The organism is Streptococcus sp. W151 (assembly GCF_053010205.1).
Genome location: NZ_JBRKNT010000003.1, coordinates 4,522 through 62,192 on the forward strand (window position 1 = coordinate 4,522; position 57,671 = coordinate 62,192).

54 protein-coding genes and 2 tRNA genes (1 of these 56 running past the window's edge) are annotated in these 57,671 nt (G+C 43.5%); 50 read left to right on the forward strand and 6 right to left on the reverse strand.

What is annotated here, in order from left to right; all coding sequences use genetic code 11:
• The 23 genes from ACVC7Q_RS06220 to rsmA form a co-directional block, all read left to right on the forward strand.
• Positions 1–1,248 (forward strand): LPXTG cell wall anchor domain-containing protein (locus ACVC7Q_RS06220; protein WP_447265227.1); only part of this gene is annotated, 1,248 nt, incomplete at its 5' end.
• A gap of 195 nt (positions 1,249–1,443) precedes the next feature.
• Entirely contained in the window at positions 1,444–6,843 is a 5,400-nt protein-coding gene (locus ACVC7Q_RS06225; RefSeq protein WP_447265228.1) for an accessory Sec-dependent serine-rich glycoprotein adhesin, read from the forward strand.
• Between the two features lie 200 nt (positions 6,844–7,043).
• Positions 7,044–8,048 (forward strand): sugar transferase, encoded by a 1,005-nt coding sequence (locus tag ACVC7Q_RS06230; protein ID WP_447265229.1) that lies wholly within the window; start codon positions 7,044–7,046, stop codon positions 8,046–8,048.
• A 221-nt stretch (positions 8,049–8,269) separates the two neighbouring features.
• Positions 8,270–9,487, forward strand: a complete 1,218-nt coding sequence (gene secY2 / locus ACVC7Q_RS06235; RefSeq protein WP_277839376.1) for an accessory Sec system protein translocase subunit SecY2 — start codon at positions 8,270–8,272, stop codon at positions 9,485–9,487.
• Positions 9,488–9,495: 8 nt separating this feature from the next.
• Positions 9,496–11,085, forward strand: a complete 1,590-nt coding sequence (gene asp1, locus ACVC7Q_RS06240; RefSeq protein WP_447265230.1) for an accessory Sec system protein Asp1 — start codon at positions 9,496–9,498, stop codon at positions 11,083–11,085.
• Complete coding sequence (gene asp2, locus ACVC7Q_RS06245) at positions 11,078–12,622, forward strand: accessory Sec system protein Asp2 (RefSeq protein WP_447265231.1); 1,545 nt, start codon at positions 11,078–11,080, stop codon at positions 12,620–12,622. Before asp1 ends, asp2 begins: the two co-directional genes overlap by 8 nt.
• Complete coding sequence (gene asp3, locus ACVC7Q_RS06250) at positions 12,619–13,089, forward strand: accessory Sec system protein Asp3 (protein WP_037585271.1); 471 nt, start codon at positions 12,619–12,621, stop codon at positions 13,087–13,089. Before asp2 ends, asp3 begins: the two co-directional genes overlap by 4 nt.
• A gap of 24 nt (positions 13,090–13,113) precedes the next feature.
• Positions 13,114–15,498, forward strand: coding sequence for an accessory Sec system translocase SecA2 (gene secA2 / locus ACVC7Q_RS06255; RefSeq protein ID WP_447265354.1), 2,385 nt, complete (start codon positions 13,114–13,116; stop codon positions 15,496–15,498).
• Positions 15,499–15,509: 11 nt separating this feature from the next.
• On the forward strand, positions 15,510–17,024 hold the full coding sequence (gene gtfA / locus ACVC7Q_RS06260; protein ID WP_447265232.1) for an accessory Sec system glycosyltransferase GtfA: 1,515 nt from the start codon (positions 15,510–15,512) through the stop codon (positions 17,022–17,024).
• The gene (gene gtfB / locus ACVC7Q_RS06265) at positions 17,008–18,363 is read left to right on the forward strand and encodes an accessory Sec system glycosylation chaperone GtfB (protein ID WP_447265233.1); all 1,356 of its coding nucleotides are present in this window, start codon (positions 17,008–17,010) and stop codon (positions 18,361–18,363) included. Before gtfA ends, gtfB begins: the two co-directional genes overlap by 17 nt.
• On the forward strand, positions 18,356–18,547 hold the full coding sequence (gene asp4 / locus ACVC7Q_RS06270; protein ID WP_080978547.1) for an accessory Sec system protein Asp4: 192 nt from the start codon (positions 18,356–18,358) through the stop codon (positions 18,545–18,547). The genes gtfB and asp4 overlap by 8 nt, the downstream gene beginning before the upstream one ends.
• Before the next feature lies 1 nt (position 18,548).
• Positions 18,549–18,773 (forward strand): accessory Sec system protein Asp5, encoded by a 225-nt coding sequence (gene asp5, locus ACVC7Q_RS06275; protein WP_414324927.1) that lies wholly within the window; start codon positions 18,549–18,551, stop codon positions 18,771–18,773.
• 393 nt (positions 18,774–19,166) lie between these two features.
• Positions 19,167–20,060: a TDT family transporter gene (locus tag ACVC7Q_RS06280; RefSeq protein ID WP_447265234.1), complete on the forward strand. Its 894-nt coding sequence runs from the start codon at positions 19,167–19,169 to the stop codon at positions 20,058–20,060.
• An 86-nt stretch (positions 20,061–20,146) separates the two neighbouring features.
• The gene (locus tag ACVC7Q_RS06285; RefSeq protein ID WP_447265235.1) at positions 20,147–20,824 is read left to right on the forward strand and encodes a CPBP family intramembrane glutamic endopeptidase; all 678 of its coding nucleotides are present in this window, start codon (positions 20,147–20,149) and stop codon (positions 20,822–20,824) included.
• Positions 20,825–20,902: 78 nt separating this feature from the next.
• A complete protein-coding gene (gene rnpA / locus ACVC7Q_RS06290) occupies positions 20,903–21,244 on the forward strand; it encodes a ribonuclease P protein component (protein WP_447265236.1) in 342 nt (113 codons plus the stop codon).
• A gap of 1 nt (position 21,245) precedes the next feature.
• Positions 21,246–22,061: a YidC/Oxa1 family membrane protein insertase gene (locus tag ACVC7Q_RS06295; protein ID WP_003015944.1), complete on the forward strand. Its 816-nt coding sequence runs from the start codon at positions 21,246–21,248 to the stop codon at positions 22,059–22,061.
• Positions 22,062–22,076: 15 nt separating this feature from the next.
• Positions 22,077–23,024, forward strand: coding sequence for an RNA-binding cell elongation regulator Jag/EloR (gene jag, locus ACVC7Q_RS06300; protein ID WP_031573879.1), 948 nt, complete (start codon positions 22,077–22,079; stop codon positions 23,022–23,024).
• A gap of 77 nt (positions 23,025–23,101) precedes the next feature.
• Entirely contained in the window at positions 23,102–23,731 is a 630-nt protein-coding gene (locus ACVC7Q_RS06305; RefSeq protein WP_447265237.1) for an HI_0552 family protein, read from the forward strand.
• 147 nt (positions 23,732–23,878) lie between these two features.
• Positions 23,879–24,013: a 50S ribosomal protein L34 gene (rpmH, locus tag ACVC7Q_RS06310; protein WP_003003086.1), complete on the forward strand. Its 135-nt coding sequence runs from the start codon at positions 23,879–23,881 to the stop codon at positions 24,011–24,013.
• A gap of 125 nt (positions 24,014–24,138) precedes the next feature.
• The gene (locus ACVC7Q_RS06315; RefSeq protein ID WP_049506561.1) at positions 24,139–24,909 is read left to right on the forward strand and encodes a TatD family hydrolase; all 771 of its coding nucleotides are present in this window, start codon (positions 24,139–24,141) and stop codon (positions 24,907–24,909) included.
• A complete protein-coding gene (gene rnmV / locus ACVC7Q_RS06320; RefSeq protein ID WP_447265238.1) occupies positions 24,881–25,474 on the forward strand; it encodes a ribonuclease M5 in 594 nt (197 codons plus the stop codon). Before ACVC7Q_RS06315 ends, rnmV begins: the two co-directional genes overlap by 29 nt.
• A gap of 106 nt (positions 25,475–25,580) precedes the next feature.
• Entirely contained in the window at positions 25,581–25,877 is a 297-nt protein-coding gene (locus tag ACVC7Q_RS06325) for a hypothetical protein (RefSeq protein WP_447265239.1), read from the forward strand.
• 12 nt (positions 25,878–25,889) lie between these two features.
• On the forward strand, positions 25,890–26,765 hold the full coding sequence (rsmA, locus tag ACVC7Q_RS06330; protein ID WP_447265240.1) for a 16S rRNA (adenine(1518)-N(6)/adenine(1519)-N(6))-dimethyltransferase RsmA: 876 nt from the start codon (positions 25,890–25,892) through the stop codon (positions 26,763–26,765).
• 43 nt (positions 26,766–26,808) lie between these two features.
• Here rsmA and ACVC7Q_RS06335 read toward each other — a convergent pair.
• From ACVC7Q_RS06335 to ACVC7Q_RS06345, 3 genes are all read right to left on the reverse strand, one after another.
• Positions 26,809–26,897, reverse strand: a tRNA-Ser gene (locus ACVC7Q_RS06335).
• 4 nt (positions 26,898–26,901) lie between these two features.
• Positions 26,902–26,984, reverse strand: a tRNA-Leu gene (locus ACVC7Q_RS06340).
• Positions 26,985–27,074: 90 nt separating this feature from the next.
• On the reverse strand, positions 27,075–27,992 hold the full coding sequence (locus tag ACVC7Q_RS06345) for a CPBP family intramembrane glutamic endopeptidase (protein WP_447265241.1): 918 nt from the start codon (positions 27,990–27,992) through the stop codon (positions 27,075–27,077).
• 310 nt (positions 27,993–28,302) lie between these two features.
• On the opposite strand from ACVC7Q_RS06345, the gene rsgA reads away from it, so the two are divergent.
• The 16 genes from rsgA (at position 28,303) to glnA (ending at position 47,990) form a co-directional block, all read left to right on the forward strand.
• Complete coding sequence (gene rsgA / locus ACVC7Q_RS06350; protein ID WP_447265242.1) at positions 28,303–29,181, forward strand: ribosome small subunit-dependent GTPase A; 879 nt, start codon at positions 28,303–28,305, stop codon at positions 29,179–29,181.
• A gap of 14 nt (positions 29,182–29,195) precedes the next feature.
• Positions 29,196–29,855, forward strand: coding sequence for a ribulose-phosphate 3-epimerase (gene rpe / locus ACVC7Q_RS06355; RefSeq protein ID WP_447265243.1), 660 nt, complete (start codon positions 29,196–29,198; stop codon positions 29,853–29,855).
• Complete coding sequence (locus ACVC7Q_RS06360) at positions 29,848–30,480, forward strand: thiamine diphosphokinase (protein WP_447265355.1); 633 nt, start codon at positions 29,848–29,850, stop codon at positions 30,478–30,480. The genes rpe and ACVC7Q_RS06360 overlap by 8 nt, the downstream gene beginning before the upstream one ends.
• Position 30,481: 1 nt before the next feature.
• Positions 30,482–31,732: a DNA recombination protein RmuC gene (locus tag ACVC7Q_RS06365; protein WP_447265244.1), complete on the forward strand. Its 1,251-nt coding sequence runs from the start codon at positions 30,482–30,484 to the stop codon at positions 31,730–31,732.
• Positions 31,719–32,666, forward strand: coding sequence for a 3'-5' exoribonuclease YhaM family protein (locus ACVC7Q_RS06370; RefSeq protein ID WP_447265245.1), 948 nt, complete (start codon positions 31,719–31,721; stop codon positions 32,664–32,666). Before ACVC7Q_RS06365 ends, ACVC7Q_RS06370 begins: the two co-directional genes overlap by 14 nt.
• A gap of 132 nt (positions 32,667–32,798) precedes the next feature.
• Positions 32,799–33,614 carry a pur operon repressor gene (purR, locus tag ACVC7Q_RS06375; protein WP_447265246.1) on the forward strand — a complete coding sequence of 272 codons (816 nt, stop codon included), beginning with the start codon at positions 32,799–32,801 and terminating at the stop codon, positions 33,612–33,614.
• Positions 33,615–33,637: 23 nt separating this feature from the next.
• Positions 33,638–34,186 (forward strand): hypothetical protein, encoded by a 549-nt coding sequence (locus tag ACVC7Q_RS06380; RefSeq protein ID WP_447265247.1) that lies wholly within the window; start codon positions 33,638–33,640, stop codon positions 34,184–34,186.
• Positions 34,187–34,391: 205 nt separating this feature from the next.
• Positions 34,392–34,805, forward strand: a complete 414-nt coding sequence (rpsL, locus tag ACVC7Q_RS06385; protein ID WP_001142332.1) for a 30S ribosomal protein S12 — start codon at positions 34,392–34,394, stop codon at positions 34,803–34,805.
• A 19-nt stretch (positions 34,806–34,824) separates the two neighbouring features.
• On the forward strand, positions 34,825–35,295 hold the full coding sequence (gene rpsG / locus ACVC7Q_RS06390; protein ID WP_003003105.1) for a 30S ribosomal protein S7: 471 nt from the start codon (positions 34,825–34,827) through the stop codon (positions 35,293–35,295).
• A gap of 271 nt (positions 35,296–35,566) precedes the next feature.
• Entirely contained in the window at positions 35,567–37,648 is a 2,082-nt protein-coding gene (fusA, locus tag ACVC7Q_RS06395; protein ID WP_371495970.1) for an elongation factor G, read from the forward strand.
• A gap of 289 nt (positions 37,649–37,937) precedes the next feature.
• Positions 37,938–38,948, forward strand: coding sequence for a type I glyceraldehyde-3-phosphate dehydrogenase (gene gap / locus ACVC7Q_RS06400; RefSeq protein ID WP_006154814.1), 1,011 nt, complete (start codon positions 37,938–37,940; stop codon positions 38,946–38,948).
• 233 nt (positions 38,949–39,181) lie between these two features.
• Positions 39,182–43,966 carry an endo-beta-N-acetylglucosaminidase gene (locus ACVC7Q_RS06405; protein ID WP_447265248.1) on the forward strand — a complete coding sequence of 1,595 codons (4,785 nt, stop codon included), beginning with the start codon at positions 39,182–39,184 and terminating at the stop codon, positions 43,964–43,966.
• A gap of 212 nt (positions 43,967–44,178) precedes the next feature.
• A complete protein-coding gene (locus ACVC7Q_RS06410) occupies positions 44,179–45,378 on the forward strand; it encodes a phosphoglycerate kinase (RefSeq protein ID WP_049506571.1) in 1,200 nt (399 codons plus the stop codon).
• A gap of 265 nt (positions 45,379–45,643) precedes the next feature.
• Positions 45,644–46,177: an FUSC family protein gene (locus tag ACVC7Q_RS06415; RefSeq protein WP_003008874.1), complete on the forward strand. Its 534-nt coding sequence runs from the start codon at positions 45,644–45,646 to the stop codon at positions 46,175–46,177.
• A 67-nt stretch (positions 46,178–46,244) separates the two neighbouring features.
• Positions 46,245–46,604, forward strand: coding sequence for a MerR family transcriptional regulator (locus ACVC7Q_RS06420; protein WP_447265249.1), 360 nt, complete (start codon positions 46,245–46,247; stop codon positions 46,602–46,604).
• 39 nt (positions 46,605–46,643) lie between these two features.
• Positions 46,644–47,990: a type I glutamate--ammonia ligase gene (gene glnA / locus ACVC7Q_RS06425; protein ID WP_155124590.1), complete on the forward strand. Its 1,347-nt coding sequence runs from the start codon at positions 46,644–46,646 to the stop codon at positions 47,988–47,990.
• 251 nt (positions 47,991–48,241) lie between these two features.
• Here glnA and rnjA read toward each other — a convergent pair whose 3' ends face one another.
• Both rnjA and ACVC7Q_RS06435 read right to left on the reverse strand, forming a co-directional pair.
• A complete protein-coding gene (gene rnjA, locus ACVC7Q_RS06430) occupies positions 48,242–49,924 on the reverse strand; it encodes a ribonuclease J1 (RefSeq protein WP_003015245.1) in 1,683 nt (560 codons plus the stop codon).
• 3 nt (positions 49,925–49,927) lie between these two features.
• The gene (locus tag ACVC7Q_RS06435) at positions 49,928–50,158 is read right to left on the reverse strand and encodes a DNA-directed RNA polymerase subunit epsilon (RefSeq protein ID WP_021153967.1); all 231 of its coding nucleotides are present in this window, start codon (positions 50,156–50,158) and stop codon (positions 49,928–49,930) included.
• 292 nt (positions 50,159–50,450) lie between these two features.
• Here ACVC7Q_RS06435 and tsaB point away from each other — a divergent pair, with 292 nt between their 5' ends.
• From tsaB to ACVC7Q_RS06490, 11 genes are all read left to right on the forward strand, one after another.
• Complete coding sequence (gene tsaB, locus ACVC7Q_RS06440) at positions 50,451–51,134, forward strand: tRNA (adenosine(37)-N6)-threonylcarbamoyltransferase complex dimerization subunit type 1 TsaB (RefSeq protein ID WP_447265250.1); 684 nt, start codon at positions 50,451–50,453, stop codon at positions 51,132–51,134.
• Positions 51,131–51,568 carry a ribosomal protein S18-alanine N-acetyltransferase gene (gene rimI / locus ACVC7Q_RS06445; RefSeq protein ID WP_447265251.1) on the forward strand — a complete coding sequence of 146 codons (438 nt, stop codon included), beginning with the start codon at positions 51,131–51,133 and terminating at the stop codon, positions 51,566–51,568. The genes tsaB and rimI overlap by 4 nt, the downstream gene beginning before the upstream one ends.
• Entirely contained in the window at positions 51,558–52,568 is a 1,011-nt protein-coding gene (gene tsaD / locus ACVC7Q_RS06450; RefSeq protein ID WP_447265252.1) for a tRNA (adenosine(37)-N6)-threonylcarbamoyltransferase complex transferase subunit TsaD, read from the forward strand. The genes rimI and tsaD overlap by 11 nt, the downstream gene beginning before the upstream one ends.
• Positions 52,569–52,708: 140 nt before the next feature.
• The gene (locus tag ACVC7Q_RS06455; RefSeq protein ID WP_447265253.1) at positions 52,709–53,467 is read left to right on the forward strand and encodes a hypothetical protein; all 759 of its coding nucleotides are present in this window, start codon (positions 52,709–52,711) and stop codon (positions 53,465–53,467) included.
• A gap of 18 nt (positions 53,468–53,485) precedes the next feature.
• A complete protein-coding gene (locus ACVC7Q_RS06460; protein WP_447265254.1) occupies positions 53,486–53,683 on the forward strand; it encodes a hypothetical protein in 198 nt (65 codons plus the stop codon).
• A gap of 49 nt (positions 53,684–53,732) precedes the next feature.
• Positions 53,733–54,293: a hypothetical protein gene (locus ACVC7Q_RS06465; RefSeq protein ID WP_447265255.1), complete on the forward strand. Its 561-nt coding sequence runs from the start codon at positions 53,733–53,735 to the stop codon at positions 54,291–54,293.
• 113 nt (positions 54,294–54,406) lie between these two features.
• Positions 54,407–55,075, forward strand: a complete 669-nt coding sequence (locus ACVC7Q_RS06470) for a DUF443 family protein (protein ID WP_447265256.1) — start codon at positions 54,407–54,409, stop codon at positions 55,073–55,075.
• Positions 55,076–55,081: 6 nt separating this feature from the next.
• Positions 55,082–55,666: a hypothetical protein gene (locus ACVC7Q_RS06475; RefSeq protein WP_447265257.1), complete on the forward strand. Its 585-nt coding sequence runs from the start codon at positions 55,082–55,084 to the stop codon at positions 55,664–55,666.
• Between the two features lie 109 nt (positions 55,667–55,775).
• Complete coding sequence (locus tag ACVC7Q_RS06480) at positions 55,776–56,471, forward strand: AzlC family ABC transporter permease (protein ID WP_447265258.1); 696 nt, start codon at positions 55,776–55,778, stop codon at positions 56,469–56,471.
• A complete protein-coding gene (locus ACVC7Q_RS06485; protein ID WP_447265259.1) occupies positions 56,458–56,784 on the forward strand; it encodes an AzlD domain-containing protein in 327 nt (108 codons plus the stop codon). The genes ACVC7Q_RS06480 and ACVC7Q_RS06485 overlap by 14 nt, the downstream gene beginning before the upstream one ends.
• Before the next feature lie 101 nt (positions 56,785–56,885).
• Complete coding sequence (locus ACVC7Q_RS06490; RefSeq protein ID WP_447265260.1) at positions 56,886–57,548, forward strand: hypothetical protein; 663 nt, start codon at positions 56,886–56,888, stop codon at positions 57,546–57,548.
• Between the two features lie 46 nt (positions 57,549–57,594).
• Here ACVC7Q_RS06490 and gla read toward each other — a convergent pair whose 3' ends face one another.
• Positions 57,595–57,671 carry the 3' end of an aquaglyceroporin Gla gene (gla, locus tag ACVC7Q_RS06495; RefSeq protein WP_195227772.1) on the reverse strand. It continues 796 nt past the right edge of the window, so 77 of the gene's 873 nt are visible here — the last part of the coding sequence; the start codon falls outside the window, past its right edge; the stop codon is at positions 57,595–57,597.

The window sequence follows — 57,671 nt, forward strand, 5'->3', positions numbered from 1 at the left end:
GAATCAGTATCAACGTCCGAATCAGTCTCGACTTCAGAATCTGTATCAACGTCTGAATCAGCATCGACGTCCGAATCAGTCTCGACTTCAGAATCGGTCTCGACTTCAGAATCGGTCTCAACATCTGAATCGGTGTCGACATCCGAGTCGGTTTCAAGTTCTGAATCAGTATCTACTTCCGAGTCATTGTCAGCCTCCGAGTCAGTGTCGACATCCGAGTCAGTTTCAACATCTGAGTCTATATCAACGTCTGAATCAGTGTCTACATCTGAGTCTATATCAACGTCTGAATCAGCATCGATCTCAGAATCAGTATCTACTTCAAAATCAGTTTCAACATCTGAGTCAGTGTCTACGTCTGAGTCAGTTTCAATTTCTGAATCGGTGTCAACGTCTGAATCAGTGTCAACCTCTGAGTCAGTCTCAACCTCCGAGTCAGCGTCAACATCAGAATCAGTATCTACTTCAGAATCAGTTTCAACATCAGAATCAGTCTCAGCGTCTGAGTCAGCGTCAACATCAGAATCAGTTTCGACTTCAGAATCTGTATCAACGTCTGAGTCAGCATCGATCTCAGAATCAGTATCTACTTCAGAATTAGTTTCAACTTCTGAATCAGTATCAGCGTCTGAGTCAGTATCTACTTCAGAATCGGTGTCTACATCTGAGTCTATATCAACGTCTGAATCAGTATCGACATCCGAGTCAGTTTCAAGTTCAGAATCGGTCTCAACATCTGAATCGGTGTCGACATCCGAGTCGGTTTCAAGTTCTGAATTGGTATCTACTTCCGAGTCATTGTCAGCATCCGAGTCAGTTTCAACGTCTGAATCAGTGTCGACATCCGAGTCGGTTTCAATTTCTGAATTAGTCTCAACGTCCGAGTCGGTGTCAACATCAGAGTCGGTTTCAGCTTCTGAATCAGTATCTACTTCAGAATTAGTTTCTGTATCTGAATCATTGTCAACATCCGAATCAGTCTCTACATCTGAGTCTATATCAACGTCTGAATCAGTTTCAGCCTCTGAATCAGTATCTACTTCAGAATCTGTATCAACGTCTGAGTCAGCATCTACTTCAGAATCATTGTCTGCATCAGAATCAGCAAGCGGTTCACAAAAACACAGCCAGTCTGTAGTGCTTCCAAATACTGGCGAAACAGGATCTGTGACATCAGCTCTTCTGGGGATAGTTACAGGGTTAGCTGGAATTGCTGGACTTACCCGAGGTAAAAAGAAGGGGAACTGATCTAGTAGGAACTATCATTTTTTCGAGTGAATCTCATAGGAGATTCACTTTTTTTCTAGTAGAATGAAGTATTTTTAATTTCTTGCAAAAAATTTGAAAACAAAACAATAATAAATAAGTTTTTCATAGCAAATTACTTGAATCTGCGTAGTATTCCTGTATAATGAATAATGACTACAATGTAAGGGGAATATCATGCAATTTAAGCGTTCAAAAGGAAACTTTCGTGAGACAGATCGTGTCGTACGCTTCAAATTAATTAAATCAGGAAAAAATTGGCTTCGAGCATCAACAGCTGCTCTAGGCCTCTTTCGTGTGGTGCGTGGGCAAGTGGAGGAGACCATCATTGCCAACGTGCAACAAGACCAAATAGAAAGTCAAAAGAACGGCCAAGCCTTCTTAAAAGGTTTGATTACGGCAGGAACTGTATTTGGTGGTGCTGTGCTTGTTACGACTGCTAAGGCGGAGGATGCAACATCACTGGCACCAACGGTTTCTGAGACAAAACAGGAAACCTTAGCAGAAGTAGATAGTGTGGTCTTGGGAAATACCTCTACCCAGTCTTCAGAATCTGTCTCTGTTTCAGAATCCACTAGTTTGTCTACATCTGTTAGTGCGTCTGCTTCGATCAGTGAATCTACTTCTTTGTCCTTGAGTGAAGTTGGATCAACTCCATTATCAACGGCATTTAGCGAGTCTGCTCAAGCTCTAGAGTCAGAGGCGGTTGTTGAGGAACCGACTAGTTTAGAAGAAGCCACTGTTTTAGAACAAAATGCCTCTGAAGCTGAATTGCTCCAAGAAATTGCAGGAAACTACGCATCTAAAATGACGGACACTGATCGCCGAGCAGTGGTCGAAGCGATCATTAACAAAGTGCAGGCTGAAGTGACTGCAAGCAATAACTTGATCCACACCAATGCCAGTGTACAAGCTTATGCTGACCAGCGCGATCGTTTGGAGAAAGCTGTCGATGAGATGATGACGACCTTGACAGCTGCAGGTTTTGTGGGAAATACAAATGTAGATGGAAAACCTGCGATCTCTGCTCAATTAGCTCCTATCGCTGAGGTGGCTAAGAGTAGTAGTAAAGTGCTAGAGATTACACCAAACATGGATGATCGCAATGGTGCTAGTGTTGAAGATGCCCCTCTGACAGCTACAGATGTTGCTAAAGATCCTCATATCGATAAGCGCTATGTTAACCAAACACCTGAAGAAATTGCAGCTTACAAGAAGGATACGGATGCGACTCGCTATACCTTTGGGATTTGGGATTTTGTTAATAATACTGGGGAACCGTTGGGGTATTATGCGACCTTATCCATCGATCGTACCGATACCGATCCGAATACGCATGTGGGAAATGATGTATATTTCCGTGTTGTGAAAAAATCAGATGGTTCCGAGATCTTCTCTCAAACCTTCTCTGCCAATGTCATTGGTGGCACGCAGTTCCAACTACCTAAAGAAGTGTTGATTAAGAAAGCTCCTTTTGGGAATATGTTTGCCTATAGCAAGTCTGATGATGGGAAACCTGGGAACGTTTATCTAGGGACTTATGCTAGCCCAGAGACAAGTTTCCTTGTACGAGATGTATACGATGTGATGAACCCTTCAAAACAGGGGGAACTATTGACTTCGAGAGCTGAAATCAAGGTTCCATCTATGTGGGGGAAACAGTCGACTTTCTACAAAGTGGTGGATCCAGCAGGCAAATGGTTCGATGGGGAATACACACCAACCGGGAAAGAAGCAGTCTTAGCAGAGTATACCCAGTACGGAATTGAAGGTCAGCGTTATACGGCCTCAAATGCTCGTGATATCGCAGGATACGTACAGGTTCCAGTTGTGAGCTCGTCTCAAAATGTAAGAACAGGAACTTTTGATAATAGTACAGTTGGAGATCGACGTGTAGAATTGTACGGAAATGCGCGTGAGCATTTTATAAGAAGTGAAGTTGTTACAACCAGTCAAAATGGTGACTACATCCTTCGTTACTACGTTTTAGATCCTTCCAAAGTCTATAACGTTTCGAATCTGGATGTCGGGAATGAGCCGGTATTTGACAAGTATACACTTGTTTATGAAAAAGAATTTAAACAAGATAGTACTGATAATCTTTCAGATTTAGGTGGAACACGTAAAGTTGAAAGTAAAAACAAAGATTATTTTCTTAATGTTACGCCAAAACGAGTGGATGATCGTCATCTTGAGTTGGAGATCACAGGATGGTTTTCGGCTAAGGACACCGTCACCTATACAGATGAAAATACAGGGACAGAATATACGGTTCCAAAACCATTTACAGAGCTTCCAAAATCAACTTTTCTAAGTAATAATCAGACTATGATTGTCGGAGAAGATGCGACACCTCAAGGTGCAGAAGGTTTTTCTAACTTTAAACAAACCATTCAAAAAATGGTAGTTTCAAATCCATTGACGAGCGTGAATTATTATTATCGGAAAATGACGTCGTCAGAATCTGCATCACAGTCTCAAAGCTTCTCAGCCTCAACGTCGGCATCTTTGGTTTCAGATTCGATTTCATCGTCTCAGTCTGTATCGACTAGTGAGTCTGTTTCTTTGTCGCAAGTATCTAACTCAATCACTCAGTCAGATTCGCAAGTTTCAACTTCGATTTCAGCAAGTCAGTCAGACTCGTTGGTTCAAGAATCCGTTTCCGCGAGTCAGTCAGAGTCGTTAGTACAAGAATCCGTTTCCGCGAGTCAATCAGAATCTTTGCTACAGGAATCCGTATCTGCAAGTCAATCAGACTCGCAGGTTCAGGCATCTGTATCGGCAAGCCAATCAGAGTCTTTGGTTCAATCGTCAGTTTCAGCTAGCCAGTCTGATTCGCTGGTCCAAGTCTCGGTTTCAGCTAGCCAATCTGATTCCTTGGTCCAAGCGTCGGTTTCCGCAAGTCAATCAGAGTCTTTGGTACAAGCATCCGTTTCCGCTAGTCAGTCTGAGTCCTTGGTACAAGAGTCAGTTTTAGCGAGTCAATCAGACTCATTGGTTCAAGAATCAGTTTCAGCAAGTCAATCAGACTCGTTGGTTCAAGAATCTGTATCTGCAAGTCAATCAGACTCGCAGGTTCAGGCATCTGTATCGGCAAGCCAATCAGAGTCTTTGGTTCAATCGTCCGTTTCAGCTAGCCAGTCTGATTCGCTGGTCCAAGCCTCGGTTTCAGCGAGCCAATCTGATTCCTTGGTCCAAGCGTCGGTTTCCGCAAGTCAATCTGATTCCTTAGTCCAAGAGTCCGTTTCAGCGAGTCAATCCAATTCGTTGGTACAAGAGTCCGTTTCTGCGAGCCAGTCTGACTCGCTGGTCCAAGCCTCGGTTTCAGCGAGCCAATCGGATTCCTTGGTCCAAGCGTCGGTTTCCGCAAGTCAATCTGATTCCTTGGTCCAAGCGTCGGTTTCCGCAAGTCAATCTGATTCCTTGGTCCAAGCGTCGGTTTCCGCAAGTCAATCCAATTCGTTGGTCCAAGAGTCCGTTTCTGCGAGCCAGTCTGACTCGCTGGTTCAAGCCTCGGTTTCAGCGAGCCAATCGGATTCCTTGGTCCAAGCGTCGGTTTCCGCAAGTCAATCTGATTCCTTGGTCCAAGAGTCGGTTTCTGCGAGTCAATCAGATTCCTTGGTCCAAGAGTCGGTTTCTGCGAGTCAATCAGATTCGTTGGTACAAGCATCAGTCTCAGCGAGTCAATCAGACTCGCTGGTTCAGGCATCTGTATCGTCTAGCAAATCCGAGTCTTTGGTTCAGACATCGGTTTCAGCTAGCCAATCAGACTCGTTAGTACAAGAATCAGTTTCAGTGAGTCAATCACAATCTACTTCTGATGTCGAATCTAAGTCTCAAAATACAGAATCTATGTCCTTTTCTCGTTCTGATTCAATGAGTCAGTCGGAATCGCAAGTATCGACTGATTTGCAATCAACATCATTGAGTCAATCAGACTCGTTAGTGCGAGAGTCTGTTTCTGCCAGTCAATCAGAGTCGTTGGTTCAAGCTTCGACTTCAGCGAGTCAGTCAGAATCACAAGTTCAAGCTTCGATCTCTGCAAGTCAATCCGAATCACAGGTTCGAGAATCAGTTTCTGCAAGCCAGTCTGAATTGTTGATTCAAGAATCTGTTTCTGCCAGTCAATCAGAATCACTGGTCCAAGCCTCGGTTTCAGCGAACCAATCAGAGTCGTTAGTTCAGGCGTCAGTTTCAGCTAGTCAATCCGAATCGCAATCAAAAGTAGCTTCTGAATCGGCATCTAAGAGTGAGTCTGAAAAAGCCTCGAAATCTGTTTTGTTGAGTCAGTCGGTATCCTTATCTAATTTAGCGTCTAGATCCATTTCTATGTCTCAATCGCAGTCAACATCGGCGGTTGGATCGGAAGAAGTGGTTTCTCAACTGATTTCCTTGTCGCAATCTATTTCGATGAGCAAAAATCTGTCTGAATCTGTTTCAATGAGTCAATCCGAATCCTTGGTTCAAGCTTCGATCTCTGCCAGTCAATCAGACTCACTGGTTCAAGCCTCAGTCTCCGCAAGCCAGTCTGAATTGTTGATTCAAGAATCAGTTTCTGCCAGTCAATCAGAATCACTGGTCCAAGCCTCGGTTTCAGCGAGCCAATCAGAGTCGTTGGTTCAGGCCTCAGTCTCCGCCAGTCAATCAGAATCGCAATCAAAAGTAGCTTCTGAATCGGCATCTAAGAGTGAGTCTGAAAAAGCCTCGAAATCTGTTTTGTTGAGTCAGTCGGTATCCTTATCTAATTTAGCGTCTAGATCCATTTCTATGTCTCAATCGCAGTCAACATCGACGGTTGGATCGGAGAAAGTGGTTTCTCAACTGATTTCCTTGTCGCAATCTATTTCGATGAGCGAAAAGCTGTCTGAATCTGTTTCAATGAGTCAATCCGAATCCTTGGTTCAAGCTTCGATTTCTGCAACTCAATCTGAGTCACAAGTCCAAGCTTCGATCTATAATAGCCACTCAGAGTCGTTGGTACAAGCTTCGGTTTCCGCGAGTCAATCAGATTCGTTAGTTCAAGCTTCTGCCTCGACAAGCAAATCAGCTTCAACTTCTAATGTCGTAGCTGCATCGCAGGTTTCAGAGTCTGGATCGTTCTCTCGATCAGTTTCAGAGAGTCTATCTACTTCACAATGGACATCCCATTCGGAATCTCTAGCGTCAGCCTCGCTATCGAAGTCTGACTCCTATAGCCAATCAACTTTTTCTGCAAGTGAATCTACTTCAACGTCGATGCCAGTGTCTGAATTCCCTTTGACGAGTGTCTCAGTATCTATGAGCGCATCATCGACAGAGAGTCAATCCCTATCGCATGAAGCTTCTGAATGGATCAGTGTGTCTTATGCGTCAAGTTTCTCTGCTATGACCAGTCCTTCTGAGTCTGTCGTGTCTTCGTTCAGCACCTCTCACTCAGAATCTCCATCAGATGCAAGCTCGCTAAGTGCGACGCATTCTTCAGGACCTGCTCTTCCAGAGACAGGAGCCCATCCTTCAAGTAATATCCTTGCTACGGTAGTTTCCATTCTTCTGTCTGGATTAGCCCTTTTAGGAATCCGGAAAAAAGATGGCAAATAAGGTATTAAATATCATGAATAAAGACCGGGATATTACCGGTCTTTTATTGATCTAGAATGTCTAAGAAGTTGTGAAATATGTTATAATGAATGAGGAAGTTTTCGTTGAAGGGTATGAAAAAGGTTGCTTTGTGAAAAGCTCAGTTTGCCTTCATATCTTCAGGAAATATGGGATAAAAAAAGAAGAGTCAGAGGAAAGAGATGAAAATCCATTTTACAAATTTATTTGGGCAGTCTTCAAAAAGTGTTGCCTTGATGGCCCAAAACGATATCATGAATGTCGTTCGCGAGCTTGGGGTCAATGAATTAGGGATCTACTTTTATGATCATAGTAATGAACCAGCTAGTGAATTGAACTCGCGAATGGATGGGATTTTAGCAGGCGTTGCTTTTGGGGATATCGTCTTCGTTCAATCGCCTTCTTGGAATGGGATTGAGTGGGACCGCCGTTTGGTGGATAAGTTAAAACTCCTTCAAACCAAGTTGGTCATGTTTATCCACGATGTCCCACCGCTTATGTTTGAGAGTAATTATTACCTGATGCCCAACTATATCGACATGTACAATCAGAGTGATCTGGTCGTTGTTCCATCAGAGCAAATGTACCATCGTCTAGTATCGGAAGGGCTTACAGTTAAAAAATATGTGGTACAAAAGTTGTGGGATTTGACCCACAGTTTGGATCTCTATACCCCGCAATTTGAGAAAAAACTGATCTTCTCTGGGAATCCGTCGCGTTTCCCTCATATCATCGACTGGAAATATGATACACCCCTTCATGTCTATACCGAACCAGTTGAAGGAGTTGATTATTCCAAGGTCCATATTGAAGGCTGGCGAACTAAGCAAGAGTTGCTTTTGGAGCTTTCTAAGGGTGGTTTTGGGCTGGTCTGGGGAAATTCAGAGAACCCCGAGGATGAGCGAGATTACTACAAAGAAAATATTTCCTACAAATTATCGACTTACTTATCCGCAGGTCTTCCGGTAGTCGTGCCAGACTATTTGTCAAATGCAGACTATATTCGAGAAAAAGGGCTTGGCTTTGTAGCATCCAGTCTTGAAGAAGCTAATCGTCTGGTTCAAGACTGCACAGAAGAAGCGTATGCCCAAATGGTCCAAAAGGCTCAATATACTTCTTATTTGATCCGCAATGGCTATTTTACAAAGAAATTATTCGTCGATACCATCATGGCCTTGGGTGAATAACATTCAATGAACAATCCTTTAGATAAACATCTGAAGGATTTTTTGTTGAATACAGTACCAAATGGGGAATTTGAAATATTATCAAATATTAGTGACAAATGAGTTTGGAAAAGTCGCAAATTATGGTAAAATAAGTTGAGATAAAATGCTCTAAAGGCACATATTAAAAGGCTATTCCCCAGGTGGAAGAGTCAAAATGAGTAAGAGAAAGTTTAAAAGAAATGTTAAAACGATCTGAAGTAGGAAAGAGATTTTGTTGGACGATATTTTTCGTCTTTATTTATGTTTTGGGAAGTAAAATTTCCTTGCCTTTTGTTGACTTATCAAAGGCCTTGAGACTCAATGAGGGAACGACAACCGGTTTACAGCTCTCAAGTGCTGTGATGGGGGGGAACCTCCGCGGAATGTCGATCTTTTCGATCGGTCTATCCCCGTGGATGTCTTCCATGATTTTGTGGCGGATGTTTACCGTTTCAAAACGCTTTAACCTCGAAAAAACCAGTTCGGAAATTGTGGAACGGCGAAAGATGTACGTGACCTTGGCACTCGCCATTGTCCAGTCCTTGGCAGTGGCCATGTATCTCCCCTTGAAGACAGGGTTGAACTCCGGACTTGTCATTGCGGTCAATACCATGATTATGGTAGCTGGAGCCTTCTTTCTAGTTTGGCTCTCAGATCTAAATGCCGCTTTGGGACTTGGAAGTTCTGTGGTGATCATGATGGCTGGGATGGTGATGTATCTTCCAGAAGACGTGATGCAGACCCTTTCAAGTGTCAATAATATACCAGAGATCGCTTATGTTCTGGGCGTGATTTTTATCTTGATTTTTGTCTATGTGGCAGTCTTGGTAGAATATTCCAAGTACCAGATTCCTGTCAATAAATTAGGAATCCACAACAATTTGAAAAGTTATACTTTTTTGGATATCAAGCTCAACCCAGCAGGAGGGATGCCCTTCATGTATGCCATGACCTTGGTGTCCATTCCTCAGTACGCGCTGCTGTTGATCTTGTCTATGGATTCCAATGCCAAGTGGGCCGCTCATTTAGCCAAACACTTGGTGATGGGAGATCCGATTTGGATTCTTCTTTACATTCTGATGATCGCCCTTCTCTCTTTTGCTTTCGCCTTTGTCAATGTGAACGGAGAAGAAATTGCAGATAAGATGATGAAGGCGTCCGAGTATATCGATCATGTCTATCCTGGAGCAGATACACGTCGCTATATCAATAAAATTGTGCTACGCTTGACGGTTTTTGGGACCTTGTATCTGATCCTCTTTACGGCGCTTCCTTTTTCCCTCTTGTTATGGGATAAAGATCTTTTGCGCTTGACCATGATTCCAGGAACCTTCCTCATGTTTGTCGGGATGATTTACAATATCCGAGAAGAAATTCGTGCCCTTCGTGTCAATCAACGTTATACAAGAATATTCTAGGAGTAACCATGTATTATTTTGTACCAGCCTGGTATGGAACGGACCGCATCTGGCAGCAAACAGCTACCCCTTGGTACTGGATGCGAGAATCCATTGAATTTGATGATACCATTAATCAAGTTCGTATTTTTCAAGAAGCAGGAATAGATCGGATCTTATTGTTGCCTCAATATAGTCCGCAACTGCGCTATTTTTTACACCGCCAAGATTTGTTAGAGACAGATGTGCTCTCGATTTTTGATCGTATCCAAAAGGTTCCTTCTGATTTGGCTATGCACCCAGTTCAGCTTCGGGACATCGAATGGCCGAGTGAGACCACTTTTTCCTACACTCCCTTTTTGGTAATGGCATTTCGAAAGGGTCACCTCATAGCAAAAATTGATATGGGAGTAGATGGAAACATTCTCTCTTTGACTCGTTATAAGAATGATGAGATCAGCTACATTGAGTACTTAGATGATCGCGGCTTTATCTCTAGTAGGATTTACTACAATGAGAGGAAACCTTATTTTCAAGAGTATCTGAGTTTTGATGGACAATGGGTTTTGAGAGAAATGTTGATCGAAGAGAGCCACTCTGTTATGGTCAATGAGGCTTTCTTTCCTGCCTTCAAAAAAGAAAGATATTCCGATATGGGAGAAGTTGTCGCTGAAAAGATGAAGGAACAGTTGGCAGCCTTGGTACCAGGACGAGATCAGTTGGTTCTGGCAGCTCATCCAGCAAATTTGGCTTTTTTACAGGATACAGCAAGTAGTGTCAAGAAAGTCTTGTCCTTCTATGGAGATCGTCAGCCCTTATCTGCTGAAAACTTTGCCCTCTATTTTGATATGATTGATGCCCAGCTCTTGATTACAGATAGTGAAAAAACCAAAGAAGCGATTGGGGGCTTTTCCCCTAGCCTGACTCAAAAGACACACCGGATTACCTCTTTTGACTCCCGCCTTCGTTTGGGATCTAGTCAGGAGCGCAAGGAATCCAAGATTTACTTTTATGTCAACGAAGCCGAGCTTCCAAGTAAGAGCCAGCTAAAGAAGGTTCTGGAAATTTTAGCGCAACATCCCTTATTTGAAGTTGTTTTTGCATTTTACAATGGATCACCGGAACGGGTGAAGGAATTAGAAGGGCAACTCGAGGAATTGATTGCTAGTGAGCAGGACTTGCATCTTGTTCAGTCGCCAAGTCAGTCAGAAGGGCTTGGAGAAAACCAAATCATTGATGAAGAGTCTGTACAAGACGCACCGGATTACCGTTTTGTAGTTAAGAATTTTTCAAATGAAAATGACATTATTCAAGAGTTGGAAAAAACTCGCTTAATTGTCGATTTAAGTGAGGAACCCAACCTCTATACGCAGATTGCAGGGATCTCTGCGGGGATTCCTCAGGTCAACCGCGTCCAGACAGAATATGTCGATCATTTGAAAAACGGCTATGTCTTATCAAAGGGAGACAAGGAATTAGAAAAGGCAATCACGCACTTTTTATTGGAATTGAAGCCTTGGAATGAAGCCTTGGTCTACTCAATCGAAAAAATTCAAGAATACACCGGTCAACGCTTGATCGAGAAATGGGAAGGATGGATGAAAGAACGTCATGGATAAAAAACTACAGATACCCCATATCCTCCAAATCGGATCAAGTAGCTGGCAGGATCAAGTAGAACTCCCTGCTGGACTTGGCTGGCACTTTTTTCAAGCCACTGCTCTTCCATCTCTCAAAGACTATATGGAAGAAGAGGAAATCTCTAAATTTAAAGCCTTGATTCTAGAGAAGCCAGAAGATTTGTTGGCTTTAGGAGAAGACCTGACTTATTTTCAGCCTTATACCGTTTTTTATGATGAAAGCCGTAAGCTAGAGGCACCTTCTGCAGAATTAGCCCACCTCTTAAGGCTTAAACAAGCGAGACCCTGGGATTTCTCAAACAAACATCAATTTCTCTATGTTTTAGACCGCTTTTTATACGACAATCAATATGGGGATGCCTTTACAGTTCGTGATCTGCAGGTGAGACCTGATTTTGCTGGTCAGCAAACAGTCTTGGGGCAACATTTCCTCAAGCTTGACGGAGCATACGGGGAAGAGTTTACGCCGATTGCCCAGTGGGTTTACAATTATGTGTATGACGCTAGCCGCCCCATCAATTTTTGGTTGGAATACGAAAAAGATCCTAGCTGTCAGTTGCAATTGCGGATCCAATTTTACCGCTATGGAGCTTTGGGTGATTGGGTCAAAGATGCGGTCTTTTCAGAAGAAGAGATGCAAGCGCCCTTAGAATTGGATGGAGCAGAACCTTATTATCTAGCTTTTTCGCTGGAGGCAAAAGGAGAGGGGACGCTTACGATCGGAGCCTTACATAAGCGCTTGTCACATGGTCCTTTAGGAGAGATGACAGTAGGAGCTAAGACGCTACGGGACCACAAACGTCAAGAAATTTTTGCTTATTTCCATCCTGGCGATATGAAGCCCCCTTTAAACATTTACTTTTCTGGGTATCGTCCAGCCGAAGGATTTGAAGGGTTTGGGATGATGCGTGCTATGGGTAGTCCCTTTATTCTCTTTTCTGACCCAAGACTGGAAGGTGGAGCCTTTTATATGGGCTCAGAAGAATTAGAAAATCAAATCACAGCCTTTATTGATCAGCATTTGGACTTGCTCGGCTTTGAGCCCAAAGATATGAATTTCTCAGGCTTGTCCATGGGGACCTTTGGTGCCCTTTACTATGGTGCTCTTTATTCTCCTCATGCGATCTTGGTTGGAAAACCCATTGTCAACCTGGGGGATGTCGCTGCCAATCTGAAATTTAAACGTCCAGATGAGTTTGGAACGTCTCTAGACATGATGCAGTTGATCATTGGGCAAGTGTCACAAGAAGGGATCGGCCAGCTGAATCAACGTTTCTGGGACCGGTTTGAAAAAGCGGACTTTAAGGATACCATTCTAGCCCTTGCCTATATGCGGGATGATGACTACGACCAGCAGGCCTATCCAGATATTTTAGAAGCCTTGTATGAATTACCGGTTCGTATTATCAGTACCAGCCGCGCTGGTCGACACAATGATGCGAGTGGTCCGATCATTGAGTGGTTTGTGACCCAGTACAAAGAAATCATGGAAAGAGACTTTGGAAGAAGCCAATGATAAAAATAAAAGAAAATGAAAGCAGACGAATCTACTGGGGCGATACCGTTCTTGCAGATTATCTTTGGGGGTCAACTATTCAAGCAACTGCCCAAGGAAGCGTTCAATTTCAGAATCCCCTCATGCCATCTGGTCAAGTACTGAAAACCTGGCATTCGCAGACGAATTTTGGGGCAACTCGTCAAATTCCTAGTCTGCCCCTGCTCAAAAGAGAGCAAGATTATGAATTGGTTATCACGATGGAAGCGACTCCCACTCATACCGTTATGGTAGAAATTATCTTTAGAGATCGCTTTGGAGAGCTTGTTGGCCGTCGAGTAACCGCAGAAGGTCGCTTGCAGTTCACCTATCCAGATCAAGCTTACGCCTACGAAGTACGCTTGCTCAGTGCAGGTTTGCAAGAGTTTACCTTCCACTATTTCACTATTCAACCAATATCGTCTGAGGGAGCAGAAGTTCTCGAATAGACGAACATCACTGCAAAAAAGAGGATCACATTGGATTACGTTAAATTAAGAAACATCAAAAAAATCTTAAAAGAAGTCAATAGCTGGAAGGATGACATGGCCCGTTTGACGGATCGTCAGCTGCAGGAGAAGACTGCAGAATTTCGGGAACGTCTAGCTCAGGGGGAGACCTTGGATGATCTCTTGCCAGAAGCATTTGCGGTTGCGCGGGAAGCGGATAAACGGGTATTAGGTATGTTTCCTTATGACGTGCAAGTCATGGGAGGGATCGTCCTACACCAGGGGAATGTCGCTGAAATGAATACCGGTGAAGGAAAAACCTTAACAGCGACCATGCCTGTTTATCTCAATGCCCTAGAGGGTAAAGGGGTTATGGTTATTACGACCAATACCTATCTGGCAACTCGGGATGCAGAAGAGATGGGACAGGTCTATCGCTTTTTAGGTTTGACCGTCGGCGTTCCTTTGAAACAGTCAGAGGACGAAGAATTAGATCCAGAAGTCAAACGCGAAATTTACCAATCAGACGTCATCTATACGACCAATACCAGTCTGGGCTTTGACTATCTAACAGAGAACTTGACGGCTTCAGCAGATGGCCAATTTTTGGCAGACTTCAATTACGCTATTGTCGATGAGATTGATTCGGTGCTCCTAGATAGCGCTCAGACCCCCTTGATTATTTCTGGTTCTCCTCGGGTTCAGTCCAACCTTTATGGGATTATTGACACCTTGATCCAAACCTTCAAGGAGGGGGAAGACTTCAAGTTTGACGAAGAAAAGAAACGGGTTTGGTTGACTCGAAAAGGGGCTCATGCAGCAGAATCTTTTCTTGCCATTCCCAATCTCTATGATCCCCAATACCGTGACTTGGTCCGCCATATCAGCCTAGCCCTCCAGGCCAATAAAAACTTTATTAAGGATAAGGACTATGTCATCCACCCCAATGTCGAAGGACAACCGGAGATTGTCTTGCTAGACCAGGCAACGGGCCGATTGATGGAAATGACCCGCTTGCAAGGAGGACTCCACCAGGCGATTGAAGCCAAGGAAGGTCTCAAGCTCACCCAAGAAACTCGGGCCATGGCTTCGATTACCTACCAAAATCTCTTTAAGATGTTTCGGAAGTTGGGGGGCATGACGGGGACTGGGAAGGTCGCTGAGGCAGAATTTCTCGATACCTATGCCATGTCAGTGATCAAGATTCCAACCAATCGTAAGAAGATCCGTAAGGATTTGCCGGATGAAATCTATCAAACCTTACCAGAGAAAATCGTAGCTTCTTTGGACTATGTGAAGAAAATCCACGAAAAAGGTAATCCGATTCTGGTTTTTGCCGGATCCGTTGAGATGTCGATTCTTTATTCAAATCTTCTTTTGCGCGAAGGGATTCCTCACAATCTTCTCAATGCCAACAATGCTCCTCGAGAGGCCCAGATCATTAAGGAGTCTGGTCGAAAAGGAGCCGTGACGGTTGCGACCTCAATGGCCGGTCGGGGAACCGATATCAAGTTGGGACCAGGAGTCGCTGAGTTAGGTGGCTTGGTGGTTGTTGGGACTGAGCGGATGATGAACCAGCGGATTGACCTTCAAATTCGGGGACGTTCAGGTCGACAAGGAGATCCCGGTTTGACCAAGTTCTTTGTTTCTTTGGAAGACGATTTGATGAAAAACTGGGGGCCAGACTGGATCCAGGATACCTATCAAGACTATGATGTGGATGAGCGGATTGGTTCAGCCAAAGCTCTGACCAAGCGCAAGTATAGAAACTTGGTGGAACGGGCCCAAAATGCTAGTGAAAGTTCTGGTCAGGCCAGTCGTCGGATGACGCTAGAATTTGCGGAAAGCATGAACATTCAGCGTGCCATCGTCTACGAAGAGCGCGACCGCTTGATCAAACAAGAAGGACGCTTGGATGACATCGTTGAAAAAGCGCTTCGTTCCGTCTTTTCAAGCGTCGTCCATAAAAAAGAATACAAGGAACCGGTAGCTTTTTATCGCTATATGTTAGACAATGTCAGCTACCAAGTGGATCCTGAAAAAGCCCACCAAACCTTTCGTAGCAAAAAAACCAAAGAGAATTTCTTATGGGAGATCGCGAAGAGCGAGTTAGAGGCCAAGTATGAGGTCTTAGGCACCGATGAGGTGATCGCCCAATTCCAGCGCATGGCCATTCTAAAAGCTATCGATGAAAACTGGGTCGAGCAGGTCGACTATCTGCAACAATTGCGGATGGCTCTCTCTGGCCAATACACCAGTCAGAAAAACCCTTTGGTAGAATTTTTCCAAGAAGCCTACCAATCCTTTGATCGAATGAAAGGGGCGGCCAAAGAACAAATGGTCCGCAATCTTTTACTGAGTCGAGTAGAAATCAATAAAAAAGGGGAAATTGTCTTGCATTTCCCATAAAAGAGGACATTATGACAGTATACAATATCAACCTTGGAATTGGTTGGGCCAGCAGTGGTGTTGAGTACGCTCAGGCCTACCGGGCCCAGTTGTTACGCAATATCCATCAACCAGCTAAATTTGTTTTTATGGATATGATTCTAGCCGATAATATCCAACATTTAACAGAAAATATCGGTTTTAAAAATAATGAAATCATCTGGCTCTATAGCCATTTTACAGATATAAAAATTGCACCAACGACCTATACCATTGACCAGGTCTTAGCAGGTTTTGCCGGGAAACCGACGCGCGAAGAAGTCGATGGCAAGATCAAGCGCTTCTTTTATGAAGACCAGGACAATTTTTTGACCTGCTACTTGCGGTCTGAAAACAGTCCCTATGTCGAACGTTGCGAGTATGTGTCTAGAGGAATCTTGGTGAGAAAGGATTATTTCTCCTATACCCGCTATTGTACGGAGTACTTCATTCCCAAGAACAACCAAGCCAACTTGATTGAGCGCCGTTTTTACAATGAGGACGGGACGGTTGCCTACAGCATGCAGATGGCAGATGGCCGCGAAATCTATCGTTTCCCAGATCGTTATCTGGTTGGTCGCCAAGAATTGATCCGCTACTTCATGCAGACCCTTCAATTGACCAAACAAGATTTGGTGATTTTGGATCGGGAAACCAACATCGGTCAGCCTATCTTTGAAGAAGCGCAAAAGGCCCGCCTGGGTGTGGTCGTCCATGCAGAGCACTTCAGTGCCAATAATGTCGACGATCAGTATATCCTGTGGAACAACTACTACGAGTACCAATTTACCAATGCAGACAAGGTGGACTTCTTTATTGTTGCGACCGACCGCCAAAAAGAAATCTTGGCCGAGCAGTTTGCCAAATACACCAACCATCAGCCGGCCATCTATACCATTCCAGTTGGAAGCCTTGCAAGCTTGCCGCAAAACGAAAACCGCACCCCATTTTCTATGATCACAGCCTCTCGTTTGGCGACAGAGAAGCATATTGACTGGTTGGTGCGAGCAGTGGTTCGCGCCAAAAAAGAATTACCAGAACTGTCTTTTGACATCTATGGAAAAGGTGGAGAAGAAGGCAAGTTGCGTTCTCTGATTGATGAATTGGGGGCGGCAGACTATATCCATCTCAAAGGGCATGCCAATCTCGAGGAAATTTATAAGAATTATGAGGTTTACCTGTCAGCGTCAACCAGCGAAGGCTTTGGGTTGACCTTGATGGAGGCGATTGGTTCTGGACTTCCGATTATCGGTTTTGATGTTCCTTATGGCAACCAAACCTTTGTCACAGAAGGGAAAAATGGCTATCTCATTCCACCATCAGCAGACCAAGTGGTAGACCATATCGCATCTGTCTTTGCTGAAAAAATCATCCAGCTTTACAAAAAAGACGATCTAGCCAGCATGCGTCAAGCATCTTATGCGCGTGCAGAAGACTTTTTGACCAGCCGAGTAGAAGAAGCTTGGACACAATTGATAGAAGAGGTGACACATGCTGAACGTATTTGATAGCTATTCTCGTGAGAGCCAAGACTTGCTCCACTCCATGAAAGAGTCTGGCTTTGACCATCCGACAGTTGTTTTGGAGCCAAATGGTTTCTTGCCCGATGGTGTTGAGTCTCCATTCATCTATTTCTTGGGTCAACCAAAAGGGGAGAAGCGCGGGCGCTACTTTAATGAAGTTCCAGTTCCCGATTTTTGGGAAGTTTCTGGGGATAACAGTGCGGGCAAAGTGACCTACTATGGTCAAGAAAAGGCTCGTATTGCTTACCATGCAGCTTCTTATAAACGCATCGTTGAGCGCCTGGAGTGGTTGGATGACAAGGGGCAAGTGGTTATGATCGAGCGCTATGACCAATACGGTCGTAAGATTGCCGTGACAACCTGTGGCGATCAAGGCCAGCAATTGGTAACCACTTATTTTGAAGGGGACATCGAGCGCTTGACAGAGAATCACCAAACAGGGGATTTGATCTTGACCTTGGACCATCAGCCGATGCGAATTTTCAAGAATCGCTTAGAATATTTTGTCTTTTATCTAGAGCATCGTGGTTTTGATCTGGATGGCTTGGTCTACAATACCCTTGCCACCTCCTTTAGCATTAGTCTTCAGTTGGGCAATAAAGGGATCAAAGGGCGCGACGTCTTGGTGTGGCAAGAACCACTTCATGACAGCCTTCCAGGCAATATGCAGTTGATTCTAAAGAGCCCAGAAATCCGGACCAAGAAGATCTTGATTCCACAAAATGCGACCTATCATCGTGCTCTCCAGTTGACCTCACAAGACCAGCATAGCTATTTTGGTCCCCTTGGCTACCTGTATGATTTCAAGGTGAAAGACGATATCCGTAAAGACGCCTTTGTCTTGACCAATTCGGATCAAATTGAAGCTTTGACCTACCTAGTAGAGAATTTGCCAAATGTGACCTTCCGTGTAGCAGCTTTAACGGAAATGTCTGCGAGTCTCTTATCTATGGTTCGCTATCCAAATGTGGTCTTGTATCAAAACATCAGCCAAGAGCGGATCAAAGAGCTGCTTAAGGTCTCTAGTATTTACCTGGATATCAACCACTATGCAGAGGTACAAGGCATTGTCCGCAAGGCTTTCGAACACCAGCAAGTCATCCTTGCCTTTAGCCATACCTTGCATGACCGCCACTTCCTCGCGCAAGCCAATATCTTTGACCAAGGAAAAGAAGCGGATATGGTGGCCCGTATCCAGGAAATCTACCAATCTGTGGATAGCTACAGAGAAGCAGTCGCGCAACAAATTGCCCAATCAAGTAGTGTCGAGCCAGCTGTTTTCACAGCTCGCTTGCAAGAAGGGATCGGTGGACAAGGTGAGTGATCGTAAGAAAGATTTATTTTACAAAGAAGTAGAAGGACGGATGGAGTCTCTCAAACGCCGTCCTTCCGAAAAAGAAAAGACGACGCGTTCCGAAAAGATCAATGTTACCTTTAATGTGATCATTGGTTTGGTGATTCTGCTGGGAGTTATTTTTACCCTCTTGAGAGTATTAGGAGGATCCTAAGATGGAAATGGTATTTGCAATCGTTATCTCGATTTTATCCCTTGCTCTGGTGGTTCTCATTACCCTGCAACCTCGCCAGCAACAATCGCTCTCGACAGATGCAACCAGTAACTTAGGGAAGCCAAGCTATTGGCGCTCCCACCGCGGGCTCAAGCTAGCAACCCTTGCCGTTAGTATCGTCTTTCTCCTATCCTTGTTTCTTTATATGATGGTCGTACAGGCCTAGTTTCTAATAGAATGGATAAAAGAAGTTGGTATTCTCCAACTTCTTTCAAATTGTAGATAGAGTCACCTTAGAAACTTTCCTTAGGTGAGTACGGACGTCAGCGAACTTCGAGGAAGTTCCATGACTTAGTTTTGGACCTAAGGTTCCAAAACTCCCGAGTGCTAGAAACAAGAATGTTTCTAGCACTTATCTCACGGCGGAAAGTTTCAATAGATGTCTAAGTGAGCCTAATAGTTGATATTTATTTAATTTTTTAAGTATCATTTAGGATGTACTATGTAAGAAACAGGTGGATTACATTCTAAAAGAAGTTGGTAAACCAACTTCTTTTTTTTATTATGCTTCCTTCTCTTTTATGGTATACTGAAAGCGACAAAATGATTGGAGCTCCCGATGAAAAAGATCCCCTTAGTATTTTCAGGTTGTCTGTTAGGATTGGTTGGCGCTGGAAACCTTCTTGCAGACTCGCTACCCTTCCTTGCCCATGCCTTTAGTCTGACAGGTTTGTTCTTCTGGTTTTTCTTTTTAGTTTATCATGCGATTCGCTGGCAAGAAACCAAGATAGAACTCCAACAGCCAGCCCTGTTATCTGGGATGGCGACCTTTCCCATGGCAGGGATGATTCTATCCACCTATCTTTTTCGCCTCTTTCCCGCCTTTGGAGGTCTATCTCAGTTAGTTTGGTGGTTAGCCTTTCTCTTGGATCTTTGCTTGATTCTTTATTTTACCAAGACCCATGTCATGGTGCGTCCAAGAGCCAATGCCACTCCGAGTTGGACCGTTCTCTATGTGGGTATTGCAGTAGCAGCCTTGACCTACCCTGTTGTAGGAATCAGAGAGATTGCTTATCTCGCTTTAGTGATTGGTTTTGGTTTGACCTTTCTTCTCTACCCAGTCATTTATTTTGATGGGAAAAAGCAGCCCTTACCCAATCATCTGTTAGGGCAAGAAGGCATCTATTGTGCTCCATTTTCCCTTCTTTTAGCAGCCCTGGTTCGTGTGGGTGGAGCAAGCCTTCCTACCTGGTTCTTACTGATCATGGTGATGGCCTCGCAAGGGTTTTATTTCTTTGTTTTGACGCGTCTGCCAAGAATGATCAAAGAAGGTTTTCACCCCGCTTTTTCAGCTCTTACCTTTCCAACGGTCATCACAGCGACCTCTTTAAAAATGGCCCAAGGCTTGTTGCAACTGCCTTTCTTGACAGTTCTTGTATGGATGGAAACTCTTCTTTGTCTCTTGATTTTAGTCGCTGTTTTAGGAGGTTATGTAGCTTTTCTTAAAGAGTAAGGGTAGGCATCCTTATGATTGATTCCTGGACGCGATTATGGTAAGATGCACTATACGATTTGTCATATTCTATAAGAAAGGTCTCTATGAAATTCATCAAAGGAAAGCTCTCACTGCTTTATCCCCTCTTTCTGCTCTTGTTTTATTTTTATATCCGGCCTCAGTTTCGCCCCTTGGCCCAGTATGTCTCTACTAGTCTAGCAAGCGCAAATAGCTATTATTGGACCTTATTTGGCCTAGAAGGGCTATATGCAACCTTTGCAGGATTTTTGGTCTATCGTTTTTCTAAAAAAGCGCAGTTTAAGCTGGGAAAAAACCCTCTTCAATCTCTGATGGAAGCCATTTTTGCAGCCTGTTTGGTCTACTGGTTGGACTACTTCATCAGTGGTTTTGTTCAAGGACGGGCAGCCGTTTTGAATCTCTTTCCTAGGGAAATAAGTTCCACAGGGGTGCTCATCCTGGTGATCGCAATGGTCATTATCCGGCCGGTGACAGAAGAGCTGATCTTTCGTGGAGCCTTGGTAAATGCCTACTTCAAAGGCTGGAAACTCTATGCAGAGATTTGGCTTCCAGCCCTCATCTACAGTGGCCTGCATTTTCTCCATACTCCCTTTTCGTTAGGGGCTTGTATCATCTATCTCCTACCGAGTGTGATTTTTGGGACCCTGTATTATCGGAGCAAGACGCTCCTTTCTCCGATTTTAGGCCATATCTTGCTCAATCTATACTACACCTTGCCTTTGCTTTTATCTGTATTCCAGTAGCAACCGATTTCCTGAGGGAGATTGGTTTTTTTTGAAAATATGGTATAATAGAATAAATTTAATAGAGGGAGTTGAGGTTTGAAAAAAAGCTACCGCGTCAAACGTGACAAAGATTTTAATGCTATTTTTAAAAGTGGTCAAAATGTTGCCAATCGGAAATTCGTTATTTACCGTTTGCGCAAAGACCAACCACATTTTCGAGTCGGCCTGTCTGTTAGTAAGAAGCTGGGAAATGCTGTGACTAGAAATCGCATCAAACGTTTGATTCGCCATGTTTTGATCAAACACCAAGCCTTCCTTACGACCGATGATTTTGTTGTCATTGCTCGTAAAGGAGTGGAGGAGCTCGACTTTCATCAAGTTGAGAAAAATCTTGTACATGTCTTAAAATTAGCGCATGTCTACCAAGAAAGGGAATAATGTGAAAAAGAAACTGAAGTTAACTGGATTATTAGGAGCAGCCTTATTGGTCTTGACAGCTTGTGGGACCTCTCAAGTGACAGCTCAGTCGACAGGTGGTTGGGAACGCTTCGTCTACTTCTTTGCCGAAGCCATTCGCTTCTTGTCATTTGGCGGAAGTATCGGTGTGGGGATTATCGTCTTTACTATTGTGATCCGGACGGTCCTCTTGCCGCTTTTCCAATATCAAATGAATTCAACCCGCAAGATGCAGGAAATTCAACCCCTACTCAAGGAATTGCAAGCCAAGTATCCTGGAAAGGATCTAGATAGTCGGACCAAGCTTTCTGAAGAGATGCGGGCCCTTTACAAGGAAAAAGGCGTCAAAACATCTTCAGCCTTTCTTCCTCTCTTGATTCAGATGCCGGTTTTGATGGCCTTATTCCAAGCGCTGAGCCGTGTAGAATTCCTTAAAGTCGGTCACTTCCTTTGGTTGGACCTTGGCGCGATCGACCCGACTTACATCTTGCCGGTCCTTGCAGCTCTCTTCACATTTTTCAGTAGTTGGTTGACCAATAAAGCCATGCCAGAGCGTAATGGGAGTGCAACAACCATGATGTATGTGATGCCTGTGATGATCTTCTTCTTTGCCTTGTTCTCAGCCAGCGGGGTCGCACTCTACTGGGTGACTTCCAATGCTTACCAAGTCGGACAGACCTATCTCTTGAACAACCCCTTCAAGATTATCGCAGAGCGTGAAGCAAAAGAGCAAGCTTCGCGAGACATGGAAAAACAAAAACGCCGTGCCCTAAACAAAGCACAGAAAAAGAAAAAATAAGAAAGAGGTGGACATATGGTCCTATATACTGGAGCAACTGTTGAAGAAGCTATTCAAAAAGGCCTGAACGATTTAGATATTCCCCGTATGAAGGCACATATTACAGTTGTAGCGCGTGAGAAGAAAGGTTTTCTTGGCTTGTTTGGGAAAAAACCAGCCCAGGTTGAGATTGAGCCGATTGCAGAAACAACGGTTGTGAAAGCCAATCAAAAAGCCGTCAAAGGTGTCCCAGATGAAATCAATGCGCAAAACGAGCCGGTTAAGACGGTGAGCGAAGCAACGGTCGATCTCGGACGCGTCGTTGCAGCGATCAAAAAGGTCGAAGAAGAAGGAGAAGTTGTCTCTGAAGAAATCAAGACAGAAATCCTCAAACATGACAAAGAAGCAGACACCGTTCTTGAAGAAAAAGGGCATGAACATATCCTTGAGAAAGTCAAAGAACCAGTAGCAAAAGAATCAAATGAGTCTGATTTCTCAAACCTTGGTATCGAAGTAGAGGAAAACTACAATATCGAAGAAGTCGTCACAGATGTGACAGCCTATGTTCAAACAGTAATCGATGAAATGGATGTGGATGCGACCATCTCAAGTAGTCACAACCGCCGTACGGTCAATATGCAAATTGATACCAATGAGCCAGGACGTGTCATCGGCTACCATGGGAAAGTCTTGAAGGCTCTTCAACTCTTGGCACAAAACTATCTTTATAACCGCTACTCAAAGAATTTTTACATTACCATTAATGTGAATGACTATGTAGAACACCGGGCGGAAGTTCTTCAAAGCTATGCTCAGAAGTTGGCAACGCGTGCCCTTGAAGACGGGCAAGCCCAACAGACAGATCCAATGTCAAACAGTGAACGGAAAATCATTCACCGTATCGTCTCTAAGATGGAAGGGGTCACTAGCTACTCTGAAGGTGAAGAACCAAATCGTTACGTGGTGGTAGACATCGAAGGATAATCTAGCGATTATTTCTCATGAGGGAGAGATAGGATTGAGCCTCTCTCTCTTTTTTATTGGGTTTAGAAAGGAAACAGATGGCATTTGCAGCGATTCGAGAGTTTTTAAAGCTTCAAGGAATCAAATACCAAGCACCAGAAAAGGCAGGAGTACTAGCCCCAGAGATGGAGCAGTATCGTACACTAGCTCAAGCGGCTCGTAAGGAGTTTACAGAATTGGTCTCAGCCTTTCAGCAGCGTCACCCCTATTTGGAGCAAGATCGGACCAGCCAGTGGATGAACCAGGCTCAAGTCTTGCGTCCTCATTTTTGGGCTTATCTAAAAGGAGAAGGAACGATGGCAGAGCCTATGTTTGCCTTGAGACTTTATGGAGACGCAGCTGATTTTGGAGTTTCCTTAGAGGTGAGCTTTATCGAGCGAAAAAAAGATGATCAGAGCCTTCCAAAGCAACACAAGGTTCTTACTCTTCCCATCTCTCAACCAGTCTATTACCTTGCTCAGGAAAATGGTGAGAGTCGAAGGGTAGAAGGAACAGAAAAGAATCGCCATGGTCTTTTACAAGCAGTAGAAGAAGGAGCGGTTCGTAAGGTCCTCGTCAAATACGATGTACCTCTAGTTGAGGAGGGGGCTCTTGAGGATGTCTTGGAGCAACTCCAAAGTGCGATGATCGCACTGGAACCCTATTATTTGGCAACCCGTCAGGTGTAGAAAGGTTTTCTCCGACCTGTATTTGCAACAATTTTGCCATAGCTATTGACAAATAGAGCTGAATCCGATAGAATAGTAAAGTATGTTTAGTAACTGATCACAACTAGCCGGCTAAACGAATACAAAATCTATGAGGAGGTATTCATCGTGAAACGTACTTATCAACCAAGTAAACTTCGTCGTGCGCGCAAACATGGTTTCCGTCATCGTATGGCAACTAAAAATGGTCGTCGCGTATTGGCAGCTCGTCGTCGTAAAGGACGCAAAGTTTTGGCTGCGTAATTCAGATAAAAAACTAAAAACCAGTAGAAACTCGAGACTACTGGTTTTTGTTTTATCCGAAAGTGAATTTAGAGGCGCTTTCTGCTATAATAGAAAGAAGAAAAACTCGGAAGAAAAGGAAGATCATGCAGATTTTTGATACCCACACCCATCTCAATGTGGAAGAATTCGCAGGAAAAGAACAAGAAGAGCTCGACTTGGCCAAGGAAATGGGGGTTGTAGCCCACAATATCGTTGGTTTTGACAAACCAACGATTGAGCGAGGAATAGCCTTGGCAGACCAGCATCCAGAACTCTATCTCACGCTTGGTTGGCACCCCACTGAGGCAGGAGATTATAGTCCTGAAGTGGAGGCCTATTTACTTGAACAGTTGAAACATCCCAAAGTCGTCGCCCTAGGAGAAATTGGTCTGGATTACCACTGGATGACAGCACCAAAAGACATTCAAGAAAAGGTCTTTCGTCGTCAGATTCAATTGTCTAAGGACCTGGACTTGCCTTTCGTGGTGCATACGCGTGATGCTCTTGAAGATACCTATGCCATTATCAAGAGTGAAGGAGTCGGGCCTCGCGGTGGGATCATGCATTCCTTCTCAGGAAGTTTAGAAGAAGCCAAACGCTTCATGGATCTGGGGATGATGATCTCTTTTTCTGGAGTGGTGACGTTTAAGAAAGCCACAGATGTCCAAGAAGCAGCAGCTGGCCTTCCGCTCGATAAGATCTTGGTTGAGACAGATGCCCCTTATCTAGCACCAGTTCCCAAACGTGGCCGAGAAAATAAAACAGCCTACACTCGTTATGTAGTAGACTTCATTGCAGAACTACGTGGCTTAACAACAGAAGAAGTGGCTCAGGCAACCTATGACAATGCAAGAAAGGTATTTGGCCTTGACTGAGAAAAGAAAAATACCAGAAGTGATTATCGTGGAGGGCAAGGACGATACAGCCAATCTCCGTCGTTTTTATGAGGTGGATACCTATGAAACACGAGGCTCTGCGATCGATCAAGATGACTTGGAACGAATTGCTACCTTGCAAGAGTTGCGTGGGGTCATTGTTTTTACCGATCCAGACTATAATGGCGAGCGCATTCGCAAGATCATTATGCAAGAGGTGCCCCAGGCCAAACATGCCTTTTTAAATCGAGGCGAAGCAGTACCCAAGTCCAAGACCAAGGGGCGTTCCTTGGGAGTGGAGCATGCTAGCTTTGAAGACTTAGAAAAGGCCCTGGCTGGACTCGTGGGCTCCTATGAAGATGAGACGTTCTTTGATATTACCAAGTCAGACCTGATGCGACTCGGTCTGCTGATGGGTAGTGACAGTCGCAAACGACGGGAATGCTTAGGAGAAGCCTTGCGCATCGGCTACTGCAATGGTAAACAATTGCTCAAACGCTTGGAGTTGTTTGGAATCAGCTTGGCTGAGGTAGAGGATGCTATGAAAAGTTATGAGAATAACTAAGTGAACCTCAAATGTAAGTAGAAGGTGTTACAATAGTAGTAAATAAAGTTATTTCTAGGAGATTCATCTTAAAAAATTCAAATAGAATGTATAAAGGAATAACAATATGAAAATAATCGTTGATAGAGAATCTATCTGTATGGGGGACGATGTTCTGCCTCACAAGATAGAGCTTGAAGTCTCTGAAGACATGACGGTAGAGGAATTCTGTAGGTTCCTTCAAAAGGACAGATATTTGCCTAGATTGGATACAGAATGGCTTCTCCGACATGGTGGGCAGACAATAGCAAGTTATCATACAGAAACAAAAGAAGTGACGAATCCAAATACTTATCTAAAAGATCTGATTGATCAGAGCTCTGGAGATAATGTTTTTGTTTGGATATATCATCGTTTATATTAGAAAAGAGAAATAATGAGAATTGCAGATTATAGCGTGACCAAGGCAGTGCTGGAGCGTCACGGTTTTACCTTTAAAAAATCCTTCGGACAGAACTTTCTGACCGACACTAATATCCTTCAAAAGATTGTGGATACGGCAGAGATTGATAAGCAGGTCAATGTCATCGAAATCGGTCCAGGAATTGGAGCTCTCACTGAGTTTTTGGCAGAAAATGCGGCAGAAGTCATGGCTTTTGAGATCGATGACCGCTTGGTCCCTATCTTAGCGGATACCTTGCGTGATTTTGACAATGTCACGGTTGTCAACCAAGACATTCTCAAGGTAGACCTCAACCAGTACATCGCAGAGTTTAAAAATCCCGAGCTTCCGATCAAGGTAGTGGCCAACCTTCCATACTACATCACGACTCCCATCCTCATGCACTTGATTGAGTCTAAAATTCCTTTCCAAGAATTTGTGGTCATGATGCAAAAAGAGGTGGCAGACCGCATCTCAGCTGAGCCCAACACCAAAGCTTATGGGTCTTTGTCTATTGCGGTCCAATACTATATGACGGCTAAGGTAGCCTTTATTGTGCCTCGCACCGTCTTTGTGCCAGCGCCAAATGTCGACTCTGCTATCCTCAAGATGGTCCGTCGTGAAAAACCGGCAGTAGCCGTCAAGGATGAAGATTTCTTCTTCTCTGTCAGCAAGGCTAGCTTTGTCCACCGTCGCAAAACGCTTTGGAACAACTTGACTAGTCGCTTCGGCAAGACCGAAGAAATCAAAGCCAAACTGGAAGCTGGGATCCAAGCAGCCGGTTTGCAACAATCTGTACGAGGAGAAGCTCTTAGTTTAGCAGACTTCGCCTGTTTAGCAGATGGCCTTCTAGAAGCAGGAATAAAATAACAGAAAAGCCATAGGTTATAACCTATGGCTTATTTGCATCGTAAGGAAAGGACGGGATTTGAACCCGCGCGTGAAGAAAATCCACTTGCCGGATTTCGAGTCCGGTGCCGTACCAAGCTGGGCCACCTTTCCAAGATGCGGAGAAAGGGATTTGAACCCTCACGCCCGAAGGGGCACATGCGCCTGAAGCATGCGTGTCTGCCGTTCCACCACCTCCGCATAGTTCTATTATACACTTTTTAGGAAAAATGCCAAGGAAAAAAAGGAACAGGGAGCGTACGGACGGCTCCTGTTCCTTTTATCCATAGATCATTTCAATGCCGCAGGGTATAGGCTATCTTGCTCCTTGGAGGTATCTTTGAGGATAAAGATGGCCCATAAAAGAGCTAAGATGCAGACCACCAAACCTGGGATGCCCCCTTCAGGACCAAATTCACCACCGGTGATCAAGGTGTGATTCGAAGTTGTGAAGTACATGAGGGATGATTCGCTATCAAAGCCACTGACATGAAAACCATAGACATTTCCCATCAGGAAATTCCAGGCAAAGTGGAAACCACAAGGTCCCCAAATATTCCCGCGTTTCAGGGCATAGACTGCTGTAAAGATTCCAAAGAAGAAGAGATGAACAGTAGAGAACCAAGAAGCACCGTTATTATTCATATGGAAGTAGGAGAACATAGTAGCTGAGATCAGGATGGCCAGAAGGGCATTGGTATGGTAGGAGATAGTTGGAATCAACCAGCCACGGATATAAATTTCTTCTGCCGCAGTTTGGAAAATATAGCCGATCAAGACCAAAATCCAAGATACAAGAAATGGCATACTAAATTGAATGCGATGGAATGTGGCATTCCCTGTGATCAAAAAGACAATCAAGACTGTTGTGATCATGATGCCTCCCACAAGGCAACCTTTGGCGAATTCAGAAAGCCCATTTCCTTTGGAAAATCCCATGGTTCGAATAGGCCGCTTTTCAATCAAGCGAACCCAAAGGAAGAAGGCAATGATGGTATAGAGGAAGGACCAAAGGTCAAGGATGTTCCACCAGTCTGGGATCCAGTGTTGCTTATTGAGAAAGAAGCTGGTCGATGCCGTGCTAACAGGTGACATGTACTCTGTGATGTAATACAAGATAAACGGAGCCAAAAACCAAGGTGTAAGAAATTTCCCCTTTTTGATATTAGCAATCAAGGGATTCTCTTTAGAAAGAAAAGAAAGACTCATAAAGGACCTCCATTTAAAAACGTAGAACCAAGAAAAAAGTTTCTTTGTTCAGCCGAGTAGTCGTTGAAACAAGGCGCTTCTTGTCGTCACTTCCTTTCTACGTTCTTGTTTCTAGCTTCCCACATGCAACTTATTTATGAATGTTTCTTCACATTTATTATACCTGAATCAGGAAGCGGTTACAATACCCCTATCTTTATTATCCCTAAAAATTTTACTGAAACTAGTTCCAGATTTTCTTATCAAGCAATCCAGCCTTATTTCTCATTTTTTGGTATAATAGATAGTATTAATCTCAAAGGAGTGCGATTTGCAAGGAACCATCGTCAAGGCCTTGGCTGGCTTCTACTATGTGGAGTCAGACGGCCATATTTACCAGACACGGGCTCGTGGAAATTTTAGAAAAAAAGGACAGACTCCTTATGTGGGGGATCAGGTAGAGTTCTCTGCTGAAGAGAATTCGGAAGGCTACATTTTGAGTATTGCCCCTCGAAAAAATAGCCTCGTGCGCCCTCCGATTGTCAATATTGATCAGGCAGTAGTCATCATGTCGGCTAAGGAGCCGGATTTTAATGCCAATCTCTTGGATCGTTTTCTGGTCCTTCTAGAACACAAGGGGATTCATCCCATTGTCTATATTTCAAAACTGGACTTGTTAGAAGATATGGCAGATATACACTACTACCAAGGAATCTATCAGGCTATTGGCTATGATTTTGTCTTGTCGATTGAGGAACTTTTGCCCCTTTTAACCCATAAAACTACTGTCTTTATGGGACAGACCGGTGTCGGAAAATCAACCTTGCTCAATAAAATCGCTCCGGATTTAGAACTTGAAACGGGTGAGATTTCAGATAGTCTGGGGCGTGGTCGACACACGACCCGAGCTGTCAGCTTTTACCATTTAAATGGAGGAAAGATTGCGGATACACCAGGCTTTTCATCCCTTGATTATGAAGTGACAACCAGTGAAGATTTAAATCAAGCCTTTCCAGAAATCGCAGACGTGAGCCACTCTTGTAAATTTCGTACCTGTACCCACACGCATGAGCCTGCTTGTGCGGTAAAACCAGCCGTTGAAACAGAGGAAATTGCGACTTTCCGATATGAGGATTACTTGCAATTTCTAAGTGAGATTGAAAACCGTCGCGAAACCTATAAAAAAGTTTCGAAAAAAATGCCAAAATAGGAGACAATAGAAGAATGAAAACAATGAAAATAGCACCCTCAATTTTGAGTGCAGATTATGCCAATTTTGAAAGTGAGTTGAAACGCTTAGAAGCAGCTGGAGCTGACTATGCTCATATCGATGTCATGGATGGTCATTTTGTGCCAAATATCAGCTTTGGGGCTGGTGTCGTAGAGAGTATGCGTCCGCATAGCAAGTTGGTCTTTGATTGCCACTTGATGGTGGCCAATCCCGAACACCACATTGAAGAATTTGCCCGTGCAGGTGCGGATATCATCAGCATTCATGTGGAAGCGACTCCTCATATCCACGGAGCTCTTCAAAAAATTCGTCAAGCCGGTGTGAAAGCTAGTGTTGTGATTAATCCAGGAACTCCTGTAGACAGTATCAAACACGTCTTGAACTTGGTGGATCAAGTCTTGGTCATGACCGTTAATCCAGGATTCGGTGGCCAAGCCTTTCTTCCAGAAACAATGGACAAGGTGCGCGAATTAGCGGCTCTTCGTGAAGAGAAAGGATTAGACTTTGATATCGAAGTCGATGGCGGAATTGATGGCCAAAGTATTTCTCAAGCAAAAGAAGCCGGGGCTAATGTTTTTGTAGCGGGCTCTTATGTCTTTAATGGAGATGTCAATGAGCGTGTGCAAACGCTCCGAGATGCCATCAATGGTTAATATAGGAGTATTGGCGGGTGGAGATTCTTCTCTACTACCAAAAGATCAAGAGCTATACGTAGGTGTCGACGGAGGCTGTTTGAAGTTGCTGGAACAAGGCTTGCCTTTAGATATGGCTGTGGGGGATTTTGATTCCATTTCTGAAACTGATTTGAGCAAGATCCGCACCCAAGCCAAGCAAGTGGTTCAGTCCGTCCCTGAAAAGAACGATACGGATTTGGAATTGGCCTTGAAAGCAGTCTTTGAAGACTATCCAGATGCTGCAGTCACAGTTTACGGTGCCTTTGGTGGTCGCTTGGATCACTTCTTGTCTAATATCTTTTTGCCGACCGATCCAGACCTAGCTCCCTATATGGAGCAGATCCAATTAGTCGATGGTCAAAATCGTCTGATTTACAGACCAGTTGGCTGCCATGAGATTCAGCCAGATCCTACTAAGTCCTATGTTGGTTTTATGCCTGTCGGACAAGGTCGCGTAGAGATCACAGGGGCCAAGTATCCGCTCCATCCGGAGAATTATTTTTTGAAGGCCATGTATGGCTCCAATGAATTTTTAGATCAACCGATTCAAGTGAGTCTCGACCGTGGCTATCTTGTCATTGTTTATAGTAAAGACAGAGGTTAATATGAATATCATTCTGCTTCTGATTGGCCTGCTCAATCTGGGCCTCCTCATCTATCTCTTGCAACGGTCAGATGACACAAGACCGGCTTTACGAGAGATGCTGGAAGACCACGAGGATCATTTGACAGACCAGTTGGACTATCGTTTTGAAAAAGAAAGACAAGCAAGCCAGATTGCCAATCAACAGTTAGAAATCGCGCTGACAGATCGCTTGACTGAGATGCGAGTGGAGATCCACCAACAGACGACAGCTCTACGCGCTGAGATGAATGAGCACTTTACCAAAAATCGGGATAAAACAGATGAGCGCATGCGCCAGATTCAAGAGTCCAATGAAGTGCGGCTAGAACAGATGCGTCAAACGGTAGAAGAAAAGTTGGAGAAAACCTTGCAACACCGCTTGCAGACTTCCTTTGAGACTGTTTCGAAACAGTTGGAATCGGTCAACAAAGGGCTGGGAGAAATGCAGACGGTGGCGAGAGATGTTGGAACTCTCAATAAAGTTCTTTCCAACACCAAGACCCGTGGGATTATGGGCGAATTGCAGCTGGGACAAATCATTGAAGATATTTTGACGCCAGCCCAGTATGAGCGGGAGTTTGTCACTGTTCCCCAATCCAGTGAGCGCGTGGAGTATGCCATTAAGCTTCCGGGACAAGGAGAGGAACCGGTCTATTTGCCAATTGACTCTAAGTTCCCTCTGGAAGACTACTATCGTCTGGAAGAAGCTTATGAATCAGGAGAGAAAGAGGAGATCGAGCGTTACCGTAAGGCCCTTCTTGCTAGTATCAAGCGTTTTGCTAAGGATATCCAACAAAAATACCTCTTTCCACCATCGACAACGAATTTCGGAATTCTCTTTTTGCCAACCGAAGGCCTTTATTCGGAAGTGGTTCGCAATCCAGAATTCTTCGATCGCTTGCGTCGGGACGAACAAATTTTAGTAGCTGGTCCAAGCACGCTATCTGCCCTTTTGAACTCCTTGTCTGTCGGCTTTAAAACACTCAATATTCAAAAAAGTGCAGACGATATCAGTAAAGTGTTAGGATCGGTCAAATCAGAATTTCATAAATTTGGAGGGATTCTCGCCAAGACCCAGCGTCATTTAAAGAATGCTTCCAATAATATTGATGATTTGCTAACCAGACGGACCAGTGCCATCGAGCGGACGCTCCGCCAAATCGAAAGCGATGAGGACCTGCTGGGACTAGATGTATATATAGAAGATGGAGAAGATGATGGTCAAAATTAACCAAATGAAAAAAGATGAATTGTTCGAAGGATTCTATTTGATCAAGTCAGCAGAAGTGCGTCAAACGCGGGCTGGGAAGAACTACTTAGCCTTTGTGTTTCAGGATGAGACCGGCACGATCGAAGGCAAATTATGGGACGCTCAACCCCACAATGTAGAGAGCTTTATGGCTGGGCGCGTGGTCCATATGACTGGGCGTCGGGAAGTTTACAATAATACCCCTCAAGTCAATCAATTGAACATGCGCTTGCCACAAGCAGGAGAGCCCAATAATCCAGCAGACTTCAAGGAAAAACCACCAGTAGATCCTAAGGAATTGCATGAATACTTGTCAAACATGATTTTCAAAATTGAAAATCCAGTCTGGCAACGGATTGTCCGTGCCCTCTATGGAAAATATGAGAAAGAGTTTTATAGCTATCCAGCTGCTAAGACCAACCATCATGCCTTTGAAGCAGGTCTCGCTTATCATACGGCGACCATGGTCCGCTTGGCAGATAGTATCGGCGATATTTATCCTCAGTTGAATAAGAGCTTGCTCTTTGCGGGGATTATGTTACACGATTTGGCCAAAGTGATCGAGTTGACGGGACCTGAAAATACGGAGTACACTGTTCGGGGCAACCTCATTGGCCATATTGCACTGATTGATGAAGAAATCACCAAGGTCTTACAAGACTTAAAGATTGATGACCAAAAAGAAGAAGTGATTGTCCTTCGCCATGTGATCTTGAGTCACCATGGCTTGCTCGAATACGGTAGCCCTGTTCGTCCCAAGATCATGGAAGCAGAGATTATTCATATGATCGATAATTTGGATGCAGAAATGATGATGATGACGACAGCTCTTGGCCTAATTGGGCCTGGCGAGATGACCAATAAAATCTTCGCTATGGAAAACCGATCTTTCTATAAACCGAATATCGATCAGTAAAAACAGAGATAAATACGGAAACTATTCCAAAAAAAAGAAAAAAATTAGGGAAAAACGGCCTTCTGTAAATCAGAATGTTCGTTTTTTTCGCTTCTTATGGTATAATGATAGAAAAAACTACATGGTGAGAAAATGAAATTAAGAAGAAGTGAACGGATGGTCGTGATTTCTAATTACTTGATCAACCATCCCTATGAATTGACTAGCCTCAATACTTTTGCGGAAAAATATGATTCTGCGAAGTCTTCCATCTCAGAAGATATCGTGATTATTAAGCGGGCTTTTGAAGAGATGGAAATTGGAAATATTGAGACCATCACAGGAGCTGGAGGAGGCGTGATCTTTACGCCGTCTATCTCAGATCAAGAATCCAAAGAAATCGTTGAGGATCTTTGCAAGCAACTATCTGAAAGTAACCGTATCCTTCCTGGTGGCTACATTTACTTATCTGATCTTTTGAGCAATCCAAAGATTTTGAATCGTATTGGCCGCATCATTGCCAAAGCCTTCCGGGATAAGAAGATTGATGCAGTCATGACCGTAGCGACCAAGGGGGTTCCTCTAGCCAATGCAGTGGCCAATGTCTTGAATGTTCCATTCGTTATTGTCCGTCGTGATTTAAAAATCACAGAAGGATCCACCGTTAGTGTCAACTATGTTTCAGGCTCAAGTGGGGATCGCATTGAGAAAATGTTCCTTTCAAAACGTAGCCTAAAAGCAGGAAGCCGAGTCTTGATTGTTGATGACTTCCTTAAAGGTGGCGGAACGATTAACGGAATGGTCAGCCTTTTGTCTGAATTTGATTCAGAATTGGCAGGGGTAGCTGTCTTTGCAGATAATGCTGTAACCGACCGTGAATTCTTTGAACACAAATCCTTATTGCGTGTGACCAACATCGATGTGAAAGAGAATAAATTGAGTGTCGAAGTTGGGAATATCTTTGATTAAGAGCAATTAAGGAGGATCAAAAAGTGAAAAGAATTTTAGATCGATTTGATAATAGTCCTTTGTGGATTCGTTTGGTGACAGTTCTGTCTCTATCCTTTATTTTGGTAGCTGGCTTGTATACCGTTAAAAAGAATACGGCTGCCCAGGTAACGACAGAAATTCAACCTGCTAAAAAAACAGGTTCCCTTCCAGTGAAAAAGGAAACAAAGGAAGAAAAAGAAAAGAAGGAAGAAAAGAAAACTACAGAAGCTGCTGAAAAAGCAGTCGTTCAAATGGAAACGACTCCGAGTCAAGATTCTGTGAACGCTGCCCAAGCTGCTGTGAAGAAAGTAAAAGATGCGACTCAAAAGCAATCGCTTGAAGCTCGTATTCAATACATTGCTAACTATTATGGACTGACCTATGAGAGTGATACTGCGACAACGCAGCAGACTCAAACAGACGCTAATGCGAACACGAACGCTAATGGTGGAGTAGCTGGAGCCAATGCGACAGTGCAACCACAACAGCAACAACAGTATGCACCGGCTGCAGATACAGGGGCAGAAGTACCTGCTGAAGCTGGGCAATAATGAACTTTTTAGACTTCTTTAAAAAATAAAAAAACATCTTGCAATCAAAGTGCCGTCATGTTATAATAATAGACGGTACTTTTTACTTTTGGTCTCTCAAGAGTGTACAGGGACGTGCTGACAAATGTTGCAAAAGTACACACAGATGGTAGCTGTCACCAAGTGTATCATCACCAAAAATAAAAAAAATCACAGGAGAATGTAGATGCCTACAATTAACCAATTGGTTCGCAAACCGCGTAAATCAAAAGTAGAAAAATCTAAATCACCAGCTTTGAACGTTGGTTACAACAGTCATAAAAAAGTTCAAACAAACGTTTCTTCACCACAAAAACGTGGTGTTGCAACTCGTGTTGGAACAATGACACCTAAGAAACCTAACTCAGCCCTTCGTAAATTCGCTCGTGTACGTTTGAGCAACTTGATCGAAGTAACTGCTTATATCCCAGGTATCGGACACAACTTGCAAGAACACAGCGTGGTTCTTCTTCGTGGTGGACGTGTAAAAGACCTTCCAGGGGTACGTTACCATATCGTCCGTGGAGCACTTGATACTGCAGGTGTAAACGATCGTAAACAAGGCCGTTCTAAATACGGTACTAAACGTCCAAAAGCATAAGGAAAGGGGATAAAGAGAAATGAGTCGTAAAAACCGTGCGCCTAAACGCGATGTATTGCCAGATCCGCTTTACAATTCACAATTAGTTACTCGTCTTATCAACCGCGTTATGCTTGATGGTAAACGTGGTACAGCTGCTTCAATCGTTTACGGAGCTTTCGAACAAATTAAAGAAGCTACTGGAAACGATGCTCTTGAAGTATTTGAAACAGCTATGGAAAACATCATGCCTGTACTTGAAGTACGTGCTCGCCGTGTCGGTGGTTCTAACTACCAAGTCCCAGTTGAAGTTCGTCCAGAACGTCGTACAACCCTTGGACTTCGTTGGTTGGTAACAATCGCTCGTCAACGTGGTGAACACACAATGGTTGATCGTCTTGCAAAAGAAATCTTGGATGCAGCGAACAACACTGGTGCAGCTGTTAAGAAACGTGAAGATACTCACCGTATGGCTGAAGCTAACCGTGCATTCGCACACTTCCGTTGGTAAGAATAAGATACTAAGGGCGTTAAAAAAGCGACTGAAAATTAGGAAGCTTGACGTAGAATCAAAGATTCTAGGAAAGCTTATCTATTTTCCAAGCTTTTAGCCCGGGTTCAAATTAGCTAAACATATAGTTTCAGCTTTTATTCAACTCAGCAACGAGTTGAAACCAACAAATCATGAAAACAATGAGAACGGGTAGGTCCTGCCTATCCGTTTTTATTAAATCATGTTATAATAGAATATAGAAATAAAAAATATAGGAGAAACAAACCTCATGGCACGCGAATTTTCACTTGAAAAAACTCGTAATATCGGTATCATGGCTCACGTCGATGCTGGTAAAACAACTACAACTGAGCGTATCCTTTACTACACTGGTAAGATTCACAAAATCGGTGAAACTCACGAAGGTGCGTCACAAATGGACTGGATGGAGCAAGAGCAAGAACGTGGTATCACTATCACATCTGCCGCTACAACAGCTCAATGGAAAGATACTCGTGTAAACATCATCGACACACCAGGACACGTGGACTTCACTATCGAAGTTCAACGTTCACTCCGCGTTTTGGACGGTGCTGTAACCGTTCTTGACTCACAATCAGGTGTTGAACCTCAAACTGAAACAGTTTGGCGTCAAGCAACTGAATACGGAGTTCCACGTATCGTATTCGCAAACAAGATGGATAAAATCGGTGCTGACTTCCTTTACTCAGTGAGCACACTTCATGACCGTCTTCAAGCAAACGCTCACCCAATTCAATTGCCAATCGGTGCTGAAGATGACTTCCGTGGAATCATCGACTTGATCAAGATGAAAGCTGAAATCTATACGAATGACCTTGGTACAGATATCCTTGAAGAAGATATTCCAGCTGAATACCTTGAACAAGCTCAAGAATACCGTGAAAAATTGGTTGAAGCAGTTGCTGAAACTGATGAAGATTTGATGATGAAATACCTTGAAGGGGAAGAAATCACAAACGAAGAATTGAAAGCTGGTATCCGTAAAGCAACAATCAACGTTGAATTCTACCCAGTACTTTGTGGTTCTGCCTTCAAGAACAAAGGGGTTCAATTGATGTTGGATGCAGTCCTTGACTACCTTCCAAGCCCACTTGATATCCCTGCAATCAAGGGTGTAAACCCAGATACAGACGAAGAAGAAGAACGTCCAGCATCTGATGATGAGCCATTTGCAGCTCTTGCCTTCAAGATCATGACTGACCCATTCGTAGGTCGTTTGACATTCTTCCGTGTTTACTCAGGTGTCTTGAACTCAGGTTCATACGTATTGAACACTTCTAAAGGTAAACGTGAACGTATCGGACGTATCCTTCAAATGCACGCCAACACTCGTAAAGAAATCGAAACAGTTTACTCTGGTGATATCGCTGCTGCCGTTGGTTTGAAAGATACAACAACTGGTGACTCATTGACAGATGAAAAAGCAAAAATCATCCTTGAATCAATCGAAGTTCCAGAACCAGTTATCCAATTGATGGTTGAGCCTAAATCTAAAGCAGACCAAGACAAGATGGGTATCGCTCTTCAAAAATTGGCTGAAGAAGATCCAACATTCCGTGTTGAAACAAACCCTGAAACTGGTGAAACAGTTATCTCTGGTATGGGTGAGTTGCACTTGGATGTCCTTGTTGACCGTATGAAACGTGAATTCAAGGTTGAAGCTAACGTTGGTGCTCCTCAAGTATCATACCGTGAAACATTCCGCGCTTCTACACAAGCACGTGGATTCTTCAAACGTCAATCTGGTGGTAAAGGTCAGTTTGGTGATGTTTGGATCGAATTTACTCCAAACGAAGAAGGTAAAGGATTCGAGTTCGAAAATGCGATCGTCGGTGGTGTGGTTCCACGTGAATTCATCCCTGCAGTAGAAAAAGGACTTCAAGAATCTATGGCGAACGGTGTTCTTGCTGGTTACCCAATGGTTGACGTGAAAGCTAAGCTTTACGATGGTTCATACCACGATGTCGACTCATCTGAAACTGCCTTCAAGATCGCTGCATCTCTTGCGCTTAAAGAAGCTGCTAAGACTGCACAACCAGCTATCCTTGAACCAATGATGCTTGTAACTATCACAGTTCCTGAAGAAAACCTTGGGGATGTTATGGGGCACGTAACTGCTCGTCGTGGACGTGTAGATGGTATGGAAGCACACGGTGCAAGCCAAATCGTTCGTGCTTATGTACCACTTGCTGAAATGTTCGGTTACGCTACTGTTCTTCGTTCTGCAACTCAAGGACGTGGTACTTTCATGATGGTATTTGACCACTACGAAGATGTACCAAAATCAGTACAAGAAGAAATCATTAAAAAAGCTAAAGGTGAGGCTTAATTTACCGAAGCTAGAAAACTCTTCCCGTTTAGGGAAGGGTTTTTGTTTGTCTGGGAAGGCTAGAGATTAAAAGGTAGTAGAGAAAACGTTATTTCCATGGATCAAGACTTTGTGAAAAACTTTAATAAAAAAGGTCTCGAACTAGGATAAATCTTGCTTTTCGTGGGGAAATAGTTGCTTTTTAATGCAATAAAGTATATAATAGAGACTGTTAAAAGATGTTTGGCGCTGTGTCAAGTTACTCTTTTCACAAAAAAATTTTTTGATTTTCATAAGGAGGAAATCACGAATGGTAGTTAAAGTTGGTATTAACGGTTTCGGTCGTATCGGTCGTCTTGCTTTCCGTCGTATCCAAAACGTAGAAGGTGTTGAAGTTACTCGCATCAACGACCTTACAGATCCAGTTATGCTTGCACACTTGTTGAAATACGATACAACTCAAGGTCGTTTCGACGGTACTGTGGAAGTTAAAGAAGGTGGATTCGAAGTTAACGGTAAATTCGTTAAAGTTTCTGCTGAACGCGATCCAGAACAAATCGACTGGGCTAACGACGGTGTAGAAATCGTTCTTGAAGCAACTGGTTTCTTTGCTACTAAAGCAGCTGCTGAAAAACACTTGCATGCTGGTGGTGCTAAGAAAGTTGTTATCACTGCTCCTGGTGGATCAGATGTTAAAACAGTCGTATTTAACACTAACCACGATATTCTTGATGGTACTGAAACAGTTATCTCAGGTGCTTCATGTACTACAAACTGCTTGGCTCCAATGGCTAAAGCTCTTCAAGATAACTTCGGTGTTGTTGAAGGATTGATGACTACTATCCACGCTTACACTGGTGACCAAATGATCCTTGACGGTCCACACCGTAAAGGTGACCTTCGTCGTGCACGCGCTGGTGCTGCTAACATCGTTCCTAACTCAACTGGTGCTGCTAAAGCAATCGGTTTGGTTATCCCTGAATTGAACGGTAAATTGGACGGAGCTGCACAACGCGTTCCTACTCCAACTGGATCAGTAACTGAATTGGTAGTTGTTCTTGAAAAGAACGTTACTGTTGATGAAGTAAATGCAGCTATGAAAGCTGTTGCTAACGAATCATACGGTTACACTGAAGATCCAATCGTTTCTTCAGACGTTGTGGGTATGTCTTACGGATCATTGTTTGACGCAACTCAAACTAAAGTTCTTGACGTTGACGGTAAACAATTGGTTAAAGTTGTTTCATGGTATGACAACGAAATGTCTTACACTGCACAACTTGTTCGTACTCTTGAATACTTCGCAAAAATTGCTAAATAATTCATGCGTATGATGAGAGGAGGGAAACCTCCTCTTTTTTTGTACTTTTTTTAGGGCTTTCTCATCATATTATAGGACTTGCCAAAATAGATTGACAGTGTAAATTGGATTAGGTATCCTATTCTTGATTGGAGATTTCTAATACAACGAAATGAAAGCGATTACAGATCGTAGAGAAAGGAGCCAATGGAAATCGCTCAAGAAAAGGAAAAAATCCATACAAGGAGGTCAAGATGAAAGGTCATTTATTTGAAAAGCAAGAACGATTTAGTATACGAAAATTTAGTGTGGGAGTTTGTTCTGCATTGATTGGATTAGCATTTTTAGGAACAGGAGCTGTCTCTGCAGATGAGACAGTTTCTACTAGTGAACAAGCCTTAGAAGCATCTTCAGCAACGACCGAAGATGTCAATCATTTGGTGAGAGAAGCAGGCGTCTATACAGCGGATGCAGCACTTCCTACAGTTGATCCTGCAAAACCAGCTACAGCAGAAACGGTCACCCCAGAGGCTAGTCCTACAAGTACAGAAGCTGGCTCTTTGACTACTGATACACCAGCTGTTTCAGAGGTTGAGAAACCAAAAGTTGCAGCTGAGAAAGTGGCCGATTTACCAACCAATGAAGAAAAACAATTAAGACCCAAAGAAGTTAAGTTTGATACCTGGGACGATCTCTTGAAGTGGGAACCTGGAACACGAGTGGATGACGATTTGAACAGAGCAAGCGTCCCACTTGCCAGTCGTTTTCAGGGGAAACAAATTAATGAACAAGCCAACCCTGAAGCGAAGATCCAAGCACTGTCAAATATGAACTCCAAAGCCAAGGACCATGCATCTGTCGGCGGGGAGGAATTTAAGGCCTATGCTTTTGATTACTGGCAATATTTGGATTCCATGGTCTTTTGGGAAGGGTTGGTGCCATCAGCAGATGTGATTGATGCAGCCCACCGAAATGGGGTTCCTATTTATGGGACAATCTTCTATAACTGGTCTAGTAGCATCAAGGATCAAGAACATTTTGCAGAAACCTTGAAAGAAGATAGTGAGGGATCTAAGACCTTCCCGATCGCCCGTAAATTAGTTGAACTTGCCAAGTACTATGGCTTTGATGGCTATTTTATCAACCAAGAAACAACCGGAAGTCTTGTAGAACCATTGGGTCCAAAATTGAGAGATTTCCTTCTTTATACCAAGGAATATGCGAAGAGTCTCAACTATCCGATCAAGTACTCTTGGTATGATGCCATGACTTATGAATATGGCCGCTACCATGAGAATGCGCTAGGTGAATACAACTACAATTTCATGCAGCCAGAAAATGGGGAGAATCCAGTTGATACCTTCTTTGCTAACTTTAACTGGGGCAAATCAGAAGTCGATTATTCGATCAGCACAGCTAAATGGATCCAGCGCAATCCTTATGATGTTCTAGCTGGACTGGAACTCCAAAAAGGGGGATCTTATAAGACTAATGTGGACTGGAATGCTATTTTAGATGAACATGGCAAGTTGCGCCTTTCTCTTGGTCTTTATGCGCCAGATACGATTACAGGTCTAGGAAAGACTGGAGAAGGTTACCATACCCATGAAGATCTATTCTGGACAGGTTTCCAAGGAGATCCGACCAAAGGAAAACCAGCAGACCAATCTTGGTACGGAATGTCTAATTTGGTTGTGGACAAAACCCCTATTACAAGTGAAGATTTCAATACTTCCTTCAATACTGGACACGGGAAACACTGGTTTGTGGATGGCAAGATTTCTAAAGAAGGGGAATGGAACTACCGTTCTGTTTCCGGCTACCTTCCAACGTGGCGCTGGTGGGTAGAACATAGTGAAGATAGTACGCCATTAAAAGGTCGCTATGATTTTGAACAAGCCTACAATGGAGGAAATTCTCTAGCCTTTGAAGGAGATTTAAAAGCCAATAGCAGTCAAAATGTCATGCTCTATTCGACCAAAATTCCTGTGACAGAAACGACAAAATTGAGCGTCAGTCATAAAGGTGGGGTCGGAGCAGCAGCTTGGGTAGCTGTTGCCACAAAAGAAGACTACTCTGAATACGAATGGAAGGAATTGACGCCGAGTGCGGATTGGTCTACTCAAACCTTTGATTTGGGAAGTTTGGCTGGCAAGACCATTTATGCTGTGAAGATGTTCTTTGATCATGATACAGATGTCAAAGATTACAAGTTCAACCTCGGTCAATTGTCGATTACGTCGAATCAAGAAAAGCCAGCTGCTCCAGCAGAAGTCACCGTTCGGGCAAAACGCCTACAAAATGCGCAAGAAGCAGAAGCGGTCCTCAATTTTAAAGGGGTAGCGGATGCGGATTATTATGAAGTCTATGAAAAAGACGGTGACAACTGGCGTCTTTTAACGGGTTCTTCTGCGACAACCGTCTATCTACCAAAAGTTAGTCGTTCTGCAAGTGCTGAAGGGACTACTCAGGACCTCAAGGTCGTTGCAGTTGGGAAGAACGGCCAACGTTCAGATGCAGGGACTGTGGCCTTTGATTGGGGCATGACAGTGTCAGATACCAGTCTACCAAAAGCCTTAGCACCAAACGTGGTCATCGGAGCCAAAGTCATTGGTTCAAGTTTCCCAGATGCAGATGGTAGTGAAGGCGTCGAGGGGATGTTGAATGGGACGATTACCAGTCTTTCGGATAAATGGTCTTCTGCTCAATTGAGCGGAACCGTCGATATTCGCTTGACACAACCTCGGACCATTGTTCGTTGGGTCATGGACCATGCCGGTGCGGGTGGAGAATCTGTCGATGATGGCAAGATGAATACGCGGGACTTCGACCTTTACTACAAGGATGAAGCCGGCGAGTGGAAATTAGCTAAGGAAGTTCGTGGCAATAAAGCCCATGTGTCTGATATTACACTCGACCATCCGATCAAGGCTCAAGAATGGCGTCTCCATGTCATTACAGCAGATAACGGAACCCCATGGCAAGCCATCCGGATTTACAACTGGAAGATGTATGAAAGTCTGGATACTGAAACGGTCAACATCCCGATGAAACATGCTGCAGCGCAGAACCTAGGCAATCATTTTGTTCAAGTTGGTTTCAAAGATGTCCCAGCCAATACCACACTGACCCTTTATGCGGATAAAGAAGCAACCAGCCCAATTGCGACCATGACAGCTGATCAAGCTGGAAATCTGATCTTTAAACCGCTGGCTTTTGAATCCACCCCATCTCTTCTATACTATCGTGCGCAAGAACCTGGTAAAGATATCAGTAATGTCTTGGCGATCGAAGTTCCAAAGAATGATAAAGAAATTGCGGGACTCCAATTCGAAGATGGATTGACTAAGAAGGTCTACCGGGAAGGGGATGACCTCTCCTTGAAAGGAGCAACACTCCGTGTTCATTATAAAGATGGCCAAGCAGATCAACTGGTCAACCTCACCAACTCAGGAGTAGAGATTCATGGTTTTGACAGCAGCAAGCTTGGAGAACAACACTTAGAAGTTTCTTACCTTGGTCAGAAATTGGATAAGACTCTCACTGTTTTTGTGGTCAGTGCAGAGGAAGCGGGTGAAAAAGCAGTTGCTGGTCTGGAATTGACCGATAAACCAAAAGTGGAATATATTGTCGGGGAAGCATTGGAGAAAGAAGGTGGACGCTTTACAGTCGTCTTTGAAGATGAAACGACCGAAACGCATGCCTTGACAGATGAAGGTGTGGAAGTAACTGGATTTGATGCGACCAAGGAAGGTCGTCAAACCATCACCGTCCATTACAAAGGAGCTAGCACAAGCTTTGATGTCCTTGTGAATCCAAAACCAGCTCTCAACGATGAATACCTCAAACAAAAATTGGCTGAAGCTGAGGCTGCAAAAGCCAAAGTAGACTTTACTTTTGCCAGCCCTGAAGTCAAAGAAGCCTTGCTGGCTGGAATGGTTGCTTCTGAAAAAGTCTTGAAAGAGCATGATATCAGCACACAAGATCAAGTCAATGAGCAGTTGAACCAATTGACCGCTCTCTTGAAAGCCTTGGATGGTCAAGCCAATCTAGTTAAAGAAAAAGAAGCTCTCTCTGCCCTAACAACAGAAGCGACCGCTCTATTATCAAGCAAGCCAAATCACCCTTCTGGTGAGGCTTTACAGGCACTCCTGGAGAAAAATAAAGAGCTCCTAGCTTCTTCAGAGCTCACTCCTGAAGCGCTTGGGACTGCAAAAACAGGTCTAGAGACCTTGATTGCACTCCTGAAAGAAGATAAGCCAGCTGTCTTTGTAGACCCTGCGACTGGAGTCGAAGTTCAATTCTCCAACTTAGAGCCAACCGTTGTCAAAGGACTAAAAGTCGCAAAAGTTGAAGCCAATCAGACAGAAAAAGAAGAGCTGAAGGGCCGAGAAGGAATCGTCTTTGATATTGAAGGCGTCGATGCAAGCGGTCAAGATATCGATACGCACCATCCATCCCTTGTGAAAATCCCTGTGGATAAGGATAAAGAAGTGGAGCAAGTCCTCTTCTTCCCAGAAGGTCAAGCTCCTCAATCCTTGGCCTTTGAGAGAGTTGGAGATGTGGTCATCTTTACAGCTCCTCACTTTACCCACTATGCGATTGTCTATAAGACACCAAGTCCAGTCCTACCGGATCAACCGATCCAACCAGAGGAACCGGCTAAACCAGATCAGCCAGATCAACCAGATCAACCAGTCCAACCAAGTACCCCAACGAATCCGGATCCAGCTAATCCGTTGAAGCCTACAGCTTCATCTCAAGCGGATCAGTCTGTCCCAACGATTTCTACTAAACATGCTCATGAAGAGGGGGATCACAAGGATGTGGTCGATCAAGAGATCCACCAGTTGTTAAGTGCCCACCAAGGAGCCAACTCACAGCCAACGGTTCAGCAAGAAACAAAAGATGCAAGCAAAGAAGGTCAATCGGAACACTTACCAAATACGGCAAGCCTAGAAACTTCCTTTGCAGCTGAAGCTGTTCTTTTAGCAGCTTTAGGAGGCTTCCTCTTGGCTGGTAAGAAGAAAGAAGAGTAATTCTTTCAAAGGATTCTTTCGTTCACTTAAAAAGTCACTCTCAAAAGAACCTCTCTGGTGAAAATCAGAGAGGTTTGACCTTGTTTAAATTCTTATCTAAGAGTGTCGTTCGGATCCTGTGAATTAGAGGTGAAATCATCGAATTTTGCTACCTCTTTTACAGCTTTTGTGATATAATTATCATGTATTAAAAAAAGAAGGAGTCATATCTTATGGCAAAATTGACTGTTAAAGACGTTGACTTGAAAGGGAAAAAAGTTCTCGTTCGTGTTGACTTCAACGTTCCTGTAAAAGATGGCGTGATCACTAACGATAACCGTATCACTGCAGCTCTTCCAACTATCAAGTATATCCTTGAACAAGGTGGACGTGCAATCCTCTTCTCTCACCTTGGACGTGTAAAAGAAGAAGCAGATAAAGAAGGTAAATCACTTGCTCCTGTAGCTGCTGACTTGGCTGCTAAATTGGGCCAAGACGTTAAATTTATCCCAGGTGTTACACGTGGTGCTGAATTGGAAGCAGCTGTTAACGCTCTTGAAGATGGACAAGTTCTCTTGGTTGAAAACACTCGTTTCGAAGATGTTGACGGCAAGAAAGAATCTAAAAACGATCCTGAACTTGGTAAATACTGGGCATCACTTGGAGATGGTATCTTTGTAAACGATGCCTTCGGTACAGCTCACCGTGCACACGCATCTAACGTTGGTATCTCTGCAAACGTTGATAAAGCTGTTGCTGGATTCCTTCTTGAAAACGAAATTGCTTACATCAAAGAAGCAGTTGAAGCTCCAGAACGTCCATTCGTAGCTATCCTTGGTGGATCAAAAGTATCTGACAAGATCGGTGTTATCGAAAACTTGCTTGAAAAAGCTGATAAAGTCCTTATCGGTGGTGGGATGACTTACACATTCTACAAAGCTCAAGGTATCGAAATCGGTAACTCACTTGTAGAAGAAGACAAATTGGATGTGGCGAAAGCTCTTCTTGAAAAATCAAACGGCAAATTGATCTTGCCAGTTGACTCAAAAGAAGCAAACGCATTTGCTGACTACACTGAAGTGAAAGACACTGAAGGTGAAGCAGTAGATCCAGGATTCCTTGGTCTTGATATTGGTCCTAAATCAATCGCTAAATTCGACCAAGAATTGACTGGTGCGAAAACAGTTGTATGGAATGGTCCTATGGGTGTATTTGAAAACCCTGACTTCCAAGCTGGTACAATCGGTGTGATGGACGCTATCGTGAAACAACCAGGCGTTAAATCAATCATCGGTGGTGGTGACTCAGCTGCCGCAGCGATCAACCTTGGTCGTGCAGACAAGTTCTCATGGATCTCTACTGGTGGTGGTGCTTCTATGGAACTCCTTGAAGGTAAAGAACTTCCAGGATTGGCTGCTCTTACAGATAAATAATCTAATGAGAATTAAGAGGCTGGGACAAAAGTCCCAGCCTCTTAATTGTCTTTGCATTGTCGAGCAAGACGCAGTGGTTGAGTGGGCTCTACTACGCTGAATTCATCAGCTTTTACAGCCCTACTCAACTGTGCGGAGGTGGGACGACGAAATCGAATTCTAACGAATGACCGATTTCTGTCCCACTCTCTTTTCTTTCTATTTTTACCTGTTCTCTCCTTTCTGAAAATATGGTAGAATAATAGAAATAGAAAGATAGGTGACCATGGATTACTTTAAACGACACAAATTTGATTGGTCCAAATTCCGTTTGGGGATGAGAACCTTTAAAACAGGGATTGCCGTTTTTATTGTACTACTTATTTTTGGAATATTTGGCTGGCGCGGCCTTCAGATCGGGACCTTGACAGCTGTTTTTAGTTTGAGGGAAGACTTTGATAAGAGTGTCCACTTCGGGGCTTCGCGTGTCATGGGCAATAGTATCGGAGGTTTTTATGCTGTTTTGTTCTTCCTTTTAAAAACGCTCTTTCATGGGGCGTATTGGGTGACTCTGATTTTTGTCCCAATTGCGACTATGTTAACCATTATGACAAATGTCGCTATGAATAATAAAGCAGGAATTATCGGAGGAGTTTCGGCAATGCTGATCATTACTCTCTCGATTCCTAACGGAGAAACCTTTTTGTATGTTTTTGCCCGAATATTTGAGACCTTTATCGGCGTTTTTGTTGCGATTTTGGTCAATTCGGATGTCGATCGCATTCGGGATTTTCTCAAGAAGCACAAAAAACCTATGTAAGATTATATAACATTTAATCTTGACATAGATTTTTTTTTCGATATAATAGAATAGAAAGAGGAATGGTATGAAGGAAAAGGAATTACGACGCTCACTGGCAGTCTTTCCAATTGGAAGTGTTATGAAGTTGACCGACTTGACAGCTCGTCAGATTCGTTATTATGAAGACCAGGGATTGATTTCTCCTGATCGGACAGAAGGCAATCGCCGCATGTATTCGTTGGATGATATGGACCGCTTGCTTGAGATCAAAGATTATATCTCAGATGGCTTAAATATTGCGGATATCAAGAAGAGATATGCGGAAAAAGAGCAAGAGCAAACCAAGGTGGTCAGCCAAGAAGCCATTCGTAAGGCTCTTCATCGTGACATTCTTCACCAAAGTCGCTTCACATCTTCCCCATCGCCATATGGTCAATTTCGTTGATCATTTCATAAGCTTGTAATCTATTTTAAGGAGACAAAAATGTCAATTACTGCTGCAGATATTCGCCGTGAAGTAAAAGAAAAAAATGTTACTTTTATTCGCTTGATGTTCTCTGATATTTTGGGAACTATGAAGAACGTCGAAATTCCAGCTACCGATGAGCAACTGGACAAGGTTCTTTCAAACAAAGCCATGTTTGATGGTTCTTCTATCGAAGGATTTGTCCGTATCAACGAATCAGATATGTATCTTTACCCAGATTTGGATACATGGACAGTCTTCCCTTGGGGAGATGAAAATGGTAGCGTAGCTGGCTTGATCTGTGATGTCTATACGACAGAAGGAGAACCATTTGCAGGAGACCCACGTGGCAACTTGAAACGTGCCCTTCGTCATATGGAAGAGCTTGGATTCAAATCCTTTAACCTTGGTCCAGAACCTGAATTCTTCCTCTTCAAGTTGGACGAAAATGGAGACCCAACTCTTGAAGTAAACGACAAAGGTGGCTACTTTGACTTGGCTCCAACAGACCTTGCAGATAACACTCGTCGTGAAATCGTAAATGTCTTGACCAAGATGGGCTTTGAAGTAGAAGCCAGTCACCACGAAGTAGCCGTTGGTCAGCATGAAATCGACTTTAAGTATGACGAAGTGCTCCGCGCTTGTGACAAGATCCAAATCTTTAAACTCGTTGTGAAAACCATTGCTCGTAAACACGGTTTGTATGCAACCTTTATGGCCAAACCAAAATTTGGAATTGCCGGATCAGGTATGCACTGTAATATGTCTCTCTTTGACCAAGATGGGAACAATGCCTTTTTTGATCCAGAAGATCCACGTGGAATGCAATTGTCAGAAACTGCTTATCACTTCTTGGGTGGTTTGATCAAGCATGCCTACAACTTTACAGCAGTGACAAATCCAACTGTCAACTCTTATAAACGTTTGGTTCCTGGATATGAAGCACCCGTTTATATTGCTTGGGCAGGCCGCAACCGTTCCCCATTGGTACGTGTGCCAGCATCACGTGGTATGGGAACTCGTTTGGAATTGCGTTCAGTAGACCCAATGGCCAATCCTTATGTAGCCTTGGCAGTCTTGCTTGAAGTTGGACTACATGGTATCGAAAACAAAATCGAAGCACCTGCTCCGATCGAAGAAAATATCTATGTAATGACACCGGAAGAACGCAGAGCAGCTGGAATTACAGATCTCCCTTCTACCCTTCACAATGCCTTGAAAGCCTTGACTGAAGATGATGTAGTAAAAGCCGCCTTAGGTGAGCACATCTACACCAGCTTCCTTGAAGCCAAACGAATCGAATGGGCAAGCTACGCTACCTTCGTATCACAATGGGAAGTAGACAACTATCTAGATCTTTATTAAGAAACAAGAGTAAAGAGGCTGGGCCAAAAGTCCTAGCCTCTTTTTGATGTTGGATTGTCGAGCAAGACGCAGTGGTTGAGTGGGCTCTACTACGCTGATTTCATCAGCTTTTATAGCCCTACTCAACTGTGCGGAGGTGGGACGACGAAATCGAATTCTAACGAATGACCGATTTCTGTCCCACTCTCTTTTTGTTCTTTAATAAGTCACTATAAAACCAGTTGAGACCACTGTTTCAACTGGTTGTTTTTTTAATTTTCGTCATCTGGTGTGAGAATCATTGGAATAATGATGGGTTCACGTTCCGTGCTTTCGTACAGGAATGGACGAAGAGCATTGACAATCGCACCATTAACGGTTTGGATATTGGCATCTTTGTTCTTCAAGGCGATACGAATGGCATTGAAGAGGATGCGTTGGCTTTCACGGATCAGGTCTCCTGATTCACGCATGTAGATGAAACCACGGCTCAAGATATCTGGTCCTGCCAGAATCATCTTCGATTTGAAGTCAACAGTCGCAACAGCAAGCACGACACCGTCTTCGGACAGGTCTCTCCGGTCACGGAGAACAGCAGCTCCGATTTCACCGATGCGGTTTCCATCGACATAGATGTCTTGGGCATTAAAGCTTCCTGCAATACGAGCAGAGTTGGCTGTAAGGGCGAGGACATCACCGTTACTCATGATGAAGATATTGTCTTTTTCTACTCCGCAATCACGCGCAAGTCCTGCGTGGATCTTCTGCATCCGGTATTCACCATGGACAGGCATGAAGTATTTTGGTTTGATCAAGCGGAGCATGAGTTTTTGTTCTTGTTGCCCCCCGTGTCCAGAGGTATGGATGTTGTTGATCTTCCCGTGAATAACATCGACACCCGCTTCAGAAATCGTATTGATCAATTTGTTCACACTGGTTGTATTTCCAGGAATCGGGCTAGAAGAGAAGATAACGGTATCTCCTGGTTGGAGTTGCACTTGGCGGTGCGTTCCGTTGGCAATCCGAGAGAGGGCTGCCATTGGCTCTCCTTGGCTTCCTGTACACATGATCAGGATTTCATTGGCCGCATAGTCTTTGATCTCATTTGGCTCGATAATGGTTCCAGCAGGGACTTTGATGTAACCAAGCTCGATTCCATTGACGATGGCTTTTTCCATGGAGCGTCCAAAGACGACTATCTTGCGACCTGTCTTGACAGCGGCCTCGGCTGCCTGTTGAAGACGGAAGATATTCGAGGCAAAGGAAGCAAAGATGATGCGCCCATGGATGCCTTCGATGATCTTCATGATGGATTGGCCAACCACTTTTTCAGAGTTGGTAAAGGTTGGAATTTCCGCGTTGGTTGAGTCTGAGAGCAGACAGAGAACGCCTTCTTCTCCAAGAGCTGCCATACGATGGAGGTCAGCCGGTTCCCCAACGGGCGTGAAGTCAAATTTGAAGTCTCCGGTACAGACAATCTTTCCTTGAGGGGTGTGAATCACAATCCCTAAAGGTTCTGGAATAGAGTGAGTGGTACGGAAGAAGGTTGCTTTGAGATTTTTAAATTGAAGCTCAGTGTTTTGGTTGATTTCGTAGAGTTTGGCATCGCGAAGAAGGCCATGCTCTTCTAATTTTCCACGGATCAAGGCAAGCGCTAAAGGTCCAGCATAGATAGGGACATTGGCTTGCTTCAAAAGGAAAGGAATCCCACCGATGTGGTCTTCGTGTCCGTGGGTAATGAGGACCGCTTTGACACGATCAATATTGTCAACGATATAAGAGTAATCAGGGATCACATAGTCGATCCCAAGGAGGTCGTCTTCTGGAAATTTGATCCCGGCATCGACAATGATAATTTCATCTTGGTATTCGATCCCGTAGGTATTTTTCCCGATTTCTCCAAGTCCACCAATGGCAAATACACCAACTTCTTCAGGTTTTAAGGTATAGGCCATGGATTAGTACTCCGTTAGTTCAAAGGCACCTGACTCTTTCTCGTAAGCAAGGTGTTGCTCAGAAAGTGGTGTGATAAATTCAATGTTGAAATCTGTGTTTGCTTCAACCAATTGACGAGCTTGGATGCGTCCTTCGCGTTCATTTGGTGCATCAATATCAAGATAAAGTGCATGCGTCGTTTCGCGACGAGGGTTTCGTTCTTTTGTTTCCTGATAAAAAACTTTGTAAATCATGAAGTAATTTTCCTTTCATTATTTCGGTCCATTTGTTAGCTGCGAAGGAGTGCAATCACTAGAGTTTCCTACTCGCAACTAGTGGACCTGATTCGATACAATTAATTATCATTATATCATAAATTCGCCTGTAAGTAAAAGGTAGACTGGAAAAGTCAGAGGGGCCAAGACCTATAATAGAGAAGCTTTTTAGCGGTCTGGTGCATGAAAATCCTGCGCTTTAAGGGAGAGTTTCGCTGGGATTTGAAGGGAATTTGTAGTATAATATAATCCAGTTCAAGAGGAGTAGGAAATGAAATTATTAGCATTTGATACCTCGAGTAAGGCTCTTTCTGTAGCGATTTTAGAAGATGAGACTCTACTTGCAGAAACAACATTAACCATTAAAAAGAATCATAGTATCACCTTGATGCCGGTCATCGATTTTTTGATGCAACAAATCGACTTGACACCCAAGGAGTTGGACCGCATCGTGGTGGCAGAAGGTCCTGGGAGCTATACTGGACTGCGCATTGCAGTCGCAACCGCAAAGACATTGGCTCATACTTTAGGGATTGAATTGGTCGGGGTCTCAAGCCTCTTAGCTCTAGTGCCGGATGATCTAGAAGGTTTGGTAGTACCTGTCATGGATGCTCGTCGGAACAATGTCTATGCGGGTTTTTACCAAGAAGATCAGCTGGTCGCACCAGAAGGGCATTTTCCATTTGAGGAAGTCCTAGAGCGTGCAGCAACGAGTGAGCAAGTCACCTTTGTCGGAGAGGTCACGGCTTTTAAGGAGCAGATTGCCTCTAGCCTCCCAAGTGCTACTTGCTCTGAAACGCTGCCGGATGCAGTGAAAATCGGACGTCTCAGCCTCAAACAAGCACCTGCTAGCCTCCATGATTTTGTCCCCAATTATCTGAAACGGGTCGAAGCGGAGGAAAACTGGCTCAAAGACCACACGGAAACAACGACCTCCTACATCAAGCGTTTATGATCAAAGTAGAAATCAAAAAGGGGCGAATTCAGGATGCAGCTGCTATTCTCTCTGTGATGGAAGATGTCTATGAAGCTAGTCTCTGGAAGTTGGAGCAGATCCAAGTCGATTTAGAGCAGGAATCGATCTCCTATTTCCTAGCTGTGGATGAGGGACAAGTCCTTGGGTTTGTCGCCATTCAAGAGACTCTCTATGAAGCAGAGGTTTTGCAGATTGCAGTCAAGCCTGCCTTTCAGGGGCAAGGCCTAGCCCAGCAGTTACTCGCGCAGTTGCCGGACCAAAAAGAGATTTTCTTAGAAGTGCGCGTGTCCAATCAACCGGCCCAAGGCCTATACAAAAAAATGCACTTTGAAGAAATTGCACGGAGGAAAAACTACTATCACGATCCGATAGAGGATGCCGTGATCATGAAGAGGAACCCGAATGAAAGATAGATATATTTTGGCTTTTGAGACATCGTGTGATGAGACCAGTGTGGCTGTCTTGAAAAATGACGACCAACTCTTATCCAATGTCATTGCCAGTCAAATCGAAAGTCACAAGCGTTTTGGTGGAGTGGTGCCTGAGGTAGCCTCTCGTCACCATGTGGAAGTCGTCACTGCATGTATTGAAGAAGCCCTAGAAGAAGCCGGCATCACAGAAGCTGATGTCACCGCTGTAGCCGTTACTTACGGCCCAGGCCTGGTTGGGGCTCTTTTAGTCGGCTTGGCTGCAGCTAAGGCCTTTGCCTGGGCGCACGGCCTTCCTTTGATTCCTGTCAATCATATGGCAGGGCACTTGATGGCCGCTCAAAGCGTTGAGCCTTTAGAATTTCCGCTCTTAGCCTTGCTGGTGAGTGGAGGACATACCGAGCTGGTCTATGTCAGTGAAGCTGGTGATTATAAGATCGTCGGAGAGACCCGTGATGACGCTGTAGGAGAGGCTTATGATAAGGTTGGGCGCGTGATGGGTTTGACCTATCCAGCAGGTCGTGAGATTGACGAGTTAGCACATAAGGGACAGGATATCTACGATTTCCCACGGGCTATGATCAAGGAAGACAATCTGGAATTCTCTTTTTCAGGGCTCAAATCAGCCTTTATCAATCTGCACCATAATGCGCAGCAAAAAGGAGAAAGCCTCTCAAATGCAGACCTGTCAGCGAGCTTTCAGGCTGCCGTCTTAGACATTCTTATGGCCAAGACCAAGAAGGCTTTGGAGAAATATCCGGTCAAGACTCTGGTCGTCGCTGGTGGGGTCGCAGCCAACCAAGGTCTCCGTGAACGCTTGGCTTCTGAAATCACCGATGTCAAGGTCATCATCCCCCCTCTGCGCCTCTGCGGGGACAATGCAGGGATGATTGCCTATGCCAGTGTCAGTGAATGGAACAAGGAAAACTTCGCGGGTTGGGACCTCAATGCCAAACCAAGCCTGGCCTTTGAAGGAATCGAATAAGTGGACACGAGCCATTTGGATGAAGGCATCCAGATGGCTTTTTTGTTAGAATCTCACCAACTAGTAAGGGATTTGCGATTGGCAAGAAAATTCGGTATGATAGAGAGAATAAACTGAGGGGAGAGTAAGAGGGAAGATAGATGAAAAAAGAAAAGAGATCTAAATATAGAATGGGTAGACTTCTTATCTTTGCAGTCTTTTTGCTACTGGTTGCAGGATGTGAGTCGCAAAAGAAAATTGAAAAAAGTGATAAGAGTAAAGAGTCCTATGAATTTTCAGTCTATAATGCGAAATCCGACATTAAAGACTTTCGATTTATCCATGCTAAAAATGGGCTTGTGGTAGAATGGAAGTTTGATGAAAAAGAACGGAAGAAATCTTTGAAGTCTCCCGATTCATCAGATTGGATTGAGGTGAACTCTAATTATTTGGTTAGGAAAAGAAACAGAGTGAGAGATATTATTCCATCGAAAAAAATGAAGTCAGATGAATATGCTCATTTAGAAATCTATGATTTAACAGGGAGTAAGGCGAAACGAAAGGAAGTCGATCTTTGGAAGATGATGGTGGAGTATGTAAAAAATGATGATTTTGAGCTCTATAGTCCTTTCCCGACTCTTCGAAAAATAAATGGGAATGACTACGCTATCATTGAAATTAGGAAGCAAACTCAGCCACGTTATTTCTTGCTTAATCTTAAAACTCTCAAAATTGATAAAGAAATAACGGAAGAAGACGTAAATGAGAAAAATAGAGTGTATCTCTCCATTTCTACCCTTAAAGGCTACACTGCTGGAGTTCATCCCTTTTATAATGGTTTTTGGAAGGATGAATCTTACAAAGGGAATATCAATTTAAAAGCATCCTATCCGTCTGCTTTTAAACTCTTTTCAAAATAAGAAGGTTTTGCGTATAAAGTGATCAATTCTGAGAATGGTGTGATTACGAATGGGAAAGAACTGATTGATCTAGAAACAGAATTTCTTAAATTAGGTTCCTCTGTGTACGATTACGCCTATTTGCCTAAAAAACTGAGTATTGAAAATAAAGATACGAAAATCTCTGAGTTTGATGAGATTCAAAAGTATTATAACGGTAAACCTATTCCAAATTGATACTAAGAGGATTTATAGAAAACAGAAGGAAAGTTGAAAAGAGGTTGTTATGCCATCAATGATTAATTTAGGGATATGGGAGAACAAGAATTACCATTTTGATTGGGAGAAAAAAGTCTTACTAGAAGAAACATCTTCTCCTACTAACTGGTCTTATCTACTGCTTCCAGTCACATTATTTATTATCAACAAAATTTCAGATGGATTAGTGGAAGCTGGACTATTTGACAATCAAATGGTTCGAGTTGGAACGATTCCGATTTTAGGTGTCTTTTCCTACTTCCTAGCTGCATGGATCATTCGATATTACCATGCGAGCCTGAAATTACAGACATCCAAGTTGGAGGAGGGCCGAGGCAAGAAGTTGATCAGGGCCTTGAAGAGACGGAGGGTGTACTTCACCTGTATCCTTAATCTTTTTAGACTTCTAACTGTAGCTGCTGTTCTTTTATTTGTCATCGGTAATGAAACCATTGCCGTCCTCTTTTTGCTCATTAGTTTTTTAGTGATATTTATGTTTAAATTTGATTACCAATTATCCAAATGGCCTGATATAATAGAGACCTTGTCGAAAGAAGTGGAAAATGGGGATGAGGAAAGTCATAGGTAGTGAATTGGGTGAGTAGTGCCTCATCTGGAAGAGTGGGAGTTGAAGGAAACTAGATTGGATCAGGTTTGTGTTGTCTAGGATGCTATGTTGAAAGTGTGTAGGAAGTCAATAGGATGTTAGAATATAAAGAAACAAGTATTTTCTGTCACCAATTGGTAGAATACGATGGTAAACATTTTATTTTGGATGCTAGTACCATGAAGCCCAAGCTCTATTATTGGGGGTTGCCAACGGAAGCGATCACTGTTGAGATGATGGAAGTAGATAAAAAAGTTGAAATTCCAGGCACACCCCTCAATAAATTAAACGGGGGGACAGCAGCTATCATAGTCCAGCCATTTGTTGGAGTGGTTTATAGTCTCTTAAAAAAGCTATTCAGTGAGTATGATATTAGTCAGCAAATTTTTCTAAAGATAGTCTTATTTGTGGTTGCCATGCTTATATCTTATGTGCTCTTCCGATGTTCTGTAGAAAAGGCACGTGAAAAGGTTAAGAATCTATTTCCTACAGCTACTAAGAGATACAGGGTGACTTTCAAGCCGATGCCAGAAAGAAAGCAAATTTTTGATGCCCATCTATTAAATCTTGTCTTACTGGCCTGTTTAGCTATGTATTTATTTAATAATAATGGTCAAGAAGGGATCTTTTTAGTGATAGGCGGTATTCTTACAGCTTTTCTATTAACCTTCGAATTTGGCAAAGTTCCAGTTCTTTTAGGAGCTAAAACAGGAAATCTAAGGCTTTATAGTGTAGAAGAGATCATCATTGAAAAAAGTAACTAGAATAGAATGGACAAGAATAAAAGAGTAGAAATCATGAAAAAAACAATCGTTTTGTTAGTAGCGCTTCTATCATTAACAGCATGCGCCCAGTCTCGACAGGAATCAAAAGATTCTTCGCCGAGTAAAATGGAGCAGACTTCAAAAGAGTCCTCGGCTGTTAAAAATGAAAAAGGTTTGCAGTTTGTGGTGGGACCACAATATGAAGGAAAAGAATCAAATGTAATTGAACTAGGGAAGAAATTAACCAAGGAACATCCAGAACTTGGAAATCAAGAAAATCTATCGATCAACTATACTGGCGCAACTTTCTTATCCAATCAACAAGAATATGCTGTATTTCTATTGATTAACAAAGCTGGATTTCAAATTGATAAGGATTTTGAGTTTTCATTGAGTTGGAAATATGATGGGCAATTCATTTATCAACATCAACGGATTGGCTATAAAATTAGTGACAGTGGAGCATTGCCGGATCAATCTGCTACGATTTTGACCTTGCCAATATCCAGCGAGCAAAAACAAATTGTCGAGAGCATGACACAAGAAGAAAAGATGTCATTAGAGATGTCGGATTTAAAAGTGAATCAGTAGGGGAGAGATAGAAATATATCGAGGCTTATCCATTCTCTCTCATGGGTCCCTTTTCAACTTTTTTTCTTGTGTTATAATAGAGGTCAATGATTCAGGAAGGAGTGAGAGTATGGAAAAAGATTTTTGGCAGGGGGTGAGGGATGCGTTGCCGACAGCTCTAGGCTATATCAGTATTGGCCTGGCTTGCGGTGTGGTGGCATCTCCCTATCTTTCTCCTTTGGAGATGGCCTTGATGAGTGTCTTGATCTATGCTGGGGCGGCTCAGTTTGCGATGATCTCTCTGATTGCGGCCCACTCTTCGATCTTGAATATGGCCTTGACCGTGTGTTTGATCAATCTCCGGAATATGTTGATGAGTCTGCATACATCCTCTGATTTTAAGGATGCGAGTCTCGCTCATACCATTGGGATTGGAAGTCTCTTGACCGATGAGAGTTATGGGGTCTACTTGAGTGAGAAGTTAAAGACAGATACCATTACAGTTCCTTGGATGCATGGGAACAATCTAGTAGGCTATGTGGCTTGGATCAGTGCGACGGTTATCGGAACAGCTCTGGGATCTTTCCTACCAGATCCAAAGGCTTTTGGGCTTGATTTTGCCTTAGTGGCTATGTTTGTTGGGATTTTTGCAGCCCAGTTCCAAGGAATGCAACTGACAGAAAAGACCAAGACCATGCTCATGGTGCTCTTAGCAGTAGCAGTGAGTTTCTTTCTCTTACTCTTTTTTGTTTCGCAACCGCTTGCTGTGCTAGCTGCGACCTTGATTGGCTGTTTTGTGGGGGTGGTTTGTGATGCGCGTGAATAGTTCTATCTTCATGGCCATTCTGGTCTCAGCCCTCGTTACCTGGATTCCTCGAATCTTACCCTTCCTCTTAGTTAAATACAAGGGACTGCCGGCTCCTGTGACCCGCTTTCTCAAATACCTGCCCATTTCCATTATCTTTGCCTTGGTTTTATCGAGTTTAGTAGAGGGGAAAATGGGAAGTCTCCCGCAGTTCCACTGGTTGGACCTCATGGTGACCATTCCCAGTCTCTTTGTAGCCTTTCGTTACAAAAACCTGATGGGAACCGTCTTGTTTGGAATTGCTTTGATCGCTCTATTACGATTGACATTTTAAATGCAAAAATATGTTACAAAAAAATTACAATTATTACAAAAAACTTGATATTTGTAATAATTGAGGTATAATGGGAGTCAGAAAGATAAAGAGGTGATCTTATGAAAAAATCAATCTTCCGTTGGAGTGCCGCTGTTCTGGTGGCTGCTTCACTTGGTCTAGCTCTCGGTGGTTGTGGTGCTAAGGATAAAAAGACAGCTTCCTCCTCCGCAAAAGTATCTACCAGTAAGGTAGAGAAAAAAGCCAAAAGTAATAGCAAAAAGAGTGCAGCATCTTCTGCCCAGGCAAAAGATACAGCTAGCTCTTCAACTCAAGCCAGTAGCGCGACAGGTACAAAAGACTCTAGTAAGACCGAGAATGCGTCTGCTACGACGCAAGCCACTGTCCCTGCAGAACTAGTGGGAACTTGGGTAGGATCTAGTCCACAAGCGGATGCAATCAAAATGACCGTCGATGCCAATGGGGATGTAACAACAGTGGTAAGTTTCAAAAATGATAGCGAACCGACTCGGACAGCGACCTATACGGCAAGAGCTGTCCAAGCAACTGGAAATATCTACTATTGGGATGCTGAAGGTCTTGATGGGGCTGATGCCTTGCTCCCTGGGATCACAGGCTTAGGTGTCGCTGATTTCCGACTCGAACCTGGTTTTATCTTAGAAGAAGGACACTATACACCGATTGTTTTCACAACGGCTACCAATACACCATTTGACTACAACAAATACAATGATTTCCGTTTTTCATTAACCAAAGAACAATAAAAAAACGAACTCGATTGAAAATCGAGTTCGTTTTTTAGTACTTAGATTAAGCAAGATAGATAACTTTGAACAATAGTACAGCTAAGATAGCAGCAAGAATTGGGGCTACAACTGGTACCCAAG

Coding starts and splice junctions, on each gene's coding strand:
- ACVC7Q_RS06225 (WP_447265228.1), top strand. CDS start 1,444: ATGCAATTTAAGCGTTCAAAAGGAAACTTTCGTGAGACAGATCGTGTC.
- ACVC7Q_RS06230 (WP_447265229.1), top strand. CDS start 7,044: ATGAAAATCCATTTTACAAATTTATTTGGGCAGTCTTCAAAAAGTGTT.
- secY2 (WP_277839376.1), top strand. CDS start 8,270: ATGTTAAAACGATCTGAAGTAGGAAAGAGATTTTGTTGGACGATATTT.
- asp1 (WP_447265230.1), top strand. CDS start 9,496: ATGTATTATTTTGTACCAGCCTGGTATGGAACGGACCGCATCTGGCAG.
- asp2 (WP_447265231.1), top strand. CDS start 11,078: ATGGATAAAAAACTACAGATACCCCATATCCTCCAAATCGGATCAAGT.
- asp3 (WP_037585271.1), top strand. CDS start 12,619: ATGATAAAAATAAAAGAAAATGAAAGCAGACGAATCTACTGGGGCGAT.
- gtfA (WP_447265232.1), top strand. CDS start 15,510: ATGACAGTATACAATATCAACCTTGGAATTGGTTGGGCCAGCAGTGGT.
- gtfB (WP_447265233.1), top strand. CDS start 17,008: ATGCTGAACGTATTTGATAGCTATTCTCGTGAGAGCCAAGACTTGCTC.
- asp5 (WP_414324927.1), top strand. CDS start 18,549: ATGGAAATGGTATTTGCAATCGTTATCTCGATTTTATCCCTTGCTCTG.
- ACVC7Q_RS06280 (WP_447265234.1), top strand. CDS start 19,167: ATGAAAAAGATCCCCTTAGTATTTTCAGGTTGTCTGTTAGGATTGGTT.
- ACVC7Q_RS06285 (WP_447265235.1), top strand. CDS start 20,147: ATGAAATTCATCAAAGGAAAGCTCTCACTGCTTTATCCCCTCTTTCTG.
- jag (WP_031573879.1), top strand. CDS start 22,077: ATGGTCCTATATACTGGAGCAACTGTTGAAGAAGCTATTCAAAAAGGC.
- ACVC7Q_RS06305 (WP_447265237.1), top strand. CDS start 23,102: ATGGCATTTGCAGCGATTCGAGAGTTTTTAAAGCTTCAAGGAATCAAA.
- ACVC7Q_RS06315 (WP_049506561.1), top strand. CDS start 24,139: ATGCAGATTTTTGATACCCACACCCATCTCAATGTGGAAGAATTCGCA.
- rnmV (WP_447265238.1), top strand. CDS start 24,881: ATGCAAGAAAGGTATTTGGCCTTGACTGAGAAAAGAAAAATACCAGAA.
- ACVC7Q_RS06325 (WP_447265239.1), top strand. CDS start 25,581: ATGAAAATAATCGTTGATAGAGAATCTATCTGTATGGGGGACGATGTT.
- rsmA (WP_447265240.1), top strand. CDS start 25,890: ATGAGAATTGCAGATTATAGCGTGACCAAGGCAGTGCTGGAGCGTCAC.
- ACVC7Q_RS06345 (WP_447265241.1), bottom strand. CDS start 27,992: ATGAGTCTTTCTTTTCTTTCTAAAGAGAATCCCTTGATTGCTAATATC.
- rpe (WP_447265243.1), top strand. CDS start 29,196: ATGAAAACAATGAAAATAGCACCCTCAATTTTGAGTGCAGATTATGCC.
- ACVC7Q_RS06360 (WP_447265355.1), top strand. CDS start 29,848: ATGGTTAATATAGGAGTATTGGCGGGTGGAGATTCTTCTCTACTACCA.
- ACVC7Q_RS06365 (WP_447265244.1), top strand. CDS start 30,482: ATGAATATCATTCTGCTTCTGATTGGCCTGCTCAATCTGGGCCTCCTC.
- ACVC7Q_RS06370 (WP_447265245.1), top strand. CDS start 31,719: ATGGTCAAAATTAACCAAATGAAAAAAGATGAATTGTTCGAAGGATTC.
- purR (WP_447265246.1), top strand. CDS start 32,799: ATGAAATTAAGAAGAAGTGAACGGATGGTCGTGATTTCTAATTACTTG.
- rpsL (WP_001142332.1), top strand. CDS start 34,392: ATGCCTACAATTAACCAATTGGTTCGCAAACCGCGTAAATCAAAAGTA.
- rpsG (WP_003003105.1), top strand. CDS start 34,825: ATGAGTCGTAAAAACCGTGCGCCTAAACGCGATGTATTGCCAGATCCG.
- fusA (WP_371495970.1), top strand. CDS start 35,567: ATGGCACGCGAATTTTCACTTGAAAAAACTCGTAATATCGGTATCATG.
- gap (WP_006154814.1), top strand. CDS start 37,938: ATGGTAGTTAAAGTTGGTATTAACGGTTTCGGTCGTATCGGTCGTCTT.
- ACVC7Q_RS06405 (WP_447265248.1), top strand. CDS start 39,182: ATGAAAGGTCATTTATTTGAAAAGCAAGAACGATTTAGTATACGAAAA.
- ACVC7Q_RS06410 (WP_049506571.1), top strand. CDS start 44,179: ATGGCAAAATTGACTGTTAAAGACGTTGACTTGAAAGGGAAAAAAGTT.
- ACVC7Q_RS06415 (WP_003008874.1), top strand. CDS start 45,644: ATGGATTACTTTAAACGACACAAATTTGATTGGTCCAAATTCCGTTTG.
- ACVC7Q_RS06420 (WP_447265249.1), top strand. CDS start 46,245: ATGAAGGAAAAGGAATTACGACGCTCACTGGCAGTCTTTCCAATTGGA.
- glnA (WP_155124590.1), top strand. CDS start 46,644: ATGTCAATTACTGCTGCAGATATTCGCCGTGAAGTAAAAGAAAAAAAT.
- rnjA (WP_003015245.1), bottom strand. CDS start 49,924: ATGGCCTATACCTTAAAACCTGAAGAAGTTGGTGTATTTGCCATTGGT.
- ACVC7Q_RS06435 (WP_021153967.1), bottom strand. CDS start 50,158: ATGATTTACAAAGTTTTTTATCAGGAAACAAAAGAACGAAACCCTCGT.
- tsaB (WP_447265250.1), top strand. CDS start 50,451: ATGAAATTATTAGCATTTGATACCTCGAGTAAGGCTCTTTCTGTAGCG.
- rimI (WP_447265251.1), top strand. CDS start 51,131: ATGATCAAAGTAGAAATCAAAAAGGGGCGAATTCAGGATGCAGCTGCT.
- tsaD (WP_447265252.1), top strand. CDS start 51,558: ATGAAAGATAGATATATTTTGGCTTTTGAGACATCGTGTGATGAGACC.
- ACVC7Q_RS06455 (WP_447265253.1), top strand. CDS start 52,709: ATGAAAAAAGAAAAGAGATCTAAATATAGAATGGGTAGACTTCTTATC.
- ACVC7Q_RS06465 (WP_447265255.1), top strand. CDS start 53,733: ATGCCATCAATGATTAATTTAGGGATATGGGAGAACAAGAATTACCAT.
- ACVC7Q_RS06470 (WP_447265256.1), top strand. CDS start 54,407: ATGTTAGAATATAAAGAAACAAGTATTTTCTGTCACCAATTGGTAGAA.
- ACVC7Q_RS06475 (WP_447265257.1), top strand. CDS start 55,082: ATGGACAAGAATAAAAGAGTAGAAATCATGAAAAAAACAATCGTTTTG.
- ACVC7Q_RS06480 (WP_447265258.1), top strand. CDS start 55,776: ATGGAAAAAGATTTTTGGCAGGGGGTGAGGGATGCGTTGCCGACAGCT.
- ACVC7Q_RS06485 (WP_447265259.1), top strand. CDS start 56,458: ATGCGCGTGAATAGTTCTATCTTCATGGCCATTCTGGTCTCAGCCCTC.
- ACVC7Q_RS06490 (WP_447265260.1), top strand. CDS start 56,886: ATGAAAAAATCAATCTTCCGTTGGAGTGCCGCTGTTCTGGTGGCTGCT.